The 57,671-nt window shown below is 41.8% G+C and carries 34 protein-coding genes (2 of these 34 only partly in view); 29 read left to right on the forward strand and 5 right to left on the reverse strand.

Translation table 11 applies throughout. The features are described from left to right. The 3 genes from M472_RS41345 to M472_RS41355 all read left to right on the forward strand — a co-directional run. On the forward strand, positions 1-2,836 hold the 3' portion of the coding sequence (locus M472_RS41345) for a SusC/RagA family TonB-linked outer membrane protein (protein ID WP_021069420.1). It extends 698 nt beyond the left edge of the window; the window shows 2,836 of its 3,534 coding nt (coding positions 699-3,534); the start codon falls outside the window, past its left edge; the stop codon is at positions 2,834-2,836. 12 nt (positions 2,837-2,848) lie between these two features. After that, positions 2,849-4,618 (forward strand): RagB/SusD family nutrient uptake outer membrane protein, encoded by a 1,770-nt coding sequence (locus tag M472_RS41350; protein WP_021069421.1) that lies wholly within the window; start codon positions 2,849-2,851, stop codon positions 4,616-4,618. 175 nt (positions 4,619-4,793) lie between these two features. Beyond that, the gene (locus M472_RS41355; protein ID WP_144062657.1) at positions 4,794-5,819 is read left to right on the forward strand and encodes a hypothetical protein; all 1,026 of its coding nucleotides are present in this window, start codon (positions 4,794-4,796) and stop codon (positions 5,817-5,819) included. An 80-nt stretch (positions 5,820-5,899) separates the two neighbouring features. Here the strand turns inward: M472_RS41355 and lipB are convergent, their stop codons facing one another. The 3 genes from lipB to hflX are packed head-to-tail and all read right to left on the reverse strand — an operon-like array spanning position 5,900 to position 8,219. Beyond that, positions 5,900-6,598 (reverse strand): lipoyl(octanoyl) transferase LipB, encoded by a 699-nt coding sequence (gene lipB, locus M472_RS41360; protein WP_021069423.1) that lies wholly within the window; start codon positions 6,596-6,598, stop codon positions 5,900-5,902. 34 nt (positions 6,599-6,632) lie between these two features. Further along, positions 6,633-6,992, reverse strand: coding sequence for a four helix bundle protein (locus M472_RS41365; RefSeq protein WP_021069424.1), 360 nt, complete (start codon positions 6,990-6,992; stop codon positions 6,633-6,635). A 36-nt stretch (positions 6,993-7,028) separates the two neighbouring features. Beyond that, positions 7,029-8,219 carry a GTPase HflX gene (gene hflX, locus M472_RS41370; protein WP_021069425.1) on the reverse strand — a complete coding sequence of 397 codons (1,191 nt, stop codon included), beginning with the start codon at positions 8,217-8,219 and terminating at the stop codon, positions 7,029-7,031. A 194-nt stretch (positions 8,220-8,413) separates the two neighbouring features. Between hflX and M472_RS41375 the strand changes: the two genes are divergently transcribed. Beyond that, positions 8,414-9,400 (forward strand): hypothetical protein, encoded by a 987-nt coding sequence (locus M472_RS41375; protein ID WP_021069426.1) that lies wholly within the window; start codon positions 8,414-8,416, stop codon positions 9,398-9,400. Positions 9,401-9,447: 47 nt separating this feature from the next. After that, the gene (gene recG / locus M472_RS41380; protein WP_021069427.1) at positions 9,448-11,553 is read left to right on the forward strand and encodes an ATP-dependent DNA helicase RecG; all 2,106 of its coding nucleotides are present in this window, start codon (positions 9,448-9,450) and stop codon (positions 11,551-11,553) included. Here recG and M472_RS41385 read toward each other — a convergent pair. Beyond that, the gene (locus M472_RS41385) at positions 11,550-12,257 is read right to left on the reverse strand and encodes a hypothetical protein (RefSeq protein ID WP_022829287.1); all 708 of its coding nucleotides are present in this window, start codon (positions 12,255-12,257) and stop codon (positions 11,550-11,552) included. The genes recG and M472_RS41385 overlap by 4 nt on opposite strands. A gap of 131 nt (positions 12,258-12,388) precedes the next feature. Continuing rightward, positions 12,389-12,775, reverse strand: coding sequence for a RidA family protein (locus tag M472_RS41390; protein WP_021069429.1), 387 nt, complete (start codon positions 12,773-12,775; stop codon positions 12,389-12,391). Positions 12,776-13,581: 806 nt separating this feature from the next. Between M472_RS41390 and nagA the strand changes: the two genes are divergently transcribed. From nagA to M472_RS41510, 24 genes are all read left to right on the forward strand, one after another. Further along, entirely contained in the window at positions 13,582-14,694 is a 1,113-nt protein-coding gene (nagA, locus tag M472_RS41395) for an N-acetylglucosamine-6-phosphate deacetylase (protein ID WP_021069431.1), read from the forward strand. Between the two features lie 31 nt (positions 14,695-14,725). After that, complete coding sequence (locus M472_RS41400) at positions 14,726-16,390, forward strand: glycoside hydrolase family 10 protein (RefSeq protein WP_021069432.1); 1,665 nt, start codon at positions 14,726-14,728, stop codon at positions 16,388-16,390. 27 nt (positions 16,391-16,417) lie between these two features. After that, the gene (locus M472_RS41405) at positions 16,418-17,125 is read left to right on the forward strand and encodes an N-acetylmuramoyl-L-alanine amidase (protein WP_021069433.1); all 708 of its coding nucleotides are present in this window, start codon (positions 16,418-16,420) and stop codon (positions 17,123-17,125) included. A 689-nt stretch (positions 17,126-17,814) separates the two neighbouring features. Further along, entirely contained in the window at positions 17,815-18,411 is a 597-nt protein-coding gene (locus tag M472_RS41415; protein ID WP_021069435.1) for an RNA polymerase sigma factor, read from the forward strand. 152 nt (positions 18,412-18,563) lie between these two features. Beyond that, positions 18,564-19,745, forward strand: coding sequence for a FecR family protein (locus M472_RS44750; RefSeq protein WP_158499880.1), 1,182 nt, complete (start codon positions 18,564-18,566; stop codon positions 19,743-19,745). A gap of 95 nt (positions 19,746-19,840) precedes the next feature. Beyond that, positions 19,841-23,398 carry a SusC/RagA family TonB-linked outer membrane protein gene (locus M472_RS41420; protein WP_021069438.1) on the forward strand — a complete coding sequence of 1,186 codons (3,558 nt, stop codon included), beginning with the start codon at positions 19,841-19,843 and terminating at the stop codon, positions 23,396-23,398. Between the two features lie 13 nt (positions 23,399-23,411). Beyond that, positions 23,412-24,866, forward strand: coding sequence for a RagB/SusD family nutrient uptake outer membrane protein (locus M472_RS41425; protein WP_021069439.1), 1,455 nt, complete (start codon positions 23,412-23,414; stop codon positions 24,864-24,866). 49 nt (positions 24,867-24,915) lie between these two features. Next, the gene (locus M472_RS41430; protein ID WP_021069440.1) at positions 24,916-25,797 is read left to right on the forward strand and encodes a hypothetical protein; all 882 of its coding nucleotides are present in this window, start codon (positions 24,916-24,918) and stop codon (positions 25,795-25,797) included. 70 nt (positions 25,798-25,867) lie between these two features. Continuing rightward, a complete protein-coding gene (locus tag M472_RS41435; RefSeq protein WP_022829288.1) occupies positions 25,868-27,001 on the forward strand; it encodes a TlpA disulfide reductase family protein in 1,134 nt (377 codons plus the stop codon). A 6-nt stretch (positions 27,002-27,007) separates the two neighbouring features. Continuing rightward, on the forward strand, positions 27,008-28,039 hold the full coding sequence (locus M472_RS41440; RefSeq protein ID WP_021069442.1) for a TlpA disulfide reductase family protein: 1,032 nt from the start codon (positions 27,008-27,010) through the stop codon (positions 28,037-28,039). 664 nt (positions 28,040-28,703) lie between these two features. Next, positions 28,704-31,721, forward strand: a complete 3,018-nt coding sequence (locus M472_RS41445; RefSeq protein WP_158499881.1) for a SusC/RagA family TonB-linked outer membrane protein — start codon at positions 28,704-28,706, stop codon at positions 31,719-31,721. A gap of 22 nt (positions 31,722-31,743) precedes the next feature. After that, a complete protein-coding gene (locus M472_RS41450) occupies positions 31,744-34,983 on the forward strand; it encodes a SusC/RagA family TonB-linked outer membrane protein (protein WP_031301474.1) in 3,240 nt (1,079 codons plus the stop codon). Between the two features lie 11 nt (positions 34,984-34,994). Further along, entirely contained in the window at positions 34,995-36,905 is a 1,911-nt protein-coding gene (locus M472_RS41455; protein ID WP_021069445.1) for a RagB/SusD family nutrient uptake outer membrane protein, read from the forward strand. A gap of 12 nt (positions 36,906-36,917) precedes the next feature. Then, positions 36,918-37,859, forward strand: a complete 942-nt coding sequence (locus M472_RS41460; protein WP_021069446.1) for a DUF5017 domain-containing protein — start codon at positions 36,918-36,920, stop codon at positions 37,857-37,859. Between the two features lie 25 nt (positions 37,860-37,884). Then, on the forward strand, positions 37,885-39,891 hold the full coding sequence (locus M472_RS41465; RefSeq protein ID WP_021069447.1) for a DUF5074 domain-containing protein: 2,007 nt from the start codon (positions 37,885-37,887) through the stop codon (positions 39,889-39,891). A gap of 14 nt (positions 39,892-39,905) precedes the next feature. After that, complete coding sequence (locus tag M472_RS41470) at positions 39,906-41,918, forward strand: NHL repeat-containing protein (RefSeq protein ID WP_021069448.1); 2,013 nt, start codon at positions 39,906-39,908, stop codon at positions 41,916-41,918. Between the two features lie 60 nt (positions 41,919-41,978). Continuing rightward, positions 41,979-42,896: a hypothetical protein gene (locus tag M472_RS41475; RefSeq protein ID WP_021069449.1), complete on the forward strand. Its 918-nt coding sequence runs from the start codon at positions 41,979-41,981 to the stop codon at positions 42,894-42,896. A gap of 209 nt (positions 42,897-43,105) precedes the next feature. Further along, positions 43,106-44,419, forward strand: a complete 1,314-nt coding sequence (locus tag M472_RS41480) for an acetylxylan esterase (protein ID WP_021069450.1) — start codon at positions 43,106-43,108, stop codon at positions 44,417-44,419. Positions 44,420-44,435: 16 nt separating this feature from the next. Next, positions 44,436-48,104, forward strand: coding sequence for an FG-GAP repeat protein (locus tag M472_RS41485; RefSeq protein ID WP_144062659.1), 3,669 nt, complete (start codon positions 44,436-44,438; stop codon positions 48,102-48,104). Between the two features lie 56 nt (positions 48,105-48,160). Continuing rightward, on the forward strand, positions 48,161-51,304 hold the full coding sequence (locus M472_RS41490; protein WP_081643109.1) for an MBG domain-containing protein: 3,144 nt from the start codon (positions 48,161-48,163) through the stop codon (positions 51,302-51,304). Positions 51,305-51,307: 3 nt separating this feature from the next. Then, positions 51,308-52,201, forward strand: a complete 894-nt coding sequence (locus tag M472_RS41495) for a PorP/SprF family type IX secretion system membrane protein (RefSeq protein WP_081643110.1) — start codon at positions 51,308-51,310, stop codon at positions 52,199-52,201. A gap of 32 nt (positions 52,202-52,233) precedes the next feature. Next, positions 52,234-55,878: a YncE family protein gene (locus M472_RS41500; protein ID WP_158499882.1), complete on the forward strand. Its 3,645-nt coding sequence runs from the start codon at positions 52,234-52,236 to the stop codon at positions 55,876-55,878. Positions 55,879-55,922: 44 nt separating this feature from the next. After that, a complete protein-coding gene (locus tag M472_RS41505; RefSeq protein ID WP_158499883.1) occupies positions 55,923-57,272 on the forward strand; it encodes an acetylxylan esterase in 1,350 nt (449 codons plus the stop codon). Between the two features lie 146 nt (positions 57,273-57,418). After that, a protein-coding gene (locus M472_RS41510; RefSeq protein ID WP_144062660.1) for an RNA polymerase sigma factor crosses the window boundary here: on the forward strand, positions 57,419-57,671 show its beginning. 326 nt of this gene lie beyond the right edge of the window; 253 of the gene's 579 nt are visible here — the first part of the coding sequence; its start codon is at positions 57,419-57,421; the stop codon falls past the right edge of the window.

Consider the following 57,671-nt stretch of genomic DNA (forward strand, 5'->3'; position numbering starts at 1 on the left):
GGATCAACTGAAGAATATCGCGCCGTCGAATCTGTCAAATACACTGGCTGGACGTGCACCTGGTGTAAATGTGACCAACACATCGGGAATGGCTGGCGCATCATCAAGCCTGCGTATACGGGGCAGTTTTGCGGAACCTCTGTATGTTATCGATGGTATCGTGAGGGATAAGGCTGCTTTTGATGCGCTCGAAGCGAATGAAGTGGATCAGATGAGTTTCTTGAAAGATGCGGCAACGGCCGCTGTATATGGAACGAGAGCGGGTAATGGGGTTGTTGTCGTGACGACTAAAAAGGGGACGAATCAAGCGCCGGTATTCAATGTGCAGAGTAGTTATAACTTCAGTGCGCCCACACAGACGTTGCTAGCGGACATTACGACTGCTGCCGATGAGCTGACCTATCAAAATAGGGTTGCTCAGTTTAACTGGGAGCAGGGGGATCGTAAGAATCCTTTTGTCGCACCGAATGGAAAGGAAGAGTTTGACTACTTTCTGGACAAGAAATATAGTGTCAATGATGTGATATGGCGTAATCCTTTCAGTCACCGACAGTCTATCTCAGTGAATGGTGGGGGCGATAAAATCACCTATTATAATCTGGTGAGCTATCGTAAAGAACTGGGATCCTATAAGACATTGGAGCATGAAAAGTTCAATCTGCGAAGCAATATCAGTGCGCAGCTTTCGGATGACTTTAGTGTGGATGTGAATGTTGCCATGAACCAGACGAATTCTGATCGTTTCTTTTGGCCGTTTAGTACGTCGGCTGATGATGACGATTTTGATGTGGCAGATTTTTATCGGGTGACGTTCAACTGGCCGAAGATGTATCCGTTTTATCTAAATGCTGATGGAACACCAAGCAATACGCCTACCGAATATCCGGTGCAGACACCGATGGGGTCTTGGCAGGCTTGGAATGTGATCGATCAGGTTATTGGAGATCGCTACGTTAATCGTAAAGTCAGACAGGTGAATCCGATTCTTACGCTGAATTATAAGTTGGATAAATTGATCGAAGGATTGTCAACAAAAGTGGTTGGTTCGTACGTCGCGGAAGACTATATGAAAAAACAGTTTATGACATTCCAGAAGAACTATACTTTTACTTCTTTAGATCCTAACGGAAATAGATTTATTCCAGCTCCGCCTTCGGAGGATAAAATCAATGTATTCACCTTCAGTCAGGCGCAGCCTTTTATGGATTACACACCAGAGCGAACCTGGCAATATCAGGTCAACTGGTTTTTGAACTATAGCCGTAAATTTAATAAACATGGTATCGATGCCGTATTGGTATATGAGCAGTTCAAGGAGGGCGGCACTTTTATCAATTCTCGCGCAGAGAGCCCGATTGTAAGTTTAGATCAGATGTTTATCTATCCAACGGATCGTAATTTTAGGTCGACGACGGCAAAAGAAACAGTGGATTCGCGCAGAGGGATAATTGGACGTGCAAATTATAACTTTGCCGATCGATATATTGCAGAGTTTTCTTTTAGATATGACGGTTCGCCATTATTTCCAAATGACAAGCGTTGGGGATTTTTTCCATCCATGTCGGCAGCTTGGCGTGTGTCGGAAGAAAGCTTCTTTGCTGATTTAAAAAATACGGTGAATGACCTGAAACTGCGAGCTTCTTATGGTTCGACGGGGAATGATTTGAATGTTGAGGCTAAGCGAATTGGACAGTTCCTGTATCGGGAGAAGTATACGCCAAGTGGTGGCTCTGTATTCGGAGACCGTTATTACAACGGGATTGCTTATGGAAATAATCCGACGCAAAATCTGACCTGGACGACTTCTAAAAGTTATAACCTCGGGATAGATTTTGCGATGTTAAACAGTAGGCTTAGCGGTTCATTGGATGGATTTGTGCGTAAGGAGACCGATATTCTCGGTCGTAGGCAGAATGCTTTGCCGGACACGTATGGGCGTGAACTGGCACCTGAAAACTATGCGGCCCGGAGTTATCGAGGTGGGGAAGTATCACTGAATTGGAATGACCGGATTGGTGAGGTATCCTATGGTATCACAGCAAACATGGGCTATGCAAAAGATAGGTGGGATATCTATGATGAGGAGCCTTCTTATGGGGCCGGTGGTGTTCAAAATTTCAGATCTAGAGTGGGTCGTGCGGAGAATAGAATCGTGGGACTCGAGGCTGTGGACATCGTACGTACCCAAGAACAATTGGACGCACTGAAAACACAGGGATTTAAAACATATGGAAGGGATCCTTACCTGGGAATGATCCTGTACAAAGATCAGCGCGGGTCAAATTACTCGGGCGGACCAGACGGAAAGATTGATGACAATGATATGGTCTTATTGTCTGAAAATAATACACCACGGATCAACTATGGCTTTGGTCTGAATGGGTCGTGGAAAGGAATCTCGGTGTCGGCATTGTTCCAAGGGGTATTGGCTTATGATCGTATTATCAGTAATCTGGATGGGCCTGGTATGCGTCAGCATGGAGGTGGGTTTAGACCGTACTATCCGATATGGGCAGATGATGTATGGACTGCCGAAAATCCAGGAGCCAAATATCCGCGTGCGGTAGGTGCCAATTGGGTCGAATCAGGAACTAATGCTTCTTCTTTCTGGATCCGTAATGGGGCTTATCTTCGTCTTCGTGATTTGAATGTCTCTTATAGTCTACCTCTGGCAATAACAGATCGTATGAAGATTAAAGGGGTGAATGTTTTCTTTAATGGGACGAATCTATTCGTCTTCTCTAAGATGACCGAATTCCACGATCCGGAGCAGAAAATGTATGATTCTTATCCGGTCATGAAAACGTATGCGGTAGGTATTGATGTTAAATTTTAAATGTGAACGACAATGAAGAAGATATTTTATATAATTATAGCATCGTTTCTAACTATTGCCTCTTGTAAAAATGTACTCGATATTGATGACTTGAACTCGCTGGATGAGGATAAGGTATGGAATGATCCGAATCTTGTGAATGCCTACTTGGCCAATCTGTATGGGGTTTTTGGTAATTGGTCAGTTAGTGCGGATAGGTATTCGGAGCAATTGATCGGAATTAATTTCCCCTTGGATGCGGTGACCGTAAATGATACCACATTCAAGTCTTGGAACTATACTAATATACGTAAAATTAATACGGCTATTCATAAGATCAATGAGGGGACGGGACTGGTTGCGGAGGTGAAGAATGACGCCTTGGGACAGTTGCTTTTTATGCGGGCATACCTGTATTTTGATATGGTGAAGCATCATGGTGGGGTTCCCTATATTACCACACCTCAGGATCGCTCTAAGGATGACCTACAGGTCACCCGTAACAGTACCAAAGAATGTTTTGATCTGATGATCAAAGACCTGGATGAGGCTACGGCCCTGTTGCCGAAAGTAATTGCCAAAAGCAGTGATAACTATGGGAAAATTGACGGTAACTTTGCGATAGCTTTTAAAGCTAAGGTACTGTTGTATAAGGCGTCTCCGCAGTTCAATCCCAGTAACCCTTTCGGGAATGCTTATTGGGCAGAAGCCTATACTGCCAATAAAGCGGCTTATGATCGTTTGAAGGCTGACGGCTATGCGTTGACGCCAGATTATCAGAATATTGCCTTACAGGAGAAGGGACCCGAAGTCGTATTTGCAGTAATCAACAAGTATCCAAATAAAGTGGCCAATTGGGATAATGGGGTACGCCCAGGGTCAGAAAGTAGGGGGCCGGCGGCAGCTGTGCCTTCTTGGGAATTTGTGAAAGCTTTTCCGATGAAGGATGGCAAGTTGTACAATGACCCTACGAGTACCTATTTTAAAACAGATGAACAGTTTTTACAGTCGTATTGGGAGAATAGAGATCCCCGTTTTGATAAGTCCATTGTCTGGAACGGTAAGATCTATGAAGTGTCGGGCAAGGCAGGCAAGCGTCAGTATACTTCGGTAGGCGTGGCTCCAGCACTGGATGACTTTGGTGTGAATCCAAAGGCCAATACGCCGTCAGAGAACCTGAATAGATATAGTGGCTTTTTTATCCTCAAGAACTCCAAGTTATCGCTGAAACAGACGGAGGTGCAGACGCAGTATGACGTGGATTATGTGGTAATGCGTTTTGCTGAGGTCATGTTGAACTATGCAGAAGCGGCCAATGAGACTGGTGACTTCAATACTGCAATGGATATTTTGAAAGAAATACGGATGCGTGCAGGAATAGAGGTTGGTAATGATGGCTTGTACGGAATAAAAGCAGTTGACAAGGCTGATCTTAGAGATGCAATCTTGGCAGAAAGAAATATTGAGTTCTGTTTTGAGGGACATCGATTCTGGGATCTGAGAAGAATGAGGAGATTGGACGTGCTGCATAATAAGACAAAATACGGGGTGGAAGCGATCGCCATCAATACGGACGGAACAGAAATGGATCTGACGGTTGCGGGAGGACTGGCTAAAACCTATCAACTGCAGGAGAATCAGTTTAAATATGTCCTGAGACAGGTACCTAACACCGGAGCAAAGGAGAATATCGTACCAGACAGTTATTACTTCTTTCCTATTTTACAGACATCGATTGATAAAAATCCCAAATTGTTGCAAAACAAAGATTGGGGAGGAACTTTTAATCCTACATTGGAATAACTGGTTCAAAATAAAGGCACCTCTCTGGGGTGCCTTTATTCATTGAAGGGAAAAGAGGGCTATTGAAGGAGGGGGGATGATAGGAAAGGTCTTTTTATTTTTTTAATAAAATGGAACAGAGGGGTAACAATCACGGAGTACTGTTGATATCTAACTGAACCAACAATTAAATGACATGAAAAGATTTACATTGAACTCTATTTTAATACTCTTATTGGGTATGGCATCCGTGGGATGCTCTAACGAAGGGGTAGAGCCCGAGCAACCAGCTGATGCGTGTGTGCTGAACAATCTGGTTATGCTCCGCGTGGCTTTTGATGGCAGTTATCAGGCCAGTGTTGCTTACAATAAGTTTGCGGTCAACGGACTGAATCCATCGTCGGGATCGCTCTTGGGTACCGTGGGCACGGACCATAGGCTTACCTTTGAACTTCCAACTAATGGCTCTTTTTACAATAAGGCTACAGGGGTACATGGTATGTTGATATCACGTGCAGAAGCCTATCTTAAATTTGATGTGAATACTGGAGTAGGACAAGCCTATGCGGTACAAACCAACTTTGCTGCACCAGCGCTCAGTAACGGGAATGCTTATGTGATAGCAGTGGATCAGAGCTATGCCTCTTCAGGAGTAGGGGAGCATTATATGATAAATAGCTTCAATATGCAAAACGGTACGACGGGTGCTGCACTACCTATACCAGTAGCGGATAGGACTTTTGATAATCATAGTTTCTTCGCAAATGAGAGTATGTCGTCGACCAGTAATGGTGTTGACAAGCTTTATTTCTTATCCGGAACTAATTTGATTACAGTCAATACGGCTACGAATACCGCAAGTCATATCGATCTATATCCATCGTTTTCACAGGCTAATGATTGGGTGGCTTTTTATGGAGTAAAGTATTCGCAGAGCCTTGGCTTAATCGCCCTAAAAAGGGATGCCAACGGATTTTCGTTGGTAAAGATAAATCCTAATACGGGAACCCATACCACCCTATTGGCGATCAATGCAGCAATCAATACGGAGTTTTATTCAGCGGCTTATCGCGAGTGTGACAAGACCTATTACCTGACGAGCATGAGCCAGAGCACTCCAACCGTGGAAACGAGCTATTACGAGTTTGATCTCAATAGTAATACGCTGGTGAATACGCAAGTGCTGACAGATTATGGCTTTGGAATTGAGGTGATACAATAGAACATCTTGAATAATGTTCAACTTTTAAAAATCAATATATTTCAACGCGAAAGGCACCGTTACGGGTGCCTTTTTTTGTTCTAATCCTGCAGTTCCATATGGAACAGGTCAGCGATGTGTTGTTTAAGTTTATCCTTGACCTCACTCATGTCGAGTTTACGTCCCAGCTCTCGCTCCATGGAGGTTACATCCTTGTCATCAATACCGCAGGGGATGATGTTGCCAAAGTATTCGAGATCGGCGTTGACATTGAAGGCAAAACCGTGCATGGTGACCCAGCGGGAAGCTCGTACGCCCATCGCACATATTTTACGGGCTTTATCATTGTCCGCATCAAGCCATACGCCTGTAAAACCGTCGTACCGTCCGGCTTGTATTCCGTAATCGGCCAATGTCAGTATAATGGCTTCTTCCAAAGTGCGCAGGTAGAGGTGGATGTCGGTGAAAAAGTTGTCCAAGTCTAAGATCGGATAACCGACAATCTGTCCAGGACCGTGATAGGTGATATCTCCACCGCGGTTTATTTTATAGAATCTAGCGTCTTTTGCTTTAAGTTCCTCCTCATCCAGTAAGAGGTATTCTGGATGTCCACTCTTTCCCAGCGTATACACATGAGGGTGCTCTGTGAATATAAGATGATTGGGGGTAGGGTGTTTGGTATCGTTGACCCGATTGTCATGCTTAATAGCCAATGTGTCCGCAAAGATTTTCTCTTGCCTGTCCCATGCCTCTTGGTAGTCTACCAAGCCCCAGTCGGTGAATTGTACTTTTTTGTTCATTGTAAAGTGATGACAGTTATAGAGGTTATGAAAGTTATGTTGTTGAGTTGTCTAGACTAGCTATCAACTTTGTCGCCATAATTCGTATGAACGTAACTCTGTCTATAATGATTTTATTTTCCTCTATGAAGCCTAGCATTTTGGCTATATCAATTTGGGTTTCGAGTTCTGAAAGAGAACCCAATGATATGTAGATAAATCGAACCCACTCTTTGTTCCCGCGTCTCCCAGCCCCCTCGGCTATATTGGAAGGTATAGAAATTGCTGAGCGTCGCATTTGCTGACCTAAAGTAAAACGCTCGTCTGGAGGAAAAGAATTGGTCATTTCGTATACATCTTTTACAAGAAGCATGCTCTCCTCCCAAACTTTTAAATCCTTATGTGACTTTACCATACCTATATAACTTCTTAACTCTTATAACTCTATAACCTAATATAGCAAATTATTATACGGATATCGTTTGTTATGTAAGTCTGAAATGACTTCGTAGAGCTTCTCTTTGAATTCCTCTATATTCGTTTTGTTAGTCGCTGATAGGAAAATCGCTGGATCGGAGTTCTTGGCCATCCAGGAGTTCTTAAAGTCGTTTAATGTTACTTTTATTTCTTCTCCGTTCTCGTCAAATTCTACCGCAGGCTTGAACATGTCGATTTTATTGAACACGGTAATTGTCGGTTTGTCCAACGCATTGATGTCTTTCAAGGTCTCATTGACTGCAATGATATGATGCTCAAAGTCGGGGTGAGAGATGTCAACGACATGGATCAGCACATCAGCTTCGCGAACTTCATCTAATGTGGATTTGAAGGATTCGACCAGGTGATGCGGTAGCTTACGGATAAAACCAACTGTATCGGACAGTAAAAAAGGAAGGTTGTCGATGACCACCTTGCGCACTGTTGTATCTAATGTTGCAAAGAGCTTGTTCTCAATCAGGACATCCGCTTTGGATATCATGTTGAGAATAGTCGATTTGCCCACGTTGGTATACCCCACTAACGCCACACGGATCATTTCGCCGCGATTCTTGCGTTGGGTCTCATTCTGTTTATCGATGACTTTTAAGCGTTCTTTTAGCAGAGAGATCTTATTTAAAATAATCCGTCTATCGGTCTCTATCTGTGACTCACCAGGACCACGCATACCGATACCACCTCGTTGGCGTTCCAAGTGGGTCCACATCCGGGTTAGACGGGGCAATAGATATTGCAGCTGAGCCAACTCCACTTGTGTCTTCGCTTGAGCTGTCTGTGCGTGTTTGGCAAAAATATCCAGGATCAGACTGGAGCGGTCCAATATCTTACGCTTCAATTCTTTTTCAATATTCCGCAGTTGAGAAGGAGTTAGCTCGTCATCAAAGACAATCATATCAATATCCTCGGCTTCTACATATTCTTTTATTTCCTGCAGCTTGCCAGTACCGACAAATGTAGCATGCTCTGGTTTCGCTAATTTTTGAGTGAATACACCTCTTGTATCTCCTCCTGCAGTCTCTACCAAAAACTGTAATTCCTCTAAATATTCCTGCGCAGTTTCTTCCGAAATGTCGGGTGTGATGACTGATACCAATACGGCGGTCTCTTGTTTTATGGCGGTGTCGTATATCTTCGTTTTTCCCATATATATCTTTTAGTACTTGTCTTACTGTCTACTAAGAACAAGGAAACAAAGATAATGGTTTTTTTACGGAGCTATTGAATAATTAAAAGATGAATGTTTTTTATAAAAAAATAAAATAGGGGGTAACATTTCAAGGGACGGGTTTATATCATAATACAAACAGAAGGAATGACAATATTTAAACTTATAATGATATGAAAACAAACTTTACTTCCAGACTATTAGTGGCATTGCTGGCCGTATCTTTTATCGCATCTTCATGTAAGAATGATGGTGCTGACCCGGCTCCGACCATAGCGGCACCATCTACAGCGAATTTTAAAGATATGAGAGCTAAGGCTCTGGCTGATCTGACACAGAAAAAAGATTTTAAAGTTGCTGATGGACTTGATTTTACGACAGCTAAAGGGGCTAGGATACAGATCAGTGCCAATTGTCTTCGTGATCAGAGTGGTGCTTTGGCGACAGGCGATGCGACATTGTCATTCGTCGAAATCTATGACCGTGGTAATATGGTTGTAGCCAATAAGCCTGTGATGGGTATCAATGCCGACGGCAAGAAAGAGCCGCTGGTGACTGGCGGGCAGTATAACCTCAAAATTACACAGGGGGATAAGGAGCTGACTTCAGGTTGTGTCTTTAGCGTATCTCTGCCTGCTTCACATACCGGAGGATTGGATAATGACATGAAACTTTGGAATGGTATTATCGATCAGGATGGAAACTTGGCCTGGGATGAAATCGAACCGGGAGATAAAGAAGGCGGTCTGAATATGAATGGTGAAAATACAACTTATTCGATATGGGGCACTGCGTTTGGTTGGACCAATGTAGACCGTTTTTATAGTGATCCGCGGCCTAAAACAAAGATTAAAGTGACTCTTCCGGCAGGATATAATAACGACAACACAGGTGTGTATCTTGCTTATGAGGATCAACCTAATCTGTTGGCTCAATTGGATACTTGGGATTCGGCAGGTAAATTTTTTACAGAGCACTATGGTTTTGTGCCTATCGGTATGTCTTTGCATGTGGTTTTTGTCTCAGAGAGTAATGGAGCGCTGGCTTACAGTATTAAGAAAGTGACTATTGCAGCCGATGCGGTTATTCATATCGAGCAGCAAGATATAGCTACCTCGACGAAACAAGAATTGATCAATCGGATTAATAGCTTGCAGTAGACCATACTATCCTCTATATATTTTTTGTAAATTAGCCGTTCTTAGGAATGGCTAATTTATCGTTAATAACTCCCATAGAATACCTCAAAGGGGTAGGTCCGCAGAAAGCTGATGTGTTAAAAAAAGAGCTGCTGCTCTTTACTATTGGTGACCTGTTGCAGTACTATCCATTTCGCTATATAGACCGTACCAAATTCCATAAAATCCGACAAGTACATGCTGATCTCATTGGAGCACAAGTGTTGGGGCGTTTGATTTCACTGAAAGAAGTAGGCGAGCGACGTGGTAAGCGGTTGGTCGCGGAGTTTCGGGATGAAACGGGTAGCATGGAACTGGTGTGGTTTCAGAGTATACCATGGCTCCGGAAAAGCCTCAAAATCGGCAGTCCTTATATTATTTATGGTAAGCCGACTGAGTTCAATGGAGCTATTTCGATGACACACCCCGAGATGGAGCTGTACAGTTCTGCCGAGAAGAAAGTCGGCAATATGACGATGCAGCCGGTGTATTCATCCACCGAAAAATTAAAGAAATTCAATCTGGATACGAAAGGTATTCAAAAGCTTCAGCAGACAGCGCTGGAAGCCGTATATCATAGTATTGAGGAAACCCTGCCTCCTTATATTCTGGAAAAGCATAGTCTTATGGGGCATAAGGAAGCGCTGCTGGCTATACATTTTCCCCAACAGGTCAACGATCTGAATGCAGCTACGAGGAGGTTGAAATTCGAGGAGCTGTTCTTTATACAGTTGCGTCTGCTGCGCAATAAGCAACTCAATACCCAAAAGTTTAAGGGACATCGCTTTGATAGGGTGGGCGATCGGTTCAATACTTTTTTTAACGAGCGACTGCCCTTTCCGCTGACGAATGCGCAAAAGCGGGTGATCAAGGAAATCCGGCAGGATACGAATACTGGTGCACAGATGAACCGTCTGGTACAGGGGGATGTAGGTTCTGGTAAAACGGTGGTGGCACTGATGAGTATGCTTATCGCCTTGGACAACGGTTGTCAGGCCTGTATGATGGCACCGACGGAGATTCTGGCAACGCAGCATTATAATGGTTTGAAAGAGCTTGTCGGTGATGATATCTGTTCCATTAAGCTGCTTACGGGTTCTACTCCTGCCAAAGAGCGGCGATTGATACATCAGGGCTTGGAAGAAGGGACATTGGATATTCTTATCGGAACCCATGCCTTGATAGAAGATAAGGTGAAGTTTAAGAATATAGGTTTTGTCGTGATCGATGAGCAGCATCGATTTGGTGTGGAGCAGCGGGCGAAGCTGTGGCGTAAGAATGTGATTCCGCCGCATATGCTGGTCATGACGGCGACTCCTATACCACGTACGCTGGCGATGACGCTGTACGGTGATCTTGATATCTCTATCATTGACGAACTGCCTGCCGGACGTAAGCCGATTAAGACGGTTCACTTTTTTGAAAATCAGCGCTTGCGTGTATTTGGTTTTATACGGGAAGAGGTGGCAAAGGGCAGACAGGTCTATATTGTATATCCACTGATTAAAGAGAGTGAAAAAATGGACCTGCTTTATCTAGAAGCAGGGCTGGAGGGATTGATGCGGGAATTCCCCCTGCCGCAATATCATATCAGTATTGTGCATGGAAAGATGCCCGTAAAAGATAAGGATTTTGAGATGCAGCGATTTGTAAAGGGAGAGACTCAGATCATGGTGGCTACGACGGTGATCGAGGTGGGGGTCAATGTACCCAATGCATCGGTTATGATCATTGAAAACTCGGAGCGGTTTGGCCTTTCTCAATTGCACCAGTTGCGTGGGCGTGTAGGCCGGGGGGCAGAGCAGTCCTTTTGTATCCTCATGTCGGGCAATAAACTGAGCAAAGAGGGACGTAAGCGCCTAGAAACTATGGTACGTACCAATGATGGTTTTGAGATTGCTGAAGTCGATCTGGAGCTTAGGGGGCCGGGTGATCTCTCTGGAACACAGCAGTCGGGCGTGTTGGAAATGAAAATTGCAGACCTGGCGAAGGATCAGGCTATATTGAGCGAGGCTCGCAGTCGGGTGATTGAAATCTTTAAAGAAGATGCGCAATTGCTGGCACCACAGCACCAGCAATTGGCAGCGTATCTGAATCAACGGGCTCCAGGGATATCCTGGGATAAGATTTCTTAATAAACAAGCGTAGCTTTTCCGTCTTTACAAATAACTTCTTTTGCAGGGTTTGCATTGCTGCTTGGACAATCCATTTCTGTGCGGTATTTTTTAACCTGATAAAGGTGGCTGTATTTGGTCGCTAATTCTCCGAAAGCACGAGAATCAGGGGTGTTAATAACGGGAAATTGTATAAATTCACAGTCCTTGAGAATAGTAGCGATAGACCATTTACTGGCATCGGTACAAGGAACATCATTAAAATAGCCAACGACTTGTGGAAATAGTTCATCTAATAATTGGTCAATCTCGGTGAGTTCAAGGTCCGTTGCGTTGGCCACAATCATTTTACCTTCTTTGCAGCGTAATCCAAAGTGGGGAGCCAACTCAACTGGTGTAGTGTTATATACTAAAGGGTCATTTTTTCCAGGTTTGTAAGCTTTGTATGCCTGCTCGGATAGTTCCCGGTATTCTTTGATAAGGCTGTTGTATTCTTTTTCAAAACTGGGATGTACGGGCACATATCGGTAGGGGAGTGTGTCTATCCGCCATTCTTCTATCGGTTTACAAGGTTGATTTTCCGCTAACTTGATAGCTTCTTGCAATTTGAGGTCAGCAAGACGAATGAGTTCATGGTATTTGTCGTTATTGTCGTCTTTGTTACAGGCAGCAAATAAGGTGATAATACCCAATAAGCAGCAAAATAAGAGGTTAGTTCTTGCCATTTTTTTTGAATTTATAGTTGTATTATAACTAGTACGGTGATCGGTATGAAATCGCTACAGCTATTTCTAATAAAAGAAAAGCCCTGTCTGGACAGGGCTAAAATTCGGTTGTAAAGATTGTGGTATTGGAGCTATGCCTTCCAGGCGATAACCGAAATCTCGACATTTACATTACGGGGCAATGTTTTTACTGCTACACACTCACGTGCAGGCTGGTTCTCGTTGAAGTACTGCGCATACACTTCATTGACTGTAGCGAAGTCATCCATGCTGGATAAGAAGATGGTCGCTTTGCAAACATCTTTGAAATCGTAGCCGGCATGATTTAAGATGGCGCCTACATTTTTTAATACCTGATGGGCTTCATCTGCTACGCCCGTAGTGACCAACTCCATCGTTTCTGGATTGAAAGGTACCTGACCGGATACATATAATGTTTTGTCTGCTTTGATAGCTTGGTTGTAAGGTCCGATCGCTGCAGGAGCCTTGTCTGTGTTGAAGATTTCTTTTTGTGACATTATTATTTAGCTATAAATATTTTATAAAGGATTCCTAAGACAAAAACGCTAATAGCAATGGTATTGATAATACGCATGGCTTTTATGCTGCCGTTTGTATGCTGTTTTGATTTCTCCATAGTCTGCGGTTTCGTGTGAAACGAAGTTACAAACTTTCTGTATTACTTTTGAACAGATGGTAAATTGATAAGGTCAAAGTTTTAAGAAGGTTTAAAATCAACATCTTCTTGTCGCTCGAGCCGCGACAGGGCTCTTCTTTCTCCTTGAACGAGAAAGAAGCAAAGAGTCAAGACTGTGTAACCTATGTTCATCATGGCACATAAAGCTATACGTGCGGTTTCCTAGGTCGCGACAACACTGCCCCGCCCATAGACTGGAAATCCTTGGTTACTGCAATATGTACGATAATCTGTGTGATAGCTTTACGGCCTTAGTCTCCATATGTTACAAGGTCGTCTTTTTCACGTGTAGATTATTGATTGCTTATTCCTTTTGCTATCCACAGGCTCCAAACCGGCCTAGGATGTTGTCGCGTTAAGAAAACAGAAGAAATCCAACGAGAATGGATTTAAGAAGTGAAACGGCTCAAATACATTCTGGATTTCGAACTGTTTTTAGCGTAACAATATCCAAGCCTTGACTTTTTTGCTTCGTTTTTGTGTCAAGACAAAAATGAAGGTCCCGTCCTGACAAGGACTATTTTAAACCTTCTTTTTTTTCTGAAAGTGTCTGTCTTTAATGGACATCAAGAACTTTCATGTCTGTTGGTGAACAGAAGGAATCATGAAAGTTTTTTATATTGCACTATGGAAAGAAAGCTGGCTTTACATAACGGAACAATCTATTCTGATTATGATATTATAAAAGATCAAGCGCTGTTGATTTCGGGCGATAAAGTAATGGGAACAGTGCCTGTCAGTGAGGTCTCTGATGAATTTGAAAAGGTGGATGTGGAGGGGTGCCATATTTGCCCTGGCCTTATCGATTTACAGATTTATGGTGCCGGGGGGAATCTATTCTCTGAGACTTTGAGTGCCGACGCATTGGATTATATCGAGAAGACCCTATTAAAACAAGGTTGTACTTCTTTTTACCTGACACTGGCAACGAATACCATTCAAGTATTCGATAAGGCTATTCGTGTTTTTAAAGATGCTTCGCCTCGTGTAGCACTAGGACTGCATTTGGAAGGCCCGTTCTTGAATCCGAAGAAGAGAGGTGCCCACCCCGCAGAATTGATTGTTAAAGCTGACCTGTCTACATTAAGACATCTGTTTGAAGGTAATGAAGATGTTGTCGGGATTATAACTGTTGCTCCCGAATTGTTGGCGCAGGAGTGTCTAGATTACCTGCTGTCGAAAGGCGTTTTGATCAGTGCCGGTCATACGGATGCTACATTTCAAGAAGCTTCGAAAGCATTTGACAAGGGGATAAAAGCGGCAACCCACCTTTGGAATGCCATGTCGTCCTTGCACCATCGACAGGCCGGAGTGCCTGGGGCAGTATTTAACCATAAGGCGGTGTGTGCTTCGATTGTGGCAGACGGTATCCATGTGGATTATGAGGTGGTCAAGATTAGTAAAAAACAATTGGGAGAACGTTTGTTTTTGATCACTGACGCGGTTACTAACTGTAATTCGGGAATTTATCAGCACCTGTTCAATGAAGACCATTACGTGCTTCCCGACGGAACCCTGAGTGGTTCGGCTTTGAGTATGTTGGCCGCTATTCGGAATTGTGTAGAGAAAGCAGAGATCCCATTGGATGAGGCTATTCGTATGGGGACTACTTATCCTGCTCGATTGATTGAACGAAAAGATATTGGACACTTAAATAAGGGAGCAATGGCAAATGTGCTGATTTTTGATCAGCAGTATAAAGTGAAGGAGGTGTATTTTGAAGGAAAGAAAGTTGAGTAGGGCTAACGAAAAAAGTGTAGTTTTGCATACTATGACTTTAAAGACGATTAAAAGCGCAGCGTTCGCTGCAATGTTAATTTCGGTATTTATGTTTTCTTGCGGTTCGCGTAAGAATAAGAAAACACAGTATACAAAGAAAGCCGAGACAGAAGTATCAAATCCACAGGCGCCTGTCGTTGTGCAGAAAGATACACCCAAGAAAGAGGCAAAGCCACCATTGGTAGCAACGTCTGCAGAGATGGCGCCCCCCGTAAAAGTGGTGAAAGAAGAGTCCCTCGTTGTTGACTTGCCGGTAATTCCACGTGAGTTTCGTGCTGCTTGGGTAGCGACTGTCGCTAATATCAATTGGCCTTCAAAACGTAATCTGACTACAGAGCAACAAAAACAGGAAGCGGTCGCTTTATTGGATATGCTCAAGGAGAATAATTTCAATGCAGTTATTTTTCAGGCGCGCCCTTCGGCGGATGCGATGTACAATAGTCAGTTCGAACCTTGGTCTTACTTTCTGACAGGTGAGATTGGTAAACGTCCGGAGCCTTATTATGATCCTTTAGAATTTTGGGTACAGGAAGCGCATAAACGTGGGCTCGAGTTGCACGTATGGTTGAACCCTTACCGTGCACATCACTCCAATGGTGGTGTAGTGACTTCGGAGTCGATGGTCAAGCGTACACCTGATAATGTCGTTCGGTTACGTAATGGTATGTATTGGTTTGATCCTGCCGATCAGCGCACTCAAGATCACGCAGCTAAGGTGGTCAACGATATCGTGAAACGCTATGATATAGACGGCGTCCACTTTGATGATTATTTTTATCCTTATGCCAGTTACAATGGTGGAGCTGATTTTCCAGATGATAAAACATGGAACGTCTATAAGAGAAATGGCGGGAGCCTGTCGCGGGCAGATTGGCGTAGAGATAATGTCAACCGCTTTATTAAACGTGTTTACGAAGAGATAAAGGTGGAGAAGAACTTTGTGAAGTTCGGCTTGAGTCCATTTGGAATATGGAAACCGGGATACCCTTCAGGTGTAACGGGTTCTTCTCAGTATGATGAGCTGTATGCTGATGCGAAGCTGTGGCTTAATGAGGGATGGATCGATTACTTCACACCGCAGCTGTATTGGCCTATAGAGCCACAGAGACAGAGTTTTACAGCGCTGCTAAAATGGTGGCAGTCGGAGAATAGATATAACAGACACCTGTGGCCAGGTCTGAATACGGTAGAGGTCAGAGCAGCAGATAAGACAAAGGAGATTGTGAATCAGGTTGCTGCATCTCGGGAAATTGTCCCGAACAGTCCTGGGGCTGTACACTGGAGTATAGCGGGGCTGACGAAAAATCCAGCTATGCTTCCTGCCCTAAAGAATGGTCCATATAAGGAAAAAGCGTTGATACCGAAAAGTCCATGGTTGAATGCAAATCCATTGCTGCGTCCAACGTTGTTGTTGACTAATCAGAAAAATACGGTATTTGCAAAATGGCTTCAAAAGCAACCGGATCAAGTGATGCATTGGGTAGTTTATACGAGGTATGGAGAGGTGTGGACTACTGATATCCTTGATGCTTCCGTAACTTCGTTAGAATTGCCAAAGCAAAAAGATGGAAAAACGCTGTATGATGTTGCCGTACGTGCGATCGACCGTCTTGGTAATGAGAGCGAGTATATTGCCAAGAGTGTACAACACAATTAAGAATAGCTTTTTTTAAAACAACGATACATGGGAGTAACTTGGAATATTAAGAAGAAGATACTTTCATGGATAATAACAGCAGTGATAGGCTTAGTCTTCGGAGGGGTATCTGAACTCTCTGCGCAGACTAAGCCTATTGTTGTAAAAAGACCTGTTCAATGGGATGCCGATCGAGAGCGTCTTTCGTTGGAATACCTGTTAAAGAGACATGGTATCCGCGCGGATACCGCCCTTATCGAACCACGCATAGTCGTAGTCCATTATACCGAAAATATGAGCGTAGAAGCTACGTTCAAAACTTTTAATCCCGTGTTTCTTCCCGGGAGGAGAGATTTGCAGACGGCCAGTTCTTTAAATGTTTCTGCGCAATTTGTGATCGGACGAGATGGTCGTATTTATCAGCTATTGGAAGAAAATCAATTTGCCCGACATACCATAGGGCTTAATTATTGTGCGATTGGGATAGAGAATATCGGTACACCAAGAAACCCATTGACAGAAAAGCAACTGCAAGCCAGTACAAAACTTATCAAGTACCTTCGTGAAAAGTATGCTATTGAATATGTCATAGGTCATCATGAATATCAGGCTTTCAAAAAGACACTTTGGTGGAAAGAGACGAATCCTACTTATATGACTTCAAAGCGGGATCCCGGAGATAAGTTTATGCATGCTTTGCGCAAAGAATTAGGGCTTCCGGTGACGCTTAAAATTGCTCCTTTGCCATCACAATAGTTTAGTGTGAGTGTTTAAATGAAGGATTTTTATGCGCCTCTCTGCCGGCGCGGGGCATGTTCGTTTCCTCCGGAGATTGCTGCGCAATTTTTCTTGATAAAAAGAAACCAAAAATCAAGGCTGTATCTTATTTGTTGCTCCAGTAACGTCATGGTGTTAAGCGCAGTCCCTAGGTCTCTTACACTCCAATCCCACGCAAGGACTGGGATCTGCTGGACATAGTGCAACATGCAAGAAGTAGCATACACCATGCCTACTTTCACGACCAAATAAGCTAAGGCCGTTTTAGGGCCTGTGAATAACAGAAGGGAACAAGCGATCAATAATCTACACGTGAAAAAGACGACCTTGTAACATATGGAGACTAAGGCCGTAAAGCTATCACATAGATTATCGTACATGTTGCAGTCACTAGAGGGTTCCAGTCATGGAGTGGGGCAGTGTTGTGGCGACCTAGGAAACCGCACGTGTAGCTTTATGTGCCGTGATGAACATAGGTTACACAGTCTTGATTTGTTTGCTTCTTTATTCATCAAGGAATAAAGAAGGTCCTGTCCTGACAAGGACTATTTTAATCCTTCATTTAAAAGCAACAATAGCCTATTACTCGAATGTTGTGTAGCATAAGTATTTATTAAAACGTTATTAATAAAAAATTTATAATTTTGTTGCGTTAAAAGTAATGTAGCTTGGAAAAGGAAGAATTTGGTGAAGGCAGATGGATCTCTGGTTTAATAGCGGGAGATAGAGAGGCTTTTTCTAAGCTTTATGAGTTGCATTCACCGTCTTTACTGCATAAATTAAATCAGTTACTTCCTGATGAAGACAGTGTGCTGGAAATCCATCAAATTTCGTTTGTTCGACTGTGGGATATTAGGGAGCGTATTCTACAAGAACACGGAGTGTGGCCTTTGCTGCATACCATTGCTCGTAATCTGGTGGTGGATTATTTCCGGAAATCCGCATCTAATGAGGCTGTTCGCAAGGCACTGTTGACACAAGCAACATTGTATTACGAAATGGAGGATGGGAGCGATCATATCGAATCAATGACGGAAGCACTGTCCGCAGCTATTGATCGATTGCCATCCAAGCGTAAGGAAATCTTTTTGTATTGTAAGTTTCAGGGGAAGAGCTATGAAGAGGCTGCTGAGGCTCACGGTGTGTCTGTGGGGACGATCAAAGATCACATGGCCAAAGCAATGCGCTTCCTGAAGAGTGAACTGGGCGAAAAGCTATTTGCCTTATTGGTAGCCTTGGTGGGGCTTTGGGTTAATAATAGATAGATTTCTCCATCTTCTGAAACGTCCCTTTGGAGGGATATCCCATATCATTTATATTTTTTTTGAAAAAAATAATTTTTAGAGCATAGACTTTGTCGTATCGCTGCGTATATAGATAAATGCGCATCACAGTGCGGCACAGGAAAACTGAAGTTATGTATAATAAAAAACAAGTTTTTGAACAATACTTGATGGGCAAATGTACGCCTGAGCAAGCTGCTTGGCTCGTGGATACATTTTCTGATGAGGAGTTCCGTGTCGAACTAGAACAGTATGTTGATGCGGTTTTTGAGGCAAAGGATGACGAGTCGGATCGGATAGCGGGTATTGTGGAGATATCCAGAGAAGAGTATCCTCAAATCGAGGCGGTCATTTTTGGCGAAGAGAGACCTGAGAAGATACATTTCTTGAGACCTCTGTGGCGATGGGTAGCGGTGGCAGCAGCAGTGGTGATCGGTTTTGTCGGCTATCAGCGAAATAAAGAGACCGTAACACCAGTAGCGGATAAAGTTAAAATCGCAGCGGAGCTACAAAAGCAAAAACCTGTATCGGATGGTGTGACATTAACATTGCCAAATGGTGAGGTTGTCGAGCTGTCGGATGGTCTGGAAACGGCATACACAAGTACAGAGAAAGAAAATGGTGATTCATTCTTTGAAATTAAAAAACTGAACGAAGCTACAGAGCCGATGATTCAAGTGGTGAGTGTGCCTGCTGGAAAGATAGGTGCCCTATTGCTGACGGATGGTACGAAAGTGTGGTTGAATGCGAGCTCTAAACTAACCTACGACGTAAACTTTATCGGAGGTGTCCGTAAAGTAGAGCTGGAGGGAGAGGCTTATTTTGAAGTTGCCAAGAATAAGGATAAGCCTTTCTTGGTGTTTTCTAACGATCAGAAGGTGCGAGTATTGGGCACGCACTTTAATGTGAAGGCTTATGGGGAGAATCGTACGACGACAACGTTGATGGAAGGAAGTGTGGAGGTTGCTACGGAACATAGGGCTTATACGTTAAAGCCTGGTCAGAGCAGTGTGGTCACTTGGGGAGGCGAAAATATTAAGGTCGGTCCCGCTCAGATGGACAAGGTGAATGCTTGGCGCGACAGTGAGTTTGCATTTTTCGACGCTGGTCTTGATCAGATTGGCAATGAATTGTCGAGGTGGTATGGTGTCGAGGTGCAGGTCGTGACCCGAGGAAAAGGTTATGGATTTACAGGTGCAATCTCTAAAAAACGAAGTTTAGAAGAAGTATTGGAAATACTCAATAGAACCGGTCAGATTCGATATCATATCGTACCTGTCGGTATAAAAGAAAGGAGGGTAGTCTTGATGGTGTAATTTTACGTGAATTCGAATTCAATCTAACTAACCGCTGCTTTGATGGGAATAAGCAGTCGTATACCGTAAATATTGAACTAATAAATTATTACTGAATGAATTTATCTAATGCTAGAGCATTACTGAGAAGTATAGCTTTGGGGAAACGTACAACTATCTTACTGGTTGCGCTAGCCTTTGCGCAAATGAGTATGGCGGCTTTCGCACAGCGCGTCAGCATCAAGAGAAAGGGCATGACACTTTCTCAAGTTTTTAATGAAATCAAGAAACAAAGTAACGTTGATTTCTTTTACAATGAATCATTGGTCAAATCCAATAGATCGGTCGATATCGATATGCAAAATGCAACGGTACAAGAGGTCTTAGATTATTGTTTTAGGGATCAGCCGTTGCAATATAGTATAGACAATAAGACGATTGTGATCTCCGCAAAGCCACAATCGATTGCACAGCAAAAAGTGCAAGTGCGCGGACGAGTGATGGATTACAAGGGTAAACCGCTAGCGGGTATCACAGTCAGCGAGAAAGACAATGCACGCAATACGGTAGGTACCGATGTGGATGGTACGTATGTGATCAATGTCAGCAATGGTAATGCTACGTTGGTATTCAAAAGTATGGGTTTTGAGACTTTGCAAATCCCATTACAAGGAAAAACCTGGACCGAGGTACGCCTTACAGCAGTAGAAAACCAATTGGAGGATGTCGTAGTTACAGGATATCAGAATTTGCAGAAAAAATCATTGACAGGATCGGTTGCTACTGTCAATATGGAACAATTGGAGACGATTTTTCAACCAAATATTGACAAGTTGCTTCAAGGACAGGTACCGGGAATGACGGTGATGAGTACTTCAGGTGCTCCAGGAGCAATGCCACAGATCCGTATCCGTGGTACAGCAACGTTAAGCGGTAATGCACAGCCGTTATGGGTGGTAGATGGTATTATACTGGATGATGCGGTGAATGTATCCGTAGATGATATCATGACCAACCGTAACCTGATTGCTTCGGGTATTGGCGGGGTCAACGTTGAGGATATTGAAAGTATCAACGTGTTGAAGGATGCGGCAGCTACTGCTATCTATGGTACGCGTGCTGCGAATGGTGTTATTGTCATTACATCGAAAAAAGGTAAAGCTGGTAAGACAAGAATTAATTTTACAAGTAACGCTACTCTAGGAGAGAGGCCCCGAATAGAAGATGCGTATATGATGAATTCGAAAGAGCGTATTGACGTAAATCGGGAAATGATCCGTCGTGGTGTTTTTGGGGCTACGACGCCTGGTCCTGGAGAATATAATACCGTGTCAGATTTCGAACGGTATTTTATCGATGTGATGGATAAACGGATGACCTGGGACGAGTTTAATCAAAAGGTTAACTATTTGGAAGAGGTAAATACAGATTGGTTCCAGCATCTATTCCGGAATTCGTTTTCAAACCGTCAGAATTTAAGTGTATCTGGTGGGGACGAGAAAACGACATTTTATGTTTCTGGTAGTTACCTGAATGATCAAGCTACAGCTAAAGATGTAGGTCAGAAAACATATACAGGGGCTGTAAAAGTGTACACTCATATTTTTAATAAGCTAAGGCTCGGAGCGACTATTGATGTCAATGCACGTGAAAATGATAGTTTCTTTGCGGTAGATTCGAAAGAGAATCCGTTTGAATATGCTATTTATACGACGCGAGCTATGCCGGCGTATCGTGAGGATGGTTCTTATAACCCTTTCTATATAAATGGTATGGAATATAACTTTTTGGAGAATAGGGACAGAGGATGGAGAGATTCCAGAAATTTTGGTATGAGAGGAAATTTGGATTTGGAGTATCGTATCATAAAAGATCTGACTTTTAGTTCCTTGTTCTCTTATGCTAAACAGAGTACGACGGATGAAGATATAGCTGTGGATGATAGTTATTTCGTACGTATGGGGAAACGTGCAAATCGCGAAATAGTCGAGGGTGACTATGTATATCCTTGGAAAGAAGGCGGCTATAGAAAAGATAGAAATGCTTATAATGGTTCCATTACTTTTCGTAATCAATTAATGTATAACCCTTTGATCAACAATGTACACTATCTGAATGTGATGGTAGGACAAGAAGTGAGAAAAAGTAAGACCACTAGTGTAACTACGGAGTTATATGGCTATTCGCATGATAGAGGACATCAATTGGTGCCGCAGTTTGACTACATGAAAAAAATGGGAATTCCTTATTGGAGAGAGAGTCTTGACGAAAGTGCCAACCTATCTTATTTTGGAGCCTTGAATTATACGTATGATAACAGATATACAGTAAGTTTTAATGTTCGGACAGATGGTTCGAATCGATTCGGCTTGAAGACAAATGAACTTTTTCAACCCTTATGGGCTGTTGGTGCAAACTATCAGATGAAAGAAGAAAAATTTCTTAGAGATATAGATTGGGTATCTTACCTTACTTTGCGTGGATCCTATGGTAGTCAAGGAAATGTTGCTGCTCAGGCTTACTCTGATCTAGTGGCTAGTATAGGTATTGTAGATCCAATAAATCCATCTAATTACTTAAGGATTAATGCTCCGAAGAACCCTAATCTAAAATGGGAGCAGACTTATACTGGAAATATTGCTTTGGAAATGGGCTTTTTCAAACGTAGGTTAATGGCCAATGTAGAGTGGTACCATAAAAAAGCACTCGATTTATTAGGTAGCCGTCAGGTATCGCAAGTAACAGGATTTGATCAAGTACAGGTTAACTGGGCGTCCATGCTAAACCAAGGATGGGAGTTCTCCTTTAATACGATCAATATCGATAACGAGAGTTTTAGATGGTCTACGAATATGAACTTTGGGTTTAACAAAAACAAAGTAATAGATATCTATGCTAAACCGACTGTTGCTGGAATGACAGATCAACGTCGTTCCAATTATTCGGCTACAGCAAAGATTGATTTCCCGATTGATGGAATTTGGTCTTACCGTTATGCAGGACTGAATGAGCAAGGACGTGCAACATTTTATACAGCTAAAGAGGGGGAAAAAGTGTTGAGCGGTATGATTAATACAGACGGGCTAGCTTATTCTGGTGTGATTAACCCGACTTCACAGGTCGGTTTTACTAATACGTTCTCCTATAAACGAGTGACATTGTCGGCATTATTCATCGGTAGTTTTGGTAATGTGATGCGTCTACGCAATTTATCTGATGGTCGTTATCTGACTTTCCCTGATCCTACCCAGAATATGTCAAAGGAATGGGTGAATAGGTGGCAAAATCCTGGAGATGAGTTAAATACGGATGTTCCTGTTTTGGAGACCAGAGAAGATATTGCTCTTACAGCGCTGAACCCTACGAATGGATCAATGTATGATAATTCTGATTTGCGCACGGTTTCGGCAGACTTTATTCGGTTACAGAATCTCTCCGTGAGTTATGATTATTTTACACCTCGTCTTCGTGCTGCTGGTATTCAAAATATTCGCTTGTCTTTGCAAGGCAATAATCTGCATGTATGGAAAAATAAAGCATTAAAAGGACAGGATCCCGAAGCGCAAGGGTCTGCGATGGCGTATAGAGATGCGACATCTGCAACCATTAATTTTGGGAATACTTTTTTGCCAGTTCCTCGTTCCTACTCGCTGTCTCTTATGGTTCAATTTTAAACCTCGAAGAATAATGAAAAAAATTTTAAAATATAGTTTGCTTTGTGTAGGGTTGTTGACCTTAAATGGATGTAAGGATATGTTAGATATCAAGCCCGTACATAGCATGATTCCAAAAACATTGGAGGATTTCGAAGCGGTTTTGTTGGGCGGCTACCCACGGTCTGACTTCTTTGTCAACACAGAAATGCTTACCGATAACGTGTATGTGAATTTAGAAGCAGATAATTATCCTGCGAGAGATCAGGTGCTATGGTATACTTTTGCTCCATCGATGTTGCAACCTGGTGTTTTGTCAGACCCTTATTGGGGGCAGTTATATAAAAGTATTTATTATGCAAACACCGTGTTGAGTTACTTGGATGAATATAGTGTTAAAGAAGGCGAAAAAGCTCTTTATGAGCAAGTAAAGGGAGAAGCTTACGCTTTACGTGCATACGCTTATTTTTATTTAGTTAACCTTTATGCAGATGTTTACAGTCCTGAAAATTTAAAATTACCAGGAGTACCTCTGTCTCTTGATGCCAGTGATGTAACAGAGACATCATCAAATAATACGAGAGCAACGATAGAAGCCGTGTGGAATCAGATTGTTGTGGATATAGATGAGGGAAGCCGACTATTATTAGGGAAACGTATTACCGATCGTTACCGTTTTTCGCATAATACCTTGCAATTGTTTCGTGCTCGGGTTGCGCTGATGATGGGCAATAATGAAGATGCTACTAAGTTTGCTGGACAAGTAATAGGAAACTATCCATTGGCCGATTTGAGTGGATTAGAAGAACGTATAGGAGAAGGAGTAGGGAAAGTCTTGAATTACCAATTTGGCTTTATTGATACGCAAGTTAATAAAGAATTAATGTTCTTTACCGGAGGAAAAGCTAATACAAACATTTATTATTTTTCTACAGGACCTCTTAAGCCCACAGAAGAACTATTGAATCTAACAAAACGCTACGGAGAAATGACCGATTATCGTCAATTGATTTATGATTCTTTTGAAGATCAGGGTACACAACAAGGAGTGAAGGTCGGAAGGACTGTTTATAAAATGTTTGCTTCGCAAGATTTGTTGTGGTACTATGTAGGTTTTAAGGCCTCGGAAGCTTATTTAATCCGCGCGGAAGCAAATGTACGTTTAGGGAAAAAGGACTTAGCTATAGCAGATGTTAATACGCTGTTGAGGAGCAGAATGCGCAAGGATCATATCGTCCAATTAAAGGTCGAGGATTACACTGAAAACAAGGATTTGCTAGATCGTATATTGGAAGAACGACGTTTAGAGCTGGCCTTCGATGGAGGACATCGTTTTATGGACCTTCGTCGCTTAGGAAAACCACAGATTCAACACGCATATAGAGATGCACAGGTGTATACTTTGGAAAAGAATGATCCTAGGTATATTTTGCAAATTCCACCCTCGGAAACAGAGAATAGTCCTGAAATGCCAATAAATCCAAGATAAAATGAAAGCAAAGAAATACTTATATAGTTTATTGTGTACAGTAGCAATAATGCAGCTAATAGGATGTACCAAAGAAGAAACGCCAATCCCCTCTGAGCATGTAGGAGTAGAAGAATTATTCAGCCCAGCTCTCGATGCTCATCCATTAGAGAAAAGCATGTTTAAAGAATATGGAGTCTGGGCTAGAATGGAGTTTAAAGACTCAAAAGAAGTCTACAATTCTTATTTAGGGGAGGATGTGAACAGCTCCCGTTATCCGGTAGAAAAAGTTGATGCTGGTATGCGTGAGAGTGCTTACATCTATTTGAATACCCTTTTATCTAATGTGAATAAAAAGTTCTCTAATGAACTAATGCCCAATGAGGTGTTCTTTGTGAAAACTTATGGAAATCCCTATTACCCACCCAAATTTACTACTATAGGGCGTAACCGTTTAGTGATAACTTGGCCTAATGCCGTCTCTGAATTACCAATAGTGGATCCGGAGATGTTGTATTATGCAGACGAAAGTCTGACCTGGGGGGTGTGGGATAAGCTTACAGAACTGATTTCACAAAGACTTTTGGATGAAATTGATGGTTTTGAAGAATTAGGTAAGCCTTATGACGGCGGTGTCGCTTTCACAAAGATTAGAGATCAGTATTTTATTGATTATGACATAGAAAAGAGAAATAGAGATTGGCAAACTTTGGCGGATGAAGGTGGTTATCTGGATCATTATTCTTCATTTTCTTTTAAAGCAGAGTATAAAGGATGGTTACAGCTGATTCTTACTGAATCATCAGAAAATATCAATGCTTGGTATTTAGATGGAAATCCTATGCGCAAAGCAAAGTATGAACTTTTTGTTACTTATTTTAAAGAGAAATACAACTGGGACATTCAGGCAGCAGGAAATAAATTTAGAGAAACTGCCGATAGCTTTCAATAAATGATAAGATCGGCAGGTACATTGACCTGCCGATCTTGATATATGCTAATACGTTAAAATTAATAGATAGATGAGAGTTTTAAAAATGATGTTGTTGTTGGCACTACCAGGTGCAGCGATGGCACAAAAGTCAAGTTTCAGTATTGAAGGAAAAATACAGTCCCCTCAAAAAGAAGGTAAGGTATTTATGTCCATCCGTACGCCAAGCAGTGAAGTGTTGGATTCAGTAGCGGTAGTAAAGGGTAAGTTTTCTTTTAAAGGGGAGGCTAATGGCCCTACGATGGTATACATGATCTACGATCAAGAAAATAAGGGTTGGAACCGTGTGAGCTATAATACGGATATGGTAGGTTTCTATGTAGACAAGGGCAAGACTGTCATCCAAGCAAAAGATTCTTTGAAAACGGCTGTTATCAAAGGTTCTGCATTGCAGACGGCTTATACAGCATATCAAAATATGCTGAAAGAGTCTGAGGATGGAATCAAGGATATCAATATGAAATACAGTAGCGCTACACCAGAGCAGCGCCAGGACGAATCATTTGCGACACCTCTTCGTGATCAGTACATGGTTTTTGCAAACAAGAAACGTGAATTGCAAGAAGATTATATCGCTAAAAACCCATCTTCTTATTTTAGCTTGATCGCTATACAAGATCAATTGCAGGCAGGAAAGACGGTGTTGGAAATGGAGCCGGCTTATAATGCTTTGGCAACATCAATACGCGAATCAGAGGTTGGATTGGAGTTTGCAAAGCAGATTCATGCGGCAAAAACTACAGCAGTAGGTGTGATGGCACCTGATTTCACACAGAACGATGTGAATGATAATCCTGTGAAATTATCCGATTTCCGAGGTAAATATGTGCTGTTGGATTTTTGGGCTTCATGGTGTGGACCTTGCCGTGCGGAGAACCCGAACGTGGTAGCTGCATTTGAAAAATTCAAAGACAAAAACTTCACAGTTCTAGGAGTTTCTTTAGATCAGCCGGGTAAGAAAGCAAATTGGTTGAAAGCTATAGAAGACGATAAGTTGACTTGGACAAATGTGAGTGACTTGAAGTTTTGGAATAATGAGGTTGCTAAAATGTACGGTGTACGTGGTGTGCCACAGAACTACTTGATCGACCCAACAGGGAAAATTGTTGCTAAAGATTTGAGAGGTGAGCAATTGCATGAGAAATTAGCAGAACTTTTAAACTAGTATACTATGATAAAGTTAAGATCAATTGTAGGTGTATTCACCTTATCGGTACTTTCGTTTTTCAGTGTACAGGCACAGACTTCGGATAAAGTAGTCTTGGTTGGGAAAGTCGACCCAAAGTACAATAGTACGAAAGTGTATTTATACAATAATATCACAGGAGATAACGATACGACAGTTGTTGAAAATGGGGCTTGGCGTATCGAACTTCCATTTACCGTTCCAACCAGACATATGTTGGCGTCAGAGGCTGAATCTAAGAAACACGGTGGCTATGCGCCTTTTGGGGTTTTAGTGGATGAGCCTGGGACGGTTGTGGTAGAAGGTGATCTAGAGTCATTCTACACGTCGAAGGTGTCTGGCTCTAAATCGCATGATGTGTTGAATCAGTATTTTGCACAGACACAGGAACAAGGAGGGAACAATGCGGCTATTATAGCCGATATCGTATCTAAAAATGCAAATGTCTTCGGCTCAGCATTTTTGTTAGAGCGTTATGGTAAAGTGATGACACCAGAAGATGCGTTAAAATCGTATGAAGGGCTTTCGGCGGAAGTGAAACAAACCTATTTTGGAAAGTCAGCAGGCAACCAAATTAAAGGAGCCTTACTTTCTAAAGAAGGCGCTATCGTCAAGGATTTTGCGTTGGCAAATGAAAAAGGAGAGCAGTTGAACTTCGCTTCGTTACGCGGTAATTATGTATTGTTGGACTTTTGGGCATCATGGTGCGGCCCTTGTATTGAAGAATTCAAGACGTTGAAAGAAGTGTATGCTAAGTATAAAGGCAAAGCTCCTTTTGAGATTCTGAGTATTTCAACCGATAAAAGTGAAGCCGCTTGGAAGAATGCGTTAAAGAATCAGCAATTGCCTTGGTTACAGATGCACGACAAATCAGGTGAGGATGCGATTGCAGTAAGCCAATTTGCAGTAACTACGTTGCCAACGACATTTCTAATCGGACCTGATGGTAAGATTGTTGCGAAGAACTTGCGTGGCGAGGAACTCGTAGCTTATTTAGTAAAGCTTTTTGGAAATTAGGCAATAGATTATTTTTAATAGTTAGTGTGTATAAGCCGTTGATGATTAATTTCATCAGCGGTTTTTTTATTGTAGGCTAGTCTGCTTAATGGAACAGCATATTTATGGTGCATACCTTATGAAAACAAAATTTATGAGGTATTCAAAAACGATCGGAGTACACTGTTACGCAAACGATTGAATTTTTTTTAAAAAAAGTAGATGAAAAATTAGTTTAATGAAAAAAGATTTCTATCTTAGCCTTATATCCCACGGGAATTTAGTTAACCAATACGTTTAGATTTACTTTATTATGATTAATTTCCATGTCAAGCAAAAGTATGTAAGCTGTTCAGATAACAATGTTGTTTGTTCGTTTTTTTGCGCGCTTGGTCAGATTAATACTGTCTGCTCAGTCGTTGCATAAATCTGATAGGAAAGTATTTTTAACTATTATTTCGGGTACGTTAACGATTTGCTTGGATTTGTCAAATCGATGTTAGAATTGCTTAAAACAGTTGAGAGTTAATGTTGAATCGGGTACGTTAACGTTTTATGTTTGAAAATGTTTCCTAAGGCTTACATTATGATTGAAATCTTAGGTGTGCAATATGAAGATTTTTAATGAATGAAACTTTTATAAACAATGAATTCAATTTACAATTTAAGATTAAACTTGCATGCATTGATAACAATATGTTTTATTGGACTCATTGTCAACAGTTCGTTTGCTGCTGGCGTGGTTCAACAATCTCATGTTGTAGGAAGAGTCTCTGATGTTAGGAAGGCACCGATTCACGGTGTTCTTGTTGAAGATGTGGATGGAAGCAACAAAACCTATACGGATAAGAATGGTCAGTATAGTATTGAAGTAGCCTCTTCGACTTCCAAATTAAGATTTTCACATGTTGCTTTTGATAGTAAAGAAGTCGGTGTGGGGTCCAAAACAATAATTAATCTGACACTTGCAGCAAAGAAGACCGCTTTGAATGAGGTTGTAAATCTCAACTACTACAATGTGGCAAAGCGTAATACCACAGGAGCCTTAGGTTACATGGATATGGAATCATTGAAATTGGCTCCGGTAACGCGATTTGATGAAGCCTTGGCAGGAAGAGTAGCAGGACTACGTGTTATTGCGCCACAAGGTCAGCCAGGTGATCCTTTAGCCTATGTTGTCCGTGGTGAAAACTCTGTGCAACACACGCAACCATTGTTGGTTGTAGACGGGATACCTGTAGAAAATCACCATAATTTAGTGCTTAATACAGATGATATTGCTAACCTAACAGTATTAAAAGATGCATCACAGCTTGCTTTGTACGGATCTAGAGGCGGTAATGGAGTGATCTTGATAGAAACTAACAAAGGCTTTGCAGGCAAATCCAGTATAAAGTTCAACAGTTTTTTGGGCTTCCAAAATATTGCAAAACAAATGGATATGATGTCGCCCTATGAGTTTGTACGTTACCAGATAGAACTTGATCCAGAACATACAAAACCGATGTATACACCTGCTGACCTTATACCCGGGTCTGTGGGTTACGATTCCCAAGGAAGGGTTTTGATGAACTATAAAGATATCGACGGTATTGATTGGCAAGATGAAGTGTTCCGTAATGCACTTATACAACGCTATAGTTTGTCTTTGTCAGGGGGAGATGCCAATACTAAGTTTGTGAGTTCGACATCTTTTAGTGATCAAAAGGGTGTGCTGATGAATTCGGGAGCAAAGACTTACCAAGGACGTGTAAACCTGACCCAACGTATAGGCCGATTCATTAATTCGGGATTTGGAATAAATTATGGTAAAAGGCCTAGAAATGGGCAATTACTGAATTTTGAGGAAGCTGTAGACTTATCAACCTACTCACTTTATAGAATGTGGGGAGCACGACCTGTTTCAGGAGATAATAACATTGATATCCTGACACCTTTCTTAGACCCAGATTATAATAAAGCACCACAGATAAAATATAATCCGGTTGTTTCTTTAGAAAATGAACAGAAAAAGCGAGCGAATTCCAATTTGTTAAGTCATATCTATCTTGATTTCGACATTCTTCCTAATCTAAAAGCTAAGGCACAAGGATCCTTTCTTTCTGATATGGTTGATGGAACCGGTTTTTACAACACAAAAACACCGTCGGGCTCGGGAGCTAATGGTGTGAATGGTACTTCGTATTATAGCAAGACGCGTCAAAGTACATTAGACTTTATGCTGTCTTACAATGAAGTGTTTAAAAGGGACCATACACTTGATGTACAAGGAGGGTATTCATACAATAAAGGAGTAACAGAAGCTTATGCATTTGATGTGACCCATTTGCCCAATGAGGGTATTGGAGAACATGGCTTTGATGAAGGACTTCCGGTATACACGCTATCCAAAAAATGGGATGATCGTTATTCTTCCTTTTATCTCAGAGGGGGATATAATTTTCGCTACAAATACTTTTTAAGTGGGGTGTTGCGAGGTGATGAAGTGATTGGCAATAAGTTTGTCTATTCGCCAGCTATTGCCCTGTCCTGGGATATGAAAAATGAAGATTTTCTGAGAAATTCAAAAACCATTTCTTCTTCCAAGCTAAGAGCCAGTTATGGTCGTTCGGGAATCCGTATGATGAATTCTTTGACTCCAGTTTTTGCAACGAATATCATAGCACCAGAGGGCACTCTTTGGGAAGCCGTAGATCAATTAGATATAGGTTATGACCTGGGGCTTTGGGGCGATAGATTGATCGTAAATCTAGACTACTACGATAAGGTGAACAGTGCAGATTCTAGGTTCTATAGCGCTGCTCGAATAGAGAATAGGGGAATCGAAATAGGCTTAACTTCCGTAAATATAAATCGTCCGAATTTAAAATGGCGTAGTCATTTTAACATTAGTTTCAATCGAAATAGAGTATTGTCCGTGCATGACCGATCTCCTACCATGAGCAGTATGTTCATTAGTGACTCACCACTTTATACTGTTGTTCCAGGAAAAGCTTTGGCTATGTTCTATGGTTATCAGTTTGATGGCGTATATCAGGTTGAAGATTTTGACGAAAATAATGGCGTTTACACACTCAAATCCGATATCAGTGGAAATGGGTCTTTTAGAGCGAATATACAGCCTGGAGATATCAGGTATGTTGACCAGAATAGTGACGGATTTATAGATGAAGAGGATCAGGTGACATTGGGAAGCAGTATGCCGAAGTATTTTGGAGGTTTTAATAATAGCGTAAATTACAAATCTTTCGATCTAAATATCTTTTTTCAATGGTCATACGGCAATAAAGTATTTAATGGTAATCGTATGGCATTTGAAGGGAACTATTTACAGCAGACCGGTTTGAATCAGTATGCCAGTTACCAAGAGCGATGGACCCCGGAGAACAGGTCTCAAACATTGTTTAGAACTGGAGGCCAGGGCGAGGCTGGAATGCTTTCCGATCGTACATTAGAAGATGGTTCATATCTGCGCTTGAAGACTGTTTCATTGGGGTATACCCTACCTAAAAAATGGCTTAAAGTCAAGTCTGTAAAGGATTTGAGATTGTCTTGCAGTGCACAGAATCTATTGACTTTTACAAAGTATAAAGGGATGGATCCCGAAGTGTCTGTCGGTCATTCTATTTTGACGCAAGGATTTGATTATGGAGCATATCCACAATTTAGGACCGTTTCTTTCGGACTGAATGCAACTTTTTAAAAGAAATTATAACCGAAAAAGTATGAAAATGAAAAGTGTTTTGCAGACTCATAATATAAGTTGGTTAGAACCTGTTTTTTGGAAGGTCTTGATGGCATTATGTTGTTTGGTGCCAACGACGACGAATCTTTCTGCTCATGACATGTATGTCTATCAACAAACTGTGGTTGTCACTGGTAAGGTAGTGGATGATAAAGGAGGGCCTCTAGAGGGGGTCAGCATACAAGTAAAAGGACAAAATAAAAAAACAGCAACTGACGCTAAAGGAAACTATAAGCTCCAGGGAATTCCTGTAAATTCCATATTGGTATTCAGTCATATTGGTTCAGCTCCACAGGAACATAAAGTATCTGTCTCGGGAGTAAAGAACGTGACAATGGTATTAGCGGAACGAGCATTGGAAGATGTCGTTGTCATTGGGTATGGTACCGTGAAGAAAGATGATCTGACGGGATCAGTAAGTCAGGTTGATATGAAAGACCTTATGGAAGCACCAGTCGGATCCTTTGACGAGGCCTTAGCTGGAAGAGTTGCAGGTGTTCAGGTATCTTCCAGTGATGGACAGCCAGGAGCAGGAATGAATATTGTTATTCGTGGGGCTAACTCTCTGACTCAAAGTAATGCACCATTATATGTTATTGATGGATTTCCAATCGAAGACCCTGATAATGCTGCTGTTAACCCCGAAGAAATCGAATCATTGACAATATTAAAAGATGCTTCGGCTACGGCTATTTACGGGGCTAGGGGTGCGAATGGCGTTATTATTATACAGACAAAAAAGGGAAAGGTAGGAAAACCAATAATATCACTGAATTCTTCTTTGGGCTTTCAGCAAGTGGCCAAGACGATGAAAATGATGACACCTTGGGAATTTGTAAACCTACAGATGGAGATATCGCCTAGCCGAGCGAAAGATATATATACAACTGCAGACCTGGATCCCTCCAATGAAAACTATGATCCTAATGGAAGAACCTTGGAAGATTATAGAAATTTAAAAGGTATCGATTGGCAGAACCTACTTTTTAGAAAGTCACTAAATCAGAACCATACATTATCTCTCCGTGGAGGTACTAAGACGACGAGGTATTCCTTCTCGGGATCTATTTTTGATCAACAAGGTATTATTATCAATACAGGCTCCAACAGGTATCAGGCACGGTTGACACTTGATCATGAGTTTAATAAAAAATTCAGAATAGGACTTAATGTCAACTATAGTGAAAACGAACGTACGGGGCAGATTGTGAATGCTGGAGGAGCTTCCAATTATACTGCTTTTGCGCTCTATAGAACTTGGGCATACCGTCCGGTCACCGGAAGGATTAATTATGACCTGATTGATGCCGGGTTTGATGACGAGTACGAAAATGAGTCCGATCTTCGTTTAAATCCAATCATCACCGCAAAGAATGATTATACGCACAGATTGAATTACTACTTTACACCAAATGTCAATCTAGAGTACGATATCAATAATAAATTGAAGTGGAAGTCCGTATTTTCCCTAAACAGTGTACGATCAGAAAATCAGACGTTTTATAACTCGGAGACTCCACATGGCAGTCCAAGAAATAGATTCCTAGCACGTGGTGTGCATGGTATTATGGGGTATTCACAAAGCAATGTTTGGTCTAACGAAAATACATTGACTTATAAAAGAACATTTGCTAAGGCGCATAATCTAGAAGTGATGGGTGGCTTCTCTGTTCAAGAAGGGAGCAGTATAAATAAGGGGTTTGGTACGATGGGAATTACCGACGAAACTTTGATTATGCAAGGTTTAGAGCTTGGGATTCCGTACACGTCCTCTGCCAGTGCGGGAGAGTTTGGCATGGTATCGGGTTTTGGCCGCTTGAACTACGACTTCAAATCTCGCTATTTGCTAACGATGACGTATCGGGCAGATGGTTCTTCCAAATTTGCTAAAGGCAATCGGTTCAGTTATTTTCCTTCATTTGCCGCAGCATGGAATATGAAGAGAGAAGAATTTTTAAAATACAGCGAGCTTATTTCCGAGGCTAAATTAAGGGTGAGTTATGGAGCTACTGGTAATAATAGAATAGGTAACTATGACACTTATGGAACGGTGAATACGGCTTTGTCAAATACATATTCATTTGGTAATAAGCTCCCTCCTGGAGGTGTCTACGTCTCCAAAATGGGGAATGATGAGTTAAGATGGGAGACTACAGAGCAATTGAATATTGGGTATGATTTAAGCTTTTTGAACAAACGAGTGAGCCTAACCTTGGATTATTACCAAAAGACAACAAAGGATCTCTTGCTAAATGCAGATATGCCGATATCGTCTGGGTTTGAGCGGGTGTTTAAAAACATTGGGTCCCTCCAAAATAACGGATTTGAGGTTACATTAAATACGACAAATATCAATAATGGCAAGTTCTCCTGGAGATCTAGTTTTAATATTGGATTCAACAACAATAAAATAATAAAACTGACTCGCAATCAACATAGTATGTTCAGTAATATGGTTGTAGGTGGAAACACGTCGGCATTGTACGTGTCTAGGGTTGGTTATCCTGCAGGTATGTTCTATGGATATATATTTGATGGTATCTATCAAGTTGAAGACTTTAATATTTCGTCTACTGGTAAGTATACATTAAAGTCGGATCTGCCAGAGTATGGCGAAGGTAGTCGCTCAAGTATTCAACCGGGATATATACGATTTAAGGATTTAAATGGTGATGGTAGAATTGACGATAAGGATATGTCCATTATTGGGCGTGGGCAGCCTATCCATGCAGGTGGATTTGCCAATAACTTTTCATATAAGGGATTTTATTTGCATGTTTTTCTGCAATGGTCTTACGGCAATGATGTTTTCAATGCAAACAGGATGATATTCGACGGTAACTATTCTGGGCTTTTCAATGTCAATCAGTACGCATCATACAATGATAGATGGACTCCTGAAAATAGGTCTAATACGTTATATAAACCATCAGGAGGAGGTCCTCCAGGATATCTGTCGAACAGAACGTTGGAAGATGGCTCTTTTTTACGCCTGAAAACGGTATCCCTGAGCTATACTATCCCTGCTCAGTTTTCGAAGAAAGCTTATATTAATAAGTTGAGTTTACGGATGGCTATACAGAATTTGTTGACATTCAGTAACTATTCGGGGATGGATCCCGAAGTGTCGACCCGCCATTCTGTGCTTACTCCAGGATTTGATTATTCACCTTATCCACAACCAAGAACGGTGACTTTTGGTTTAAATGCAACCTTGTAAATAGCTATATTATGAGAAAAATAGTTTATTATCTGATAGGCTTGGCCGCAATTTCGAGCTTTAGTGCTTGCGATAAAATATTAGACAAACAACCCAAGGATTTTTATCCTTCGGTGACGGATTATTATGATACAGAAGAACATTTGGAAGGGAGTATAAGGGGGGTATATAATACGTTGAAAGCTTCTATGTTATACGGCGGACAGATGCATTATATGTTGGGGTTTGAAGCAGATGAAGGCTATTATTCCCGAGATGGTGTGGCCATTGGTCCACACGCTAACAACTTTACTTCGGGACATTCCAGTGTGTACAACTTTTGGAAAGAATTATATACGGGCATAGGCCGGGCAAATATTTTTCTAGCCAACGTAGATCATAATAAGGAAATCGAACAGGCATTTCGAGACAAGCTAAGAGGAGAAGCTCTTTTTTTAAGAGCTTACTATTACTTTATGTTAGTAAAAACCTACGGAGGAGTACCTCTGTCTCTAGAACCTATCAAAGATGTCGAAGACATAGACAAACCTAGAGCAACAGCCAAGGAGGTGTATGAGCAGATAATCCGAGATATGACAGAAGCAGAGGGATTAGTAGACGGCATCCAAAAAATAGGACACGGTGGCCGTGTTAGCAAGTCCGCAGTACGTGGTATATTGGCACGTGTCTGCCTGCATATGGCGGGATATCCAGTTCGGGATTTGACAAAGTACGCAGAAGCGAAAGCGTGGGCTTTGAAAGTCATGAATGACCCTGAGTTCAGGCATGAGTTAAACCCAGATTTCAAACAGATCTTTATCAATTATGCACAAGATATCTATGATCCAAAAGAGAGTATTTGGGAGGTGGAGTTCATGGGCAATGGCTCTGATGCTTATTCCGAAACAGGACAGGTTGGTTACATGTCAGGACCAATATCTACTTCGGATGTGATTGGACAATGCTTTGGAGGGGTGCGGGTCACTTCCAAGCTGTATGACCTGTATACTACTCAGAGTATAAGAGGATCTCAGTCTAGTTCTACAGGTGATCTTAGAAGAGATTGGACTATTGCCAGTTTTACCTATGATGGCAGTAAGCATGATTTCTCTACTTCTTATTCTACATCTTTTACGGCAGTTTATCGGAATTATAGACATGTGGGAAAATTTAGAAGAGAATACGAAACGTTGCTGCCTAAGCACCGAACCCGTACGCCACAAAATTTTCCTTTACTGCGTTATGCCGACGTCCTGCTGATGTACGCAGAGGCAGACTATGAAACCGTTTACCAAGGCAATGAGCTGTCTAATGGAGTACCTAGTGCAGAAGCTGTAGATGCTATTCGGAAGGTACGTTTACGCTCGTACAACGTGGGTGGGATACGCAATTTTGGAATTAATAATCCAGGATCGGGTTATACGACACCACCGAAAATCGCTATGCCAGCAGGTACAGGATCAGGTGCTGTTATTACCGCACGTATACATACAACAGGAGTAAATAAAGGTCAGTTGGCCGGTTTTGACTTGGGAAGAGATCCGGTTACAGGATTTAAAATGGGGAAAGGCTATACAGCAGATAATAGTGGTAATATGCTCGTTATCACCCCTAGACAAGGGAGTGCCCGTGCAAATGCTCGTTTTTATGCAGCTTCAGATGTAGAATTACAAGCTTCAGAACTTGATGACTTTAGAAAAACAATACAAGACGAACGTATGCGCGAGCTGGCTTTTGAGACGATACGGAAGTGGGATCTTACACGATGGGGGATCTTCGAATTTGAAATGCGGCAGGTAAAGAATTTCTTAAACACAAGTGGGATGACGGATCGATATTTCTATAGCTATTTTGCAAATGCCAGAGACAAGCATAAGCTATGGCCTATCCCAGCACGGGAGTTGAATCTCAACAATGAATTGGTACAGAATCCAGGATGGTAAAAAAATAAAGTTATGAATGCAAAGTTAATTCTATATGGGAGTCTGTTGTGCTTCTTGATTATTTCCTGCGATAAAAAGATAGAGCTTTCGCCAGGATTGGACAGTTTTGACGTTACGACGGAGAAGGATGTTTACAAGGTCGATGAAGACGTTGTCTTTAATTTCAGTGGCGATCCCGATATGATTGCGTTTTATTCAGGCGAATTATATAGTGAATACGCCTATAAAGACGAACGTGTGGTCAATTTGGATAAGACCGTATTGAATTTTACAAGTATGCGACCTGAACTACAAAATGCACAGGTACCAGACTTCCAGGTATTGGTTTCCACCGATTTTAATGATACTTATACCTATGAAAATATTACGAATGCTTCTTGGACCGATATCACTTCCGAATTTACATTGGGCGGAACGGCCTATTTGCCTTCGGGTGATTACGAAATATCCAAACTCTATGAAAAGGGGAAACCTTTGTATGTAGCATTTCGGTATAAAAATAAAGCGCAGGAAATAGCAGGAGTTGTAAGAAGGTTGCTGATCCAAAGTTTTCAAATGGTAGGGCAATCCAATTGGGGAAGCCATCTAATCGGTGATCCTGTGTCATCGGATTTCAGAATAATTGAAAAAAATGCAGATTTCAAAACAGCCACATCTCTGACCAATACAACGATAACTTTAGCGGGGTATTCCAGAGAAAAGGGAAGTTCTGATCCAGACCCGGAAACGGATACTTGGACTGTGACCAAAGCGTTCGATTTAGATATATTAGACAATGGGCCAGATCGTCCGGTTGCGTTGAAAGGGAACCAGGATCCTAAAATGAAAAGTCATATCTACAATTTTAAAGAGCCAGGGGAGTACCTTGTGACTTTTATTGGTATCAATGCCAATATCAATGAAAATAAACAGGTGGTTAGACAGTTAAAGATAAAAGTAGAAAATCCTGATTAAGTCGGATAAAAACACATATAAGCAGATGAAGAAGATTTACTTTTACATAGGTATAGTACTGCTCGTCCTTGTTGGGTGCTCGAGGGATATCGAATCTATTTTGGTCGAGGAGTCTGTAGTAGAGAGCGAAACAAAAGTGTTGGCGGATGGAACACAACTGAGATTTAGTAATCTAGGACCGCAGATATTCAATACGGATATTAGTACCGCTGCCTTTTACGAAAACAATCAAGGCAATAAATATCTTTATGCCGTTGTGGCGGGAGAGCCAGCGCATTTGATCGGTTATGACTTGAGTGCAGGTGATAAGTTGATAACGGATATTGCGTTACCGCTAGGCAACACATCCAATTCCATGGTGTTTTCTACGGATGGCATTCTGTACTTTACTGGTGGCGGACGATTATATGCGCATACAGTGGGGAGCAGTACTATAGACGATCTTGGAGTTGCACTGAACAAGCAGACCTCCCTTTACGATCTGAATAAAGGGAAAAATGGTATTATCTATGGAGGAACTTACCCCGATGGAAAGATATTTGAATATCACCCTCAGACAGGCTTTAAGGATTTGGGAGCCATGGCAACAGGAAAGAACTATGTACGATCTATGGTATATCATGAAGCTTCCCATAAAATCTTTGCAGGAATGGGGACTGGAGCTCAGCTCATTGAGTTCGACCTCGGTACGGGGACCAAGAATAATATTCTTCCTGCCAACTTTGAAGATCAAGAGTTTTTGTACCAAATGAGTCTTGTTGAAGGTGTTGCAGGAGAGGACAGGCTGTTTATGACACTGCAGAATAGTAATGTTACATTGGCCTATAATATCAGTACAGGCAAGTTTGAATTTGAAGGGCCTGCGATATGGGTACCCAGTATAGTAAAGGCCCCTTCGTCCGATATTGTTTACTTTACCAAAGGAGCAAACGTATATGCTTTTGATAACCTTGCTGCTGGTAATTATGACCAGCGCGTGGTAACTCCGGTATCGGGCAGTGGACGCTCTTCTGTATTTTTTGGTAAGGTGTTGCACATGTTCTCCAATACCGGACAGTTGTTGCGATACGATATCGACCGAAGTACTGCTAATCCTTCTAATCTGGAGATACCGGGGCAGCCTCGGCAATTGAACGATGTGCATATCGGCCCTGGTCATACGATATGGACGTCTGGCTATCAATATGGAGATAATGCTGCATATAGTACTAAGACAAAGAAAACCACCCCATTTATAGGATTGCCACAGACGGAAAGTGCGGCAATGTATCTAGATAATATGTATTTTGGTACCTATACCAAAGCACGTATCTACAAGTACAATAGCCGGTTGCCTTGGAAAATGAACCAGAACCCCAAATTAGTTACGACTGTTTCTGGTCAAGACCGACCATTTGCTGGGACGGAAGTGTCTACGAAAGGTCGTGTGTTTTTCGGAACTGTACCAAACTATGGGGCCAACGGTGGAGTATTAGTTGAAATCGATGTCAAAAATAATGACCGGGTGACCAACCATAAACCTGTTCCTGATCAGTCCATCATATCTTTATTAGAGCACGAAGGAACTCTTTTCGGTGGTACATCGATTTGGGGAGGATTGGGGAGCGATCCTGTGGCCACAGAGGCCAAGCTATTTGTGTGGGATATTGAGAAAGGAGTCAAGTTACATGAGGTAGTGCCGGTAAGTGGTGCGCGATTTATCTCCTGTCTGTTGAAAGGTAATGATGGTTATATCTGGGGTATAGCGCAAGGAAATCTTTTTAAGATTGACCCAAAAAGCTATGAAGTCGTCTCTACAGTGAAGATCTGGAGTGATAATAGAGCCTCACATGTTTGGCGACCTGATCAATTAATTTTATCACCAAGAGATAATATGTACTACGGAGCTGTAGGAAGTAACTTGTTTCGGTTCAATCCAGAGACTACAGCGGTGGAAAGACTGAATCTGGTTGGAGGGCACTTAACATTGGGGGCTGACGGTGATTTTTATTTTATCCGTGCTTCCGATTTGTGGAAGATGGAAGTTAGATAGCATAGAAAGGCATAATGAAAAATAAAATTGAAATAAGATTAGGGATAATATGGTTTCTGTTTTTGACAGGGTTTATAGCATTTGCCCAGCAAGCTGCCTATCCCAAATTTCAAGAGCAGACCTTAGCGGACGGAAGGAAGATAACCTATACCAATCTTGGTGCCCAACTGTTAGACAAAACGATTGAAGGATCAGCTTTTTATGAAGATACAAAAGGAAAGAAGTACCTGTATACGGTCGTCCGTGGCCAACCAGCCCATTTATTGGGATACGAGTTGGAGAGTAATAATCTGATTGCCGATATCGCTATGCCTTCGAATAATGGGTCACCTTCACTTACCTTCTCTACGGATGGTACACTGTACATTAGCGGTCAGGGCGGTATACTGTATGCCCATACGCCAGGCAGCGACAGTGTTAGGCGTATTGGACAATGCTTGCCAAAGCAGACTGTGATGTATGATTTGAGAGCTGGAGTAGATGGTGAAATATATGGAGGAACCTACCCCAATTGCCAGGTTTTTAGATATCATCCTAAAGATGGGTTTACGGATGTGGGTAAAGGAACCTTAGTGAAGGGAGAGAGTTACGTCAGATCGATGGTCTATCACCAAAAAACAAATAAAATATACGCGGGAGTCGGAGCAAGGGCTTCTTTAATAGAGCTTGATCTATCGACAGGAGCTAAACGAGATATTTTACCAGAGGAATTCCGTGGAGAACAGTTTGTATATACGATGGCCTTGGTGGAGGGAGTATCTGGAGGAGACAGGATTTTTATTACCCTACAGAATTCCAATAATATATTGATTTTTAATATCGCTTCTGGTCGTTTTGAGCATCAGGTTAAAGGTCCTTATATCAAAGGTGCCATCAAATCACCATTAAGCGATGAAGTTTATTTTACCCAGGGAGCGAACAGATTATTACGTTATGATAACATCAATGCTTCGTCCCTTGATCCTGTTTTTGTGACGGATGTGTCTGCAAATGTCATTGTGTCGAAAGCTTACGGCAATCGTTTGTTTATGTTGACTGCCAAAGGACAGGTGATTATTTATGATACAGAAAAGAAAGAGGTGAACAAACAAGAATTGGCTATTGTCGGACAACCAAAGTTGCTCGGTATACTTCACGAAGGACCTGCTGAAAGTATTTGGACAGGTGGTTACTTGAATGGAGCCAATGCGTCTTACGATCCTAAAACAGGAAATAAGGTGGTATACGAAGGGTTGAATCAGACTGAGAGTGCAGCAAGCTATGGTGATAAAATATATTTTGGTACCTATACCAAAGCTAAGTTTTATAGCTACGACAGTAAACAGCCTTGGCACATGGGTAAAAATCCTAAGCAGATTGGTGTGGTCCCAGAGCAAGATAGACCATTTGGAGCCTTAAGTATTCCAGATATGGGTAAGGTTTTCTTCGGGACAGTACCGGGCTATGGTATGAATGGAGGGGTGCTTGTAGAATTCGATGTGTCGAATAGTAATAAAATGTCCTATTATAAGGATGTCGTCAAGGACCAATCGATCATCACTCTTCTGTATGATAATAAAAAGGTATTTGGAGGGTCTTCTATATGGGGTGGACTAGGGGGGCAGCCTCTTGCTGCTGAAGCGGTTCTTTTTGTGTGGGATATTGTTCAGAAAAAGAAAATACATGAAGTGGTACCAGTTAAAGGTGCAAAATCAATTACCTGTCTGATTCATGGTAACGATGGGTATATATGGGGACTTGCGAATGGTTATCTTTTTAAAGTCGATCCAGTCAGTTTTTCCGTTGTATCTCGTGTTCAGATTCTTTCGGATGGCCGATCTAGTCATGTCTGGCGACCGGATTACTTAGTTTTCTGTGGCGCTGATGGCATGTATTATGGTTCTATTGCTCATCAACTCTTTAGATTAAATCCAAAAACAATGGCGGTCGAAAAACTTAATCAGTCGATAAAAGGTCTCTTGGCCGGACCGGATAACGAAATGTATTTTTATCGAGAAGGGGATCTTTGGAGGATAGATGTAAAGTAGGTAGGGGTTCCCAATATGAATTAGTAGATATTTAAAATGACAATAATAAATCGTGTAATTATGAAAATCAAAGCAACATTATTTTTAGCAGCTCTATGTGCTGTATCTCTTAACTCTTATGCACAGCGGGGCGAGTGGACTGGTTCTAATACGGTATGGAGCTATGATATGACGAAAAAGACAGCAGGTCAGGATTCTGTTGGTGGAGATAACTTATCGTTAGTTTCGACAGGTGCTACGGAAGCATTTTTACCAAGTCCATCCTCTGGATCAGCTATAGTGACATCGACGAAGGGAAGTCCCTCCTTTATTCACCAATCGGGGTCTAATGCTTCAGTAAAGGTTAGGGCGGCAAATGAAGACGGATCTCCTGCCAAGTTCTCTCTGTTTGGTATCAAAGAAGCAACACCGGTGGCAGCAATTTCGTTTACTATTACTCCAAACCACCAGGCCAAAAAATCAGATTGGTATATCGTGTTAGGTAAAGAAGCCTTGTTCTTTAAAGATGGCAAGACAACGCTTCCAATCAATAAGACAGGATCATCGCCTAATGCTGCGGTTTTTGCTTCGTTTAGACTACAGTCTAGTGAAGGTTTTGGTGAAAAAGCAGCAGAAAAATATAGATTCCAAACACGTGAACAAGCGGAGTTGGAAGATGATATTACTTGGGCAAATAGTAACACTAACCTATTTACAAGAGGTAAGAAGCACGAAGTAGAGATCTACGCTAATAATACCATGGGAGAGCAGAGCTATACGCTTAACGGTACAACATATAAAGTTCCTAAAAGAAGTTATCATTTATGGATCGATGGCAAGAAAATAGGTGCGGATTTCCAGGCGAATGCGGTAAGACGTAATCAGCCGTTGGACTCTTTCCTGATTATGTCTCGTGATGCTGTATCTGGCAGTGTTGGCAGTAAAAATGCTTCAACGATCGAGGTTCGTGACGTGAAAATTAAATATGCTGCACGCTAATTTGTTCGAAAAGTCAAAATAGAATAGATAGTCTTCATCCGTCACGGATGAAGACTATCTCTAACTGTTTGATCATCATTAATTGAATACATATGAAATATCCATGTAGCAGCTGCTGCACAAACACGAATGAATATAGTTTGGATATACCATATGACAGATAAAAGACAAACCGAGCTTGCGAGCTCATCGAAGATAATTATATACATATGAAATCTAGGCTTATACTTAAACCTATTGGAAAGGTAGGACTGTTATTAGCACTTTGCTTATTATCTCTTGTTGTTTACTCACAACGGAAACCACAAGCTTTAACTTTTGGACTTTCCTTGGACCATTCCGATTGGGTTTACAAAGTAGGCGAGCCAGTTAAAGTGACTGGAGTAGTAAAATACAACGGTAACGTACTTCGAAATATAAAAATCAATTACGAGGCGGGGCCTGAAATGTTGTCTCCATTACTAAAAGATAGTACGTCATTGACCGATGGTACTTTTGCCGTAGATATGGGTACAATGGATCAGCCGGGATTTCTTCGGTTTGCTGTTAGCACTGAGTATGAGGGAACCAAGTACAGAGAGGTTATTACAGCGGGATTCGATCCTTACAGTATACAACCGACAGTAGAAATGCCAGTGGACTTTATGCAATTTTGGAACAATGCTATAGAACAGAATAGAAAGTTGCCCCTGGAAACAACGATGACACTATTGCCAGAGCGATCTACAGAAGATGTCAACGTATATGAAGTTTCTTTCCAAAACTATAAAGAAGGAAGTAGGATTTATGGAATCCTTTGTGTCCCCAAAGCAGAAGGAAAATATCCAGCGATATTCAACCCGCCAGGGGCAGGTATACACAAAATACAAGGTGATCTGAACACGGCGCAAAGTGGTTTCATCACCTTACAGATTGGAATTCATGGAATTCCACTAAATATGGATGCAGCAGAATATAAAAAGCTCGCTAATACTACATTCAAACGGTATCGGGTTGATGGTATGAACAATCGTGATACCTATTATTTCAAACGTGTCTATTTAGGCTGTGTTAGAGCTATAGATTTTATATACACGTTGCCACAGTTTGACGGAGAAAATATTGCTGCTGTAGGAGGTAGTCAAGGCGGAGCATTGTCTTTGGTTACGACAGCTCTTGACAGCAGAATTAAATATATATCGGCCTATGCACCTGCATTAGCAGACCTTCCAGGTTATTTGCACAATAGAGCAGGTGGCTGGCCGCACTTGTTTAAGAGTCATGTTAATGATAGTAACAGAGAAAGAGCGACGAAGAGTTTGCAGTACTATGATGCCGTAAACTTTGCCAAAAACATTAAAGTTCCTGGACTATACAGTTGGGGTTTTAATGACGAGACCACCCCTCCCACGACTATGTTTGCGGTTTACAATTCCATAACGGCTCCTAAAGAGCTTTTTATAGCCAAGGAGACAGGGCATTGGTACAGTAATGAACAGACGGGCTTGAGAAAGAAGTGGTTAAAAAAGACAATGAAAAAATAATAAAATAGGGATTAGGATGAAAGAAATGAAATTGACAGTCTATTTGTTTTTATTGATAGGAATCTGCAGTAGCGGTATGGTTGTCCATGCGCAACAATTGGACGAGTTTTTATATGATAAAGTCACTTATAATCTAAAGCGTACCCCTACAGCTCCTATTTCGGGAACGATGAAAGCCTATCACCCATCGGAATTTATCTCGCTAGCCACCAAAGGGAAGGCTAGTAATGTGGTGATTGTAAAAGCTGATAAAGCTGAAAATAATCATTGGGGAGAATTGTTGCGTACTGCACTCTCCAAGGCCTGGAAAGTCGATGTACCTCTTGTTGATTGGGAAGAAGCTCGACTGGGTAACCGTCACCTTATTCTTTTCGGAAAGCCTAATTATAATATGCCGCTTCGTGAATTGGAGGCAAATACATTACTTGGTAAGAATGAACGAGGCTATGAATTGCGGACTATTCCCAATGCACTTTCTTGGCAAAAAGATGTTTTATATATCAATGGTATAGACGAAGCAGACTTCAAACAAGCGATTCAGATACTACTTGAAAAAACATCCAATCCAGATAAGATTAAGCATTTTATTGCTTGTAAAGGCTGGGCTGGTGAGAACGTAGAAAAAGATAGCAAAGATTTTCTAAAAGAACTCGAAGACCATTATGCAAAGGATGATTCTCGGAGAAATAACCTAGCAATCCAAAATAATTTAGAAAAGGCCGTATATAAATATAAAATGACTGGTGATGAGCGCTATGCGGAGACTTTTTCCAAAATGATGAATTATATTTTGGACCGTTACGATGAATTTGTAGGACCTCAGAAAACTCCGCCTACTTTTGAGTTTCATGTATTCCCGGCCTATATGTATCACATGGAGAATACGAAAGCTTTTTCGGATGCTGACAGATTGAAAGCTATTGAATTCATGCGCCGGATTGGCGAGGAGGCCATGGATTATTGGGAGATGAAAGAACCCATGGAGTTTTATCAAGATGGATTTCAAGGGTATATTACCAACCACTCTTGCTTTGCGTCCCGGACCGTATTTTCTATCTCAAGATATTTGTTGTCGAGATACAATTACGAACCAGTACGCTATTGGAAGGAAGTTGCGGACAATGGGTTTGATGGAGTAGCACTTAATCCCTATTCGCCTGAGGATGCTGCTGGCTACCAATATTTGGTCTATCGAATCTTTGTCGATTATGCATTGATGAGCGGACGTTATAAGATGGATTTTTTTAGAGCTCCTTTATTTCAAGGTTACTTACAATTTGCGAAGGCTCAATACAACCATTTAGGCTATATGGCTGGTTATGGAGATGCTTTTGCCATCGGGCACTACAGTTCGCATCCATTCCTTTTGCAAGCTATTGAACTTTTTGATGATAACGAAGCCAAATATTTATTGGAACTTATCGAACGGAATAAAACAGGAAAGGGAATCGAGACCAAAATCAATCTTCCGCCACCAAGTCCAGAGACACATGGGATGCATTATTTTGTGCTCAACGAGTTTAAGAAGGAACAGTATAAGATAAAGAATTATTTTAAGACACCACTGTTGGACAAAGCTATCTTCAGAAGTGGTTGGGATGATAAAGCAGACTTCCTTACGGTAACGGGAATCAATGGTGATGGTCGTAACCATGGCCACTTTGATGCCAATGGTATCAGTCAATACATTGTCGGTGATAGACTATGGTTGTGGGAGGGGGATTATATCAAGAAATTTCCAGATGACCATAATTCGATGGTGGTGAATAGGGATGGTAAAAACTTTGATTTCAGCAGAAATTTTAAAGTGAGGAATAAATCTGCGGCTTCACAAGTAACAGCTGCATTGCAGAGTAAAGATAAATCACAGTCGTTGATGTCATTATTATTGGAAGAATATAATGGCGTCAATTGGACGCGTAATATCAATTATCTCGCTAAAAAGGGATTATGGGTTATTGATGAAGTGGATGTTCTTTTACCAGGAGACTACGGTATAGAGATTTATTGGAGGAGCGTTGGTAATATGCGTACAAAAGATCAGGGAGTACAGTTCACGCAACGTCCTTCTAGCGATGGAATACCGTATAACTTCTTTGTTGTTGAAGGAAGTGGAGCGAATGTGTTTACCAAGAGTTTCTTTGATTCAGGACATGGTAGAAAGGACGGGAATATCTCGGGCTACAAGAAAAACTTCGATGTCAATACCCGACAGGTCGTACAGCGTAGACAGGGACAGTATCAAAAGGGAGATAAACTCTACTATGTCAATTTTATGATGGCAGAAGCAGGTAAAAACCCACAAGCACCTCAAGTACAGCAAATAGATAAAAATGTATTTGCAGCAGCAGCTCGAAAAGAATATCATGTAGCGGTAATGGGACAATACAAATCAGGAAATATAGAGATCGATGCCGATCGATGCTTTATGGGGCCTGCAGGTATAATAGCCGCAGGTGCAAAAACTATTCGTATGGGCAGCTATACATGGACCTCCGATACGCCAAAAGATTTTGTACTGGACTACAATGAAGGTTTGGGTGAGGAATATTTGGGGTTATTAAAGAGCACTTTTGAGAAAGGTAGCTCGGCCTCCCTAGCGAAGGTAGCAGCGGTAGACGTCCCAGAAGTAAAGGCAAAGAAAATTAAAACATTGAAAAGTCATGTGTCAGCAATGGCACAACAGGGTAAACTTGTTGGTATAGGTACAGCAGACGGTACGTTTATGGTATTGGATGAGTCGGGCAATACCATTGCTGAACATACCTTCCCCAAGCAGATTACGGCTATCACACCGATTCGCACAGAAGCCGGAACGCGATGGGCAGTCGCTGTTTTCCCTGAAAGCCGATCTGCTGGTAAAGCTTCCTTGCATCTAATTGATGAAGAAGGAGCAATAGCCTGGACAAACAGTATAAATTCTTGGCACAACCGATATGGTACTATCACGACGATGTTTACGGCTCAGCTTGATAAGACTGGTGTACCTGCTATCATTGCGGGATCACAAGGCTGGCATTATTACGCTTTTGCACATCAAACCGGCAAACAAATCTTTAGGGCACCTATTACGCACGGAGCGACAGTAGGAGCAGCAGGCGATATGGATGGAGATGGTCTTGACGATATTGCGGCAGGAGCGGAATACTATTATCATCAGTTGACCAATCACAAGGGAGTGCCTTCGGAGCGGTTCTCCGCTTCACCGTGGAATTATTCCGTAGTCGTCAAAGATCTGGACGGCGATGGTATGAAAGAGGCTGTATTTGGCAGGGGCGATGGGTGGCTCTATGTCAATGTACCTAAGGGTAATAAGTTTAAGACCTGGCGGGCGAATGTTGGGGGGCGGCCTATAGCTATCGTGGATCTGGAAGCTGGCGCTACGAAGCTGGCAACTGCTACGGAGATGGGGGATGTAGTCTACTTGGACGGCAGTGGCAAGGTCTTGAAGTATGTTAAACTGCCTGGGCAATTAACTGACCTGAAGGTCAGTAATGGTATATTATTAGCGAGTTGTATAGATGGTTGGGTATACACCTTGAATGCTGATGGACAAGTGTTGGGAAAATCCAGTTATGCACACGATCCGACTTCTATTTATGCCACAAAAATTACTGTTGATTCGGATATGGCAGCTTTCTTTAATGGAAAGGATATTTATTACTTGACCGATTTTAAACGATAAGAATTAAAGATGTGCGGAATGGCACAGACGATATTAACCATTTAACCTAAGTCGTTATGATAAGATTTAATTCAATTCAACGTCTTCTAAAGACTGAATATACTAGCAGAGGCTTTGTTTTTAAACGAACGTCTCTACTGGTATATATCTGTGTTTCTATTCTTTCGTTGTCAATAGCGAAAGTTGGATATGCACAGGAACATACCTTTGACTGGGCTGTATCTATGAATGTGAACGCTACTAGAGGGGATGCTGCGTTGTTTTCTACGGCGGTGGACGCGAGCGGAAACGTTTATGTCGTTGGGCAGTTTGAAGGTACGAATGTCGATTTTGACCCTGGATCAGGGGCCTATTTGATGAGTTCAACCGGTGGGCAAGATATTTTTGTTCAAAAACTAGATGCTAATGGTAATTTTTTATGGGCAAGGAGATATGGTTCGGCTACCGATGATGTCGCTTATGGTATAGCCTTAGATAACATGGCAAATGTCTATTTGACAGGACGATTCACGCAAACGGTGGAATTTGATCCTTCTACCGTGCTTACCTCTAAAGGGGCAGCAGATGGGTTTGTACTGAAACTAAGTACAGAAGGAGATTTTATATGGGCCAAACAAATGGGAGGTACTGGCTTTGACATAGCTAATGGTATTGCAGTGGATGTTGACGGTGACGTGTATACCACAGGAAGTTTTGTGGGAACTGCAGATTTTGATCCAGGTTCTGGTGTTTATAATCTTGTCGGACAGGGGAGTACTACAGATATCTTTGTTCAAAAATTGGATCGTGATGGCAACTTTGTGTGGGCTATCGGCATGGGAGGGCCGACCAATGATGTGGGATATTCTTTAGGGGTTGATGCAGCGAAGAATGTATATGTTACTGGAAATTTTACAGGGATTGCTACTTTTGGGAATGTGACACTTAATGCTGGTACTACTGGTGCTAGAGATATTTTTGTAACTAAAATTAATGCCAATGGGACTGTTTCTTGGGCAAAAAGTATGGGACTTCCAGCTCCTCATGATGATAGCTTCGGTCTCGCAGTAGATCCGACCGGCAACGTATATGTGACAGGAGGGTTTCGCGGAAATAATGCGCCTTTCGGTCCATCGATAAAACTGACTTCTATTAGTGCAGGTGTACATGATGTTTTTGTACAAAAGCTCAATACAAATGGAACAGTGTTATGGGCCAAAAATATTGGTGGAGCTGCTGCTGATTCCGGATACTCCATTGCTTTAGATGGGGAGGGGAATGTTTACACAACAGGATATTTTACCGCTGGGGCTGATATTGATTTTGATCCAGGGGAAGGTAATTTTCCGTTGGTGTCTAATGGTTTAACAGATGCGTTTGTATTGGTGCTCAATAATGACGGTAACTTTGTCTGGGCGAAGTCGATGGGAGGAGCAGGAAGTGACGCTGGCCATTCTGTTACAGTAGATAAGCTTGGCAATGTTTACACAGCGGGTAGGTTCACTGGAACTGTAGATTTTAATTCTAATGGTAATGCGTTTCCTTTGACTGCGGGCAGTAGTACTACCTATGCGGCTTTCATACAGAAGTTAAAGCCTGTTATTAAAATCACAGCAACATGGAATGATGGTACAAATGAGATTCCTGTTGAGGCAGGCGATCCATTGGAGCTAGTCTATGGAGATCAAGGAACGTTGACACTATCACACAACAATCTTGATGTACCAGCTCCGGTTTTTTCCTTTGTCCAAGATCCAGCAGTAGACCCTTTACTCGCTGTCACTACACCATCTGTAGGCAATACGTATACCATCAAAGGTGTCAGAGCCAATGCCTCAGGTGAAGAGGGAACACTGAAAGTAACGTTACCAGGGACATCCAATCTCGATGGTGCTGAATTAGAATTTACTGTTGTGGTGAAAAAAAGACCGATAACTGTTTCATCAAATGTATTGACGAAATCATTTGGAACGGGAGAGCCGACTTTTAATTTTAGTGTTTCAGAAGGGACATTAAATACTGGGCATACGACAACGGGAGCACTGACTCGTAATGCTGGGGAGACCATGGGGTATTATGATTTTCACTTGGGTTCCTTGGCCGTGATGAGTGGATCGGACAATGTGACCAGTAATTATGTAGTCACAATAGATCCTGCACAGTTTCAGATTATTGGTATGCCGCTTACGATTACAGCCACAGGAGAGGTGAGCAAACTCTACGGGGCAAATGATCCGGCATTTACATACATCGTCAGTCAAGGTAGTCTTCCTTCTGGCTATAGTTTGACCGGAACATTGGAACGTGGTGCAGGTGAAGATGTAGGGCATTATCCTTTTATGACAGATGCGTTAGTAGTGAAGGATGGGAATGGACAAGATGTTACATCAAGTTATACGATTACTTCGGATCCTCAGGTATTATTTTCTATTAAGCCGGTAGCGTTAACGATATCTGCAGTAGCCAATACCAAAGTATATGGTCATGATGATCCTGTATTTGCATATACAGTGACAGGCTTAGTACATAATGAGGATCCCTTCAGCTTGTTTAGCGGTTCTTTAAAGCGTGAACCGGGTGAGGATGTTGGGGAATATCAGATCCAGCCTTATACACTTTCATTAAATAGTACGAATTATGAATGGAATCCCAATGATTTTATAGAAGCGATATTTAAGATTACAAAGGCATCACAGGTGATTACGCTATCAGTAGCGACACAGGTACAGTTGAACGCGGGAACACTACCTGTGGTGGCCACATCTGACAGTCAATTGCCAGTTACGTTGACAGTGGATGACGAGAGGTTGGCCACGGCAGTGGGCGCTGAGCTGGTATTGTTAAAAGGAGGAACGCTTACCGTGAAGGCATCACAGGTGGGAAATCATAACTATGAAGCAGCAACTGATGTGACAGCACTGGTTCAGATTATAGATCCTAAAAGCAGTCCGCTCATCGTCGTTCAACAGGCGGTGTCTCCTAATGGGGATGGAGTAAACGATTTTCTGACTATCGAAAATATCGAAAGATATCCTGAGAATCATTTAACAATCATTGACCGTAGTGGCAATCTGATTAAAGAAATCACGGGATATGATAATGATCAACGTGTATTTACGGGAATGGATGTTCCCGACGGTACTTATTTCTATAAGTTGAAAATTAAGATCAGTGGCAATTGGCAGTATTATCAAGGATTTATTGTCGTGAAAAAGAACTAACAGATGAAAAAATACATTATTCTTTTACTATATGTAGTCTCTATGTCATGGATACCCTTGATGAGCTACGGACAGCATAGTCTCAGTTACAATCAATTTGGACAGTTGAGAACTGCCTTTAATGGCTCGCTGAGTTTAATGGATCCAAACGGGGCCGCAACAATCCTCACCAGGCAGCAATGGGTTGGAATCGATGGTGCCCCCAAATCCTATTGGGTAAGTGGCCATATGGGGATCAAACGTTTCGGGGCGACTGTAGGACTAGATATGAGACAGGTCAGCCTTGGTGTTGAAAAAGAACGTGAGTTAAGCGCTTATGTGGCTTCGGCCGTGCGTCTTTCAGAAAAGGAATACTTGGGACTATCTCTAGGAGGAGGGATATTGATGCATACGGGCGAATATTCCAAGTTGGCGCCTTCAGACCCTTTGTTTGCTCAAGATACTCGTACCAATCAAGGTGTTGTAAGTATTAGTACTTCTTATTTTAAGGAAGACACTTATTATGTTGGTGTATCCATTCCACGTTTTGTCCTCAACAAGCGTCATCGTGACCAGGATTATCATTTTAGACAAGTATACTATGCCACAGGTGGGGCGCTATTGCGTATTGATGATGGTTTTCATGTTCGTCCTTCCTTTATTGTGAGCCATATGGAGGGCTCAGGAGCACGATTTGATGTTAATGCCTTAGCCTTCTTTGCCCAAAAGTTTGGTATAGGCTTGGGAGTACAGAATAAAGGAGATCTGGCAGGTCTGTTACAGCTTAATATTGGAAATATAGGAGTGGGATACAGCTATCAGTTTAGCCCTGGCAATGCGGTCAATAGCCAACGGATCTCGAGTAACACCCATGAGGTCGGCTTGCGTTATAGAGTGGGCGGTATAAAGATGCTATAATGTTTACAGGTATTATTGAGAAAAATAAAAACATGCATAAAATTAAATTAACCTTTATCCTGCTCTGCATCTGGAGCTTTCAGGGCCTGGCCCAAAATATAGACAACTATCTCTACTCGACCGTTACTTACGGTCTTCAGAGAGAAGTAACTACGGCAATTCCTGCAGGAACCCGAGCTTATAAAGGAAGAGTGAGTATAGCTATGGCAAAAAAGGGAGCTCAAGCAAATGCTGTGATTGTCAAGGCGGATAAGGATGCAAATAATCAAAAAGGATTGCTTTTGCAAAAGGAGCTGGAGAAAGCTTGGAAGGTAAAAGTTCCTTTAGTCGACTGGGATGAAGCGAGATCTGGAGATAAGAATATTATACTTTTTGGAGCCGCAAAATATAATATGCCCCTACGTGAGCTTGATGCCAATAACTTATTAGGGAATAATGACAGAGGCTATGAGGTACGGACTGTTCCCAATGCTTTGTCGTGGGGCAAAGACGTGCTATATATCAATGGCAATACGGACGCTGATTTTGACGAAGCGATCAAAATATTGGTCAAAAAATCATCTAAACCAGACAAGATCCCTTATTTTATAGCGTGTAAGGGGTGGGAGAATGAAGATGCGACCAAGGATCACAAAGTTTTTATTGAAGAACTGTTGGAGCACTACGCTAAGGATGATTCGCGTAGAAATAATATAGCTTTGGAGACATTCTTGGCAAAGCCTGTGCAAAAGTACAAGATGACAGGTGATGATGCTTATGTAAAGACTTTTGCCGAGATGATGAATATGATATTGGAGCGCTATGACAAATATGATGGTCCTAATAAGACACCGCCGACTTTTGAATTTCATATTTTTCCGACGTATATGTATACAGTCGAAAACTCGAAAGCTTTTTCGGATACGGATCGGTTGAAGGCCATTGAGTTTATGCGACGTATAGCCGAAGAGTCAATGAATTTTTGGGAGATGGTAGCGCCCATGAAGTTCTATGATGAAGGTACTAAAGGTTATATTACCAATCACTCTTGTTTTGCTTCGAGGACTGTCGCTGCTTCTGCTCGATATCTGTTGACGAGATACGATTATCAACCTGCGCGCTATTGGAAGGAAGTCGCAGATAATGGGTTTGATGGCGTGGCGCCACATCCCTATTCGCCTGAAGATGCAGCAGGTTATCAATATCTGGTGTATCGTATATTTATAGACTATGCTATTGTGAGCGGTCGGTATAAACTTGATTTTTTCAAATCACCATTGTTCCAGGGATATTTGCGCTTTGCAAAGGCTCAGTACAACCATCTTGGCTACTTGGCAGGATATGGCGATGCCAATGCGTTGGGACACTATAGTTCACATCCATTCCTCAAACAGGCTATCGATCTTTTTGATGATGAAGAAGCTAAGTATATCCTGAAGCTAATCAATAGAAACAATGCCGGTAAGGGGATTGAGACACCGATAGATATGGCTTCTCCGGGGGCAGATACGCATGGGCTGAGCTATTTCACTTTAGATGAATTCAAACAGACCCAATACAAAATAAAAGGATTGTTCAATAGACCCTTATTGGATAAGGCTATATTCAGGAGTGGTTGGGATGATAAGGCTGATTTCCTAACAGTTACTGGGATTAATGGTGATGGGCGTAACCATGGTCACTTTGATGCAAATGGCCTTGCTCAATATATGGTGGGCGATAGGGTGTGGTTATGGGAGGGAGATTACATCCGTAAATTTCCAGAAGACCACAATTCCATGGTAGTGAATAGGGATGGAAAGCACTTTGATTTTAGTCGTAACTTTAAAGTAAGGAATAAAGCCGCTGCCTCCCAGGTACGAGCCTCTTTAGAAAGCAGTAATAAGCAGCAATCTCTATTGTCGTTGCAGTTGGAACAGTATAATGGTGTCAATTGGACCCGAAATATTAATTACCTTGCTCGCAAGGGGCTTTGGATCATTGACGAAGTCGATGTGCTGACGCCTGGTAGTTATGGAATTGAGATTTCTTGGAAAAGTGTGGGAAACATGCAGGTCAAGGATCAAGCAGTGCAGTTGACACAGAAAAATTTGAATGATGGCATTCCTTATAACTTCTTTATTGTTGAAGGAAGTGGAGCGACGCGCTTTACAAAGACATTTTTTGAAAGTGGTGTGGGGCGTAAAGATGGTAACCTCATGGGGTACCAAAAGTCATTCGATCTGAACAGTCGACAAGTGGTGCAGCGCAAACAGGGGGCTTACAAGAAAGGAGATAAGTTGTATTATGTAAACTTTATGCATGCTGTAGAGGGAGAGAATCCGGTAGCTCCTCGTATCCATCAATTGGCGGGCCATGTATATGCCGTACAATCTGGATCAGAATATCATCTCGCCATTATTGGAAAGTATGTGGATAAAGATGTGGAAATAGATGCTGATCGGTGTTTTATGGGGCCAGAAGGAATATTGGCCTCAGGGGCGCGTACCGTAAAAATTGGAGACTATATATGGACATCAGAAACAGCAAGAGATATTGTTATCGATGCTAAAGAATTGCTTAGCGGGCCTTATTTAACAGTTCTCCGTACACAATTTTTAAAGGGTGTACAATTACAACCATCCAATCCTGTTCGTGTTGAAACAGCGGAAAGTAAGATTGCTACAATCAAAACACTGAATAGTAACATCTCCTATCTGGCAAAGCAGGGGAAAGAGATAGCGGTGGGTACTGGTAATGGAACTTTTGTCCTTATGGATGAAAAAGGGAATACGCTTTTTGAACATCAATTTGCTAAGGAGATTACAGCGATAGCTCCTATACAAACCGGAAAAGGAACAAAATGGGCTATTGCTGTTTTTCCGGAAAATCTAGACGATGCCAAGGCAATGGTATATCTGGTCGATGAGAACAGGAAAATAGCCTGGTCCAAGCCTATAGCTCCTTGGCATAGGCGATTTGGTACGGTGACTACGATGTTTCCTGCAAAATTGGATACCCAAGGGGATTTAGCTTTGATCGTGGGATCCCAAGGGTGGCACTATTATGCTTTTTCACCAACGACAGGCGAACTTATTTGGCGTTGTCCCATTACCCATGGAGCTACAGTAGGCGCTGCAGGAGATATGGATGGTGACGGATTCGATGATATTGCCATAGGAGCCGAATACTATTACCATCAATTAGCTAATCATAAAGGACAACCCTCTAAAGCATTTTCTGCTTCACCATGGAACTATTCGGTTGTTATTAAGGATTTGGATGGTGACGGGAAAAAAGAAGCTGTATTTGGAAGGGGTGACGGTTGGTTATATGTCAATGTTCCTGAAGGAAACAGCTTTAAGACTTGGCGGGCGAATGTTGGCGGACGCCCCATTGCTATTGTAGATGTGGAGGACGGTGAGACCAAGTTGGCTACTGCAACAGAGATGGGGGATGTGGTCTACTTGGATGGCGCAGGTAAGGTCTTGAAATATGTAAAGCTACCTGCACAATTGACTGACTTGAAGATACAGGGGGATAAACTTTTTGCGACGTGTATCGATGGGTTTGGTTATGTATTAAATACGGCAGGACAGGTATTGGGTAAGTATCCTTATCAACAGGATGTCAATTCATTATATCAACCCAAGATTGCAGCGGATGGAGGAGTAGCTTCTTTCTTCTCTGGAAGGAATATTTACGCCATTGGTTTATAGTTGTGTAGATACTAAATTTGGAACGAATGATAATCAATAAAAGAATGAACTTAAAGACTGTATTAGTAGCAGTTGTGCTGGCGACAGGGCTATCTATCGCGTGGTCACCTTTGCAGGCACAACATAATCTCGCAGGTATCGATGTAGAAGAGCCGAAGGTTGTAAAAACAGATGGAGTAGAATTTGCTGTTTTACCCGATAAGAAAGATTGGATCTATAAAATTGGCGAAAAGCCAATGTTTAAAATAAAGCTGTTCGTTGACGGAGAGCCTGTTGCTAATGCAAATATGACGTATATGGTAGGAATGGAGAAAATGGAACCTATTTCTAAAGGGACGATTTCCTTAGAGCAAGGTTATGCCGAGCTTCCCGGAGAAGTGGTCAGTACCGCTGGTTTTCTTCGTTGTGACGTACGTGTACGTGTAAAGGATAAGATTTATAAGTCAGTAGCGACTGTAGCTTTTGAACCTGAAACCATTAAACCTACGGTAGTGATGCCTACCGATTTTAAAGCTTTTTGGGCAGAGGCAATTGCTAAGTCAAAGACGACTCCACTAAATACAAAGCTCACTCCAATATCGGATAGAAGCACGAGTGATGTAGATGTTTACCAGGTTGAATATCAGTTTTATAATGATGGAGTAAAGAGCTTTTTTGGTGTGTTGTCGATTCCTAAGAAGGAAGGAAAGTATCCAGCTATTATTCGTTTTCCGGGAGCTGGGTGGGCGCCGCTTGGAGGGGATCCCGGTACAGCAGCAAAGGGATTTATAACACTGGATCTATATATTCATGGTAAACCTGTCATCCATGATAAAGCTTTCTATGCGGACCTACAGGTTAATGAGTTAAAGGATTACCAATATAAAGGTATTGCCAATAGAGACTCTTTTTATTACAAAAATGTGGTATTGGGTTGTGTGCGTTCGGTAGATTTAGTTTATTCCTTACCGCAATTCGACGGTAAGAATGTTGGCGGCTGGGGTTCCAGTCAGGGTGGAGCATTGTCCATTATTACCACCTCTCTGGAAAAACGGATCAATTATATGGTCGCATTGTGTCCAGCTATGTGTGATTTCACAGGATATCTGAATAACAGAGCAGGAGGATGGCCTCATTTCTTTACCAAGCCAGAATTGTATAAGGACAATCAAGAGACCGTAATGAAGAGTTTGTCTTATTTTGATGTGGTCAATTTCGCTAAAGACATTAGTGTCCCGGCCTATTTATCATGGGGATTCAACGATGTTACAACCCCACCGACGACCTGTTTTGCCGCTTATAATGCAATACAATCTCCAAAGCAGTTGTATATTATACCTGAGGGGGAACATAAAATATATCCAGCACAACGCACCAAAACCTACGCTTGGCTGACAAAAAATCTTGTGAAATAATAAATAATAAGTGAAGTTAGGCCCTTGGTAACTCGTTTTATCAGGGGCTTTTTTATTTATTTTTTTCTTTCACACTTGTTTTTTCTTATACTTGACATCTAAAATGTTACACTAACTAATCTGGACACGGATAAACTACTCATATTTTGAATAGGGAAGATCTTGAAATGGTACAGGCGATCAATGATGCTGATCCCATAGCTTTTAAAAAGCTATTCGACAGCTATTGGAAAAAAGTGTACCGTATGGCTCTTCAGAAACTTCCCCGAGAAGAAGATGCTTCGGATATAACCCAAGACGTGTTTTATATTATATGGAAAAATAGAGGATATTGGCATGTGAAGACTAATATACAGGGGTATCTATTATCTATGTTGAGGCATAAGATATATGATTTCT

Origin of the sequence: Sphingobacterium paucimobilis HER1398 (genome assembly GCF_000416985.1) — a bacterium.
GTDB lineage: Bacteria > Bacteroidota > Bacteroidia > Sphingobacteriales > Sphingobacteriaceae > Sphingobacterium > Sphingobacterium paucimobilis.

Bases quoted from the DNA above. Each gene is read 5' to 3' on its own strand.
- M472_RS44750 (WP_158499880.1), top strand. From the start codon at position 18,564: ATGTATAATAAAAAACAAGTTTTTGAACAATACTTGATGGGCAAATGT.
- M472_RS41485 (WP_144062659.1), top strand. From the start codon at position 44,436: ATGAAAGAAATGAAATTGACAGTCTATTTGTTTTTATTGATAGGAATC.
- M472_RS41375 (WP_021069426.1), top strand. From the start codon at position 8,414: ATGAAAACAAACTTTACTTCCAGACTATTAGTGGCATTGCTGGCCGTA.
- M472_RS41385 (WP_022829287.1), bottom strand. From the start codon at position 12,257: ATGGCAAGAACTAACCTCTTATTTTGCTGCTTATTGGGTATTATCACC.
- M472_RS41480 (WP_021069450.1), top strand. From the start codon at position 43,106: ATGAAATCTAGGCTTATACTTAAACCTATTGGAAAGGTAGGACTGTTA.
- M472_RS41440 (WP_021069442.1), top strand. From the start codon at position 27,008: ATGATAAAGTTAAGATCAATTGTAGGTGTATTCACCTTATCGGTACTT.
- M472_RS41495 (WP_081643110.1), top strand. From the start codon at position 51,308: ATGAAAAAATACATTATTCTTTTACTATATGTAGTCTCTATGTCATGG.
- M472_RS41430 (WP_021069440.1), top strand. From the start codon at position 24,916: ATGCAGCTAATAGGATGTACCAAAGAAGAAACGCCAATCCCCTCTGAG.
- nagA (WP_021069431.1), top strand. From the start codon at position 13,582: ATGGAAAGAAAGCTGGCTTTACATAACGGAACAATCTATTCTGATTAT.
- M472_RS41470 (WP_021069448.1), top strand. From the start codon at position 39,906: ATGAAAAATAAAATTGAAATAAGATTAGGGATAATATGGTTTCTGTTT.
- lipB (WP_021069423.1), bottom strand. From the start codon at position 6,598: ATGAACAAAAAAGTACAATTCACCGACTGGGGCTTGGTAGACTACCAA.
- M472_RS41465 (WP_021069447.1), top strand. From the start codon at position 37,885: ATGAAGAAGATTTACTTTTACATAGGTATAGTACTGCTCGTCCTTGTT.
- M472_RS41425 (WP_021069439.1), top strand. From the start codon at position 23,412: ATGAAAAAAATTTTAAAATATAGTTTGCTTTGTGTAGGGTTGTTGACC.
- M472_RS41355 (WP_144062657.1), top strand. From the start codon at position 4,794: ATGAAAAGATTTACATTGAACTCTATTTTAATACTCTTATTGGGTATG.
- M472_RS41435 (WP_022829288.1), top strand. From the start codon at position 25,868: ATGAGAGTTTTAAAAATGATGTTGTTGTTGGCACTACCAGGTGCAGCG.
- M472_RS41500 (WP_158499882.1), top strand. From the start codon at position 52,234: ATGCATAAAATTAAATTAACCTTTATCCTGCTCTGCATCTGGAGCTTT.
- M472_RS41455 (WP_021069445.1), top strand. From the start codon at position 34,995: ATGAGAAAAATAGTTTATTATCTGATAGGCTTGGCCGCAATTTCGAGC.
- M472_RS41475 (WP_021069449.1), top strand. From the start codon at position 41,979: ATGAAAATCAAAGCAACATTATTTTTAGCAGCTCTATGTGCTGTATCT.
- M472_RS41505 (WP_158499883.1), top strand. From the start codon at position 55,923: ATGAACTTAAAGACTGTATTAGTAGCAGTTGTGCTGGCGACAGGGCTA.
- recG (WP_021069427.1), top strand. From the start codon at position 9,448: ATGGCTAATTTATCGTTAATAACTCCCATAGAATACCTCAAAGGGGTA.
- M472_RS41460 (WP_021069446.1), top strand. From the start codon at position 36,918: ATGAATGCAAAGTTAATTCTATATGGGAGTCTGTTGTGCTTCTTGATT.
- M472_RS41350 (WP_021069421.1), top strand. From the start codon at position 2,849: ATGAAGAAGATATTTTATATAATTATAGCATCGTTTCTAACTATTGCC.
- M472_RS41390 (WP_021069429.1), bottom strand. From the start codon at position 12,775: ATGTCACAAAAAGAAATCTTCAACACAGACAAGGCTCCTGCAGCGATC.
- M472_RS41490 (WP_081643109.1), top strand. From the start codon at position 48,161: ATGATAAGATTTAATTCAATTCAACGTCTTCTAAAGACTGAATATACT.
- M472_RS41365 (WP_021069424.1), bottom strand. From the start codon at position 6,992: ATGGTAAAGTCACATAAGGATTTAAAAGTTTGGGAGGAGAGCATGCTT.
- M472_RS41420 (WP_021069438.1), top strand. From the start codon at position 19,841: ATGAATTTATCTAATGCTAGAGCATTACTGAGAAGTATAGCTTTGGGG.
- M472_RS41405 (WP_021069433.1), top strand. From the start codon at position 16,418: ATGGGAGTAACTTGGAATATTAAGAAGAAGATACTTTCATGGATAATA.
- M472_RS41400 (WP_021069432.1), top strand. From the start codon at position 14,726: ATGACTTTAAAGACGATTAAAAGCGCAGCGTTCGCTGCAATGTTAATT.
- M472_RS41450 (WP_031301474.1), top strand. From the start codon at position 31,744: ATGAAAATGAAAAGTGTTTTGCAGACTCATAATATAAGTTGGTTAGAA.
- hflX (WP_021069425.1), bottom strand. From the start codon at position 8,219: ATGGGAAAAACGAAGATATACGACACCGCCATAAAACAAGAGACCGCC.